The following is a 56614-nucleotide window of genomic DNA, read 5'->3' as shown; positions in this document are numbered from 1 at the left end:
GACCGGGTTGGCCATGGGATCCTCCTGTGAAAATCGTGGTGACCTCTACTGTAAACAACGCCGCGAGGACGTGAAACCTTCCCCGTACTGCGGGACGACATTCGGACCACCCCGACGACTGGGGTCGTACACACCGCATAGCTGGTGCATCTTCGGGTACCCCCGACGGGATTCGAACCCGCACTGGGACGGGTTTAAGCCGTCTGCCTCTGCCGTTGGGCTACGGGGGCCAGGGAGAAGGTCACCTCCCCTGCGCCAGCATCGCCAGCGCCATGCCGTCAAGGATATCGGTCTCCGAGACGACGAGTTCCCCCGCCGTCGTCCGATGGCACACCTCATCAATGATAAGAGCACCGCCGCAGAGAACCTCGGCACGGCGTCGCTTCAACGGCCCCATCTGCTCGACCTCGTCGACCGTCGACGCAAGCAGTGTGTCTGCCAGGCCCGCCACCTGATCGGCTGTCAGCACCGAACGGTGAACCTTGGCTCGGTCGTACTCCGTCAGCCCCTGATTGATCGCTGAAAGACTCGTGACGGTTCCGGCGACCCCGACGACGGTGTGTGCGGTGGCCATGTCGACAGGGCACTCAGTGAGCATCTCCCGGACGTAAGTGCGTGCCTCGTCGATTTGTTCGGCGGTGGGCGGATCGTCGTGCAGGAAGCGCTCACGCAGCCGCACGGAGCCGATGTTGAGGCTCACCTGGGAGTCGATCTTGGTGCCATGGCCCAGCACCAGCTCTGTGGAGCCTCCGCCACAGTCGATGACGAGGACGGGCTCCTCGCTCACCTCGATCCCCGACATCGCGCCGGCGAAGGACAGACCTGCCTCCTCGCTGCCCGCGATGACCTCCGCGTCGATCCCAAGCGCCTCGCGCACCCCATCGAAGAACTCATCCCGGTTGGAGACGTCGCGGGCGGCCGAGGTCGCGACGAAGCGAATGTCGTCGCAGTGGTGTTCGGTGATGGCCCGGGCGAAGGCTCGGCAAGCCGTGAACGTGCGTTCCAGTGCGTCAGGATGGAAGGCCCCGGTGGTGTCGACCCCCTGGCCGAGTCTGACCAGCTCCAAATCCCTGGTCTGCTCGATGAGATGTCCGTCGGGGCTGGCCGAGGCAATCAGCAGGCGGATGGAATTCGTCCCGCAGTCAATGGCTGCGACGGTGCGATCGTCAGTCATGTCGTCCTCCTGTCACTCCGGGTCGTGGTGTTCGGGCGAGCATGGGTTGCACCAGAACTCTCCCAGCTCCTCGACGACTTCGTCACCAAAGGGGTTGACGCCTGGGCCGGCAGCCAGGGCGTGCCCAGCCAGGGCATGCAGGCACTTGACGCGGGTCGGCATGCCGCCGGCAGAGACCCCATCGATCTCAGAGACGGGGTCCAGACCGGCCTCCTCACCAATCCGAGTGCGGTCGGCAAGGTAGGCCTGGTGGGCGCGTCGGTACTGCTCGGCGAGTCCCTCGTCCTCACCAAGTCGTTCGGTCATCCGGGCCATCAGTCCGGAGGACTCGAGGGTGCCGATGAGGGAGGCTGCACGGGGGCAGGTCAGGTAGTAGGTCGTCGGGAAGGGAGTGCCATTGGGCAGCCTGGGCTCGGTCGCAATGACCGCGGGCTTCCCGCAGCCACATCGCCAGGCCACGCCAGCGACGCCTCGTGGCTCGCGACCAAGCTGGTCCCGAACGGCCTGGCGGTCGTCCTCGGTGAATTCTTCAAGCATGGTCACCTCATCGATGGGAGGGGCTCGGGGAGGACGGCTTCACCGAGGGAGTAGGTGTGATCATCGCTCTCGGGGTGGCGGTGGGCGGTGCGGGATGGTCAACGTCCTGGATCGATTCGGCGGCTTGCCTCCACCAGTGGACATCAGCGCTGGCCTCGGTCGCGGGGTCCTTCTCGTCCAGTGAGGTCGTCGATCCGATGACCTTGCCGTTCTCCGCGATGACCTGGTAGCCGGTCTCTCCCGGCATCACCCAACCGAGTTGAGCTCGCGCCTGTGCGCGTACATAGTCGGGATCGTGCCACCTCCTGACCTCGTCCTGGAGCGTCGAGATGGAGGCACGTGCTTCGGCCTCGTCGTCCTGGATGCGGGAGATCTGGGAGCGCTGGGAGAAGAAAATCCCCAGACTGGGCGTGATCATGACGAGCACCAGCAGGACCGCAGCTCCCATGACGACTGCCCGCAGCGTCAGACCGAATCGACGAGGTTCCTCATCCTTGGGAGCGTGGTTTCGCGGCGGCTCCGTGCGGGTTGTGCGCTCGTAGTAACCACGGTTCCTCGGGCCGGAACGGTTCGGGGAGGATGAGCGCGTCCGTCCTCCGTCCGGTCGCTGGGACCGTCCGGACGGGCGATTTCGGTTGCTCGGTGTGCTGGCCATCGTGGTCCATCATGACACGACCGCCCCGGAAACACCGGGCGGTCGTATCATGTCAGGTGCCGGGATCAGCACCTTGTGACGTCAATCAGGCCTAAAACACGGGACGGTAGTAGCGCCGGCGGACTCGGCAGGGTCACCCAGCTTCTTCTCGATGCGCAGCAACCGGTTGTACTTGGCGATGCGCTGCGCCACGAGGGGGCTCGACGTCGCGCTCCTGCGCACCCGCCCCTGTGCTTCGGGACCGGGTACCGGGAGCCAGGAAGGCCCGCCATCGCCTCCATCATGACGCACACCAGCCGATACGGGCGACAACCAACCGCCCCCGCCCCGAGGAGGTGTCCTCACGGGGCGGGGCGGTCCGCTGCGACAGGTGCGGCGTTCTCTCAGACCCCAGTGCGGGGAAGTGCGAGACGCATGCCGTGAGTCGCACCCTGCGCACTCGTCGGGGCCATCGGCCGGTCGGCCGCCGTCACGGACGACACAGGAACCGAAGAGTGCGTCGCAGACGACACAGGGGCCGGATGCGTGGCCGTCACGGACGGAGCCGAGGGCGAGACCGGACTGGACGCGCTCGGCCCAGGCGAGGTAGTCGCCGGGCACGACGGCGTCCGACCAGCGCGGTGGGCGGCGATGGCCTCGTCACCCACGAGGAAGGTGAGGCACTCGGGCCGACTGGAGACCTCGTGGCCTCCCACACGGCTGGTGTAGCTCGCCTTGAGCAGGTAGGCACCCGGCTTGCTGAACGCCCATGAGGCGTGCGCGTGGGTCGGTTCCGGGATCGTCATGGACACTCGACCGTGCCGCGAATCGATGAGGTGGTCAAGACTTCCGGTCAGCGAATCGGCCGTGAAGACGTCGTAGGCACCCCCGGCCGGAAGCACGGCAGGCTCGAGCTTGAGGGTCGCCGGTCCCGCCCCGGTGCCGGCCAAGGCGTTCGTCGACCACCCGGGCCACACGTGGACGTTGTCATTGACCTGCGGCAGCATGTGGACGAGGCCGCCCTTCTTGCCGAGGAAGTCGAACCGTGGGTCGGCCATGAACCCGGCCGTCGGACGGCGTCGACGAGCCGAGTCGGGCACCGCCAGGGCGACCGAACCGATGGACCGGTCCACCGACTGCTTGGCGTGGCTGAGGGTGTCATCACCCACGACCGCCCCAAGCCGACCACCGTCAAAGGTCGCCTTGAGGTCGACGTGCCCATGCTCGAGCAGGACCGGCGCGGTGAGCACCGAGGAGGACGCAGAAGTGGACGCAGAGGGTGCCGGAGCCGGAGTAAGGCTCGGAGTCGGGGTCACGGTCGGGGCCGACGTGGAAGCCGCGGTGGGAGCCGCGGTCGCCCCCGCATCACTCATGTGGAGCTCACCGTTGCGATGCAGAGTCAACGAGTCCTTCGGCAACGGCACGGTGACGTCGATCGATCCTCCAGGGGCCTTGACGAGGGCGTGGGGAGCGATCTTGAACTTGAGGTAGTAACCGCCACAGACGTCACCATCGTTCGAGACCGTCAACTCGCCGTGCTCGTCGGCCACCCCGTACACCTGACAGGTCGAGTACTTCGCGTCCGGCGCGTCGTAGTAGCCGCCGTCGATATTCGCCCGGTACCGGGGGTCAGAGAGCTTGATCCGGGTGACGAAGGGCTTGTCGCCGTCCTCGTCAGGCTTGCCGGGAGTGACGTCGACACTCCACTTCACCGCCTTGGTCGGCATGTACTCCTTGAGGTCGAAGGCTGGCGCCGGATCCTGGGAGTGGGGCGTCGGCAGAGCATCCAGGCCCGTGGCCGACGTCGTCGAGGCGGATTTCTGACCAAACTGGTAGGCGAGCTGGCTGGAGGCCCACCGCGGAGCAGTGGACCCTGCGGCCGGCACGAAGACCGCCTGGAACTTGGAGGTTCCCGAACCGATCATCTCGCTCCAGGTGGCACGTCCTCCGTGGACCGGCACCTCGGCCAGATGGAACCCGTCGAGGAAGAAGGTCACCGTGCCCTCGGCGGCGGCGTCACCGGCGTCAAAGACGAGGTCGGTGAGCTGGTCGTCGGCGGGCTTGTCACGGCCGGTGTGCGGCTTCATCGTGAATGTGTACGGAGTGTTCGACCTGCCCGAGTGCGCTGCTGCGAAGCGGTCCTCGAGCGGCGTCGTCGCCTTGTCGGCCGGGCGAGTACCGCCGACCTGCCACACCAGGGTCGAGGTCTTCGAGACGATGAGACGTCCGTCCTTACCTCGAGCGGTCGTCCGGTAGTCGACGACGTAGCGACCGGGCTTGGTGAAGGCGGTGACGTTGTGCGTGTGGTTGCCAGGCGTGAGGTAGGCGGACCGGTAGCTGGGGTCGTGGCTCGACAGCAGGCGATTCAACGAGTGGTCCCAGGCGTTGAAGGCCTCCATCCGTCCGGGCCCGGAGAACCCAACGACATCGAGCGAGAAGGACCCGTCACGGAAGGTGTCGGCCGGAATCTTGTCGTCAGCGCCGAATCCGGCCCAGATCGGGGTGTTGTGGTCACCGGCGATGTGGGGGGCGGCGTACCAGCGTCGGCCGTGGTCGGACAAGGGCGCGAAGGCCGGGTCATCGGGAACGGTGAACATGAACTTCTGCTCGGGGCGCAACAGGGTGCTGTAGCCACGGCCGATCCAGTTGACAGTGCCGTCGAGCGGGACCGCCTTCATGTGCGCCTCGTTCTTGAGGACGAAATGGCCGTCCTCCCAGTACGTCTTGGGGGCGTCAACGTGGGCCTCGGTCATGACAACCTTGCCGTCGTCGGGTCCGGCATGACCGGCGGGTGCCCCGGCGAAGAGAACCGCAGCGGCCAAGGCCGCCGACAGCGCTCCGAGGGTGCGAGTGGGGTGCATCAGAGCTCCTTCCTAGTGAGCCCGTACAGGATACCCTAGAATGATTCTCGTTTGCGTCTTCGGTGGCTGGCCCGGTCAAGACATGGCTCGGCCCGGCCCCGTGGGGGCCGGGCCGAGCCGTCGTCAGTCGATCTCAGGCGTTGAAACGCGGGAAGGCAGAAGCGCCGGCGTACTCAGCGGAGTCGCCCAGCTCCTCCTCGATGCGCAGCAACTGGTTGTACTTGGCGATGCGCTCGCCACGGGCCGGGGCACCGGACTTGATCTGGCCGGTCGACAGGGCGACGGCAAGATCGGCGATGGTGGTGTCCTCGGTCTCACCGGAACGGTGCGACATCATGCAGCGGTAGCCGTTACGGTGGGCCAGCTCGACGGCGTCGATGGTCTCCGAGAGGGAGCCGATCTGGTTGACCTTGACGAGCAGGGCGTTGGCGGCCTTGGTCTCGATGCCCTTGGCGAGGCGCTTCGGATTGGTGACGAACAGGTCGTCGCCGACGATCTGGATCTTGTCGCCGAGCTTCTTGGTGAACTCGGCCCAGCCGTCCCAGTCCTCCTCGTCCAGCGGATCCTCGATGGAGACCAGCGGGTACTTGGCGACGAGACCCTCGTAGTACTCGATCATCTCGGCGGAGGACTTGGCCTGACCCTCGAAGCTGTACTTGCCGTCCTCGAAGAACTCGGAAGCAGCGACGTCGAGAGCGAGGGCGACGTCCTTGCCGGGCTCGAAGCCGGCAGCCTTGATGGCGTCGAGGATGAGGTCCAGGGCAGCGGCGTTGCTGGGCAGGTTCGGGGCGAAGCCGCCCTCGTCTCCCAGGCCGGTGGCAAGACCCTTGTCCTTGAGGACCTTCTTGAGGGAGTGGTAGACGGCAGCGCCCCACTCGTAAGCCTGCTTGAAGGACTCAGCGCCGATCGGAGCGATCATGAACTCCTGGATGTCGACGTCGGAGTCGGCGTGAGCGCCACCGTTGAGGATGTTCATCATCGGAACGGGGAGCACGTGGGAGTTCGGTCCGCCCAGGTACTGGTAGAGAGGAAGGTCGGCCGAGTCAGCGGCAGCGTGAGCGGCGGCCAGGGAGACACCGAGGATGGCGTTGGCGCCCAGCTCGCCCTTGTTGTCAGAGCCGTCGAGCTCGATCATGATCTGGTCGATGATGCGCTGCTCGCTGGCGTCGCAGCCGAGCACCTCCTCGGCGATCTTCTCGTTGACGTTCTCAACAGCCTTGAGAACGCCCTTGCCGGAGTAGCGCTCCTTGTCACCGTCGCGCAGCTCAACGGCCTCGAACTGACCGGTCGACGCGCCGGAGGGAACCGCAGCGCGGGCCTCGGTGCCGTCGTCGAGGATCATCTCGACCTCAACGGTCGGGTTGCCGCGGGAGTCGAGGATCTCACGGGCTTCGATGAATTCGATGGTTGCCATGGACCAACCTTTCAGAGAGGATCTTTGCGTCCACCCCAAAGCGTATCGAAGCCTGCCAACCAGCGGTATTTCAGGGCGCCCCGTCACTTGTCGTCGTGGCCGTCAGAGGGTTTTCGGTGATGACGAATTCGTAGGTGACGTCGGCAGGAGCCTCGATCAGCAGGTCGATCTTCTCGTTCTGTGTCCGCTTGCCGTAGCTGAGATGGGCATAGCCCTCATGACACGAGGTGGACTTGGCCGAGTCGTCGTTCTCGGTCACCGTGATTTGAGCGTCAGTGGTGTCGCACAGGAAGTAGTAGTCGGTGACGGTTCCGGCCTTGACGGTGATGGCCTGGGAGGTGTTCCCGGTGACGACGCGATCACTGACGATCCCAGTCAGGCCAGGCAGGTATCTGTTCATGCCTCCCCTGCGCGGTGTTGCCGCCGCATCGGCGTTCGGATTGATCTCCTCCGGAGTTGGTTTTCGCCCCGAGGAGATCGGGGACACCGTAGATGCAGGAGCTTCCGGCACGTCCGAGACCTCGGTCAGACCAGCGGGGTCATTGTCGCTGCCCTTGCATCCGGTCAGTGCAGACATGGTGACGACGGCGACGAGCATCGTTGTCAGGGTTCGTCGCATCGTTCACCTCTTCCGTTTCTCGGTCAACGGTAGTGATGTTGGAACCTCAACACCACGTGAGGCTCGGCGGAAAGAGACCATCAGGTCTTGGTGGCCTTCCTGGCGATGTCGATCGATGTCGATTGTGTAGGTAATCTCGGGGGCGGCGTCGATACTCACGACGATCGTCTGGTCCTCGATGGGCGGAGGCTGCACGGATCCATCGAGGTCTCCTCTCCTCATCACAAAGGAATTCCCCTCAGGTAATACTGCGTATGGTTCAGTGTCCCTCGGCGTCCCGGATGTCGCTCTCTAGCCTGCGCAACTGGTCGCGCAGAGCTTGGTCAGCGTCGACGCCGCTAGCCTGGGCACGGGCGATGAGGGTCAGGAGTTCATCTCCGGTCTGCTCGGCGGTGATGGGTTCCTCAGGCAGTTCGACGTCCACGCCACGGTTGCGAGCCCGTGAGATGACCTTGGCGCTGCGGGCCACGCTCGACAGCGAGTGCGCGATGCCATCGAGGCTGGAGGTGCGTCCCTTGGCCGCTGCCTTGCGCGCCTCCCATGCGGCGTCGAGGTCCTCGGGAACGTCCTCGTCCGAGAAGACATAAGGATGACGGGTCACGAGTTTGGCAACGATCCCACCGACGACCTCGTCAATGTTGAAGACGCCCTCCTCCTCCGCGATGCGCGCGTGAAAGACCACCTGGAGCAATAGGTCGCCCAATTCCTCGACGAGGTCGTCGTCAGTGCCGGCCTCAATGGCATCGACGACCTCTCCGGTCTCCTCGACCAAATAGGTCACGAGGGAGCGATGGGTCTGGCTGCGATCCCACGGGCACTCGTCGCGCAACCTCGCCATGACGGCGACGAGGTCGGAGAAATCAGCCCTCGGTCGGGAGTCGTCCGACGCCATCAGGATCAGGAGCGAGAGGTGAAGGGGTCCGACAGCGAGGAACTCCCGTGGACCGCAAGGTTCTTGGCGTCCCAGGTGCCCAACCGCGGATTCGTCTTGACCTCGACCGCGGCCAGGTCGGCCATGGCCTTCTTCTCACCCTCGCGGTCGAACAGATGGAACAGGCCTGCGAAGTCACGGACCATCGCATGGCAGACCGGGTCGGAGGTGAGTGCCGTCATGCCATTGCGGGCGATGACCTGGTCGCGCTGGGCATTGGAGAGTTTCTCCCCGCGGTTGTCCAGGACCTCCTGGGCGACGGCACCACGAATGACCGTCGAGGAGATGACCTGGCGAGGGGTGAGCTCCGTGCTGGGATTGATGTACTTCGAGCAGTGATCCGCTGCCTCATCGATCGACTTCATCGACACCGTTGTGCCCCCCACCGTGGCCGCGGTGTTGGGGGAGCTCGCGCACCCGGACAACCCTGCTATACCGAGGAATCCGGTCACTGCGACAGCGACCATGCGGATCGGCATGGGACGCGACAATGCCATGGGGCAACCCTCCTGAACTCGGTGCCGCGCCCTCGGCACGGCGAAGAAGCCTGTCAGCAGCATCCTACGACGAGACTCTCGGCTTCCGCGCCCGACCCGTGAGTGTGGCAGCCGACCCGGCGATGACGGACCCGAGGAACCACGCCGCTCCCACCGGACTCGCGCTAGAGCTGACAACCCAGTTCCACCACGCTTCGTGGCCGTATCCGCGTCCCGTTAGCACTCCGATCAGGAACATACCCACAGCAGGCATCGAGGCAAGCCCCCGCGACATGAAACGCGCACACAGGAGGGTCAGTCCCATACCGATCACGGTATTGCGCAAGATCACCAAACCCACCTCGATAAGGCCGGGACACACGATGGTGGCCAGCAGAGGCAGGGCTGCGGCAACCATAAGCCCAACATCAGCCCAACGCACCGGACGCCGAGATCTCAACTCCAACTCGACCGGATTCCTGGCCACCGACCAGCCGTGAGCCACAATGACGACAAGGGACCCGAAGAACACCAGTGGTGCCCGCAGTGCGACCCCTCCGAAGATGACCGGAATATCGCGAATCGAATTTCCGGTGAGGACCACCAAGACTGCCATACTGACCGAGCACGCCAGCACAACTGCGACGCCGCGGTTTTTACACCACCAAATCATGGCACCTCACCGCCGAACTGGCCCAACCACCTTCACCGGCACGAGGACAGCCTAGTGGCAACAATGTTCACCGCCTTCGTCTGCTGGGCAGCAGGCTGCGTAAGGACTTTCTGCGCCCAGTGCCACTGGTCTGTGGGAATGTTCCCATCCCTCACGTCCTTCTCCGATAGACCCAAGGCCCGTGCACCCGACAGCTGCAGCCACGCTCGGTAACGCCCTTGGTCGGCCGTAGCCCACGCCGGGATCTCGGCGTTCTCCCGTTCCAGACATGGTGCCGTGGCAAGATCACTCGTCAAGGCCCCCAGCAGGTCGTCCGGAGCTGGGGATGGTTGCCCAAGATAGATGTACGCGTCTCGGCCATCACGCGAACGCGATGATGCGGAATCCGGGGGGCTGACCTCGGTGATGACCTCGGGCAGTGTAACGCCTGCCTGACGCCAGACCGGAACCACTGTGGCCACAACGGTCTTGAACCTAGCCGCGGCAGGCTCATGTTCGGGCCACACACAGACCTTTACCTTGGCCACCACGTCACAGTGCAAACCATGGGTTCGCGGCGCGATGGGATCGGGGCCCATCCCCCGAACCATGCTGGCACCACCCACCAGGCCACTCGCGACCAGAACGGCCACTAATCCGGCGACCATACGAGGACCGGGACCCACGGCACGACCACGTGTCCACAACACGAGGAGACTTGCCGCCAGCACGCTGGCGAGCACCGTCCACGTCGCTAAAATGGCACGCCACGACAGCGTGCTGTTGACGCCGCAACATGAGGGCCAGCCTCCGGTCAAATGTCGCAGCCACAAGGTTTCGCTGGCTGGAAGCATGATGAGCCACAAGACCGGAACCGTGAGACTGAGCGGCACCGACAGTGCGGGACGCACAGCGACTCCGACCGCCATTCCAGCCAAGGCCCACACCCACACAGTGCCGACGGTCGTCACGATGACGGGCACGGCGTCAATGCTGGTGAACGCCCCGTCACGGATGAAGATCACTACGTCCAAGACGGTGGGAACAACCACCGCAGAGGCCCATGGGGCTGCCATGATCGCGAACCGAGACCGACGCGCTACTCCGGATAGCACCCCACCCGTTTGGAGTCGATGACCTTCCCAGGCGCCGGCAGCACATGAGAGCGCAGCGACAAGCAGAAGACTGTAGGCGTCGCGGGTGGCTGATGCGAGGGCGTATCCCTGGGCGGCCGGAGCGTCGAAGTATGTCATGGAGGTGAGAGCCATGACCGGTGCCAACCAGATGCCTGGTGAGATCCGGATGCGCGTCAACCAGGTCATGCCCGCTCCGATCCGACGAGGCCAAGGTAGGAGCGTTCGGCGCGATTGGGACCCGGTTCCGAAAGATTGATGAACTCATCGGGCGTTCCTGCGAAGATGACGCAACCCTCATTCATGACGACCACACGGTCGTAAAGGTCCTCGATGTCATCGACCAGATGGGTTGACACGACGACGACTTGGTCTCCAGATGGCACCGACTTGAGAACCTCTCGGAAGGAATGGCGTTGGGCTGGGTCGAGACCTGCGGTTGGCTCGTCCAGCAGGAGAACCTGCGGGTTCACCACCAAAGCTTGAGCAAGACCGACACGGCGTAGCTGTCCTCCTGACAGGCGCGAGGCCCGCGAGGACGCCTTGTCAGAGAGATTGACTGCTGCCAGTACCTCCACGGCTCGACTCTGCGCATCTCGACGCGACAGGCCCGCTAGCCAGCCGGAATAGGCCACCTGTTCATCGACACGGAGCCCGGGTATCGGTGGTACATCCTGGGGCATGAGTGCGACCTGTGACCGTGAGGGCGACACGGGTCCTGGGGAATCAGGCAGGATTACCCGTCCAGCAGACGGTTTAAGGATTCCTGCCATGATTCGAAACAACGTCGACTTCCCAGCACCATTAGGACCCAGAAGGACAGTTTTCCCGCTATGAAGCTCACAGTCGAACCCATGGAAAATCTCACCGTGTCGACCATAGGAAAAATAAACTCCTTCGATCGTCACTTCAGATTCCAGCAGTGCGCGTTTCATGGCACTCAGCACTCGTGAAACATCAATAGCTGATCGTCATCGAGGGGAGCGACACCACTGAGCCGCCATCAATCCCCTCCACCGTCAGGTGATAGTCACCAGCAGGCTGTATTCCCCAACCCGTGTGAGTAGCTGAATACTTGCACAGCAGCGCCTTATTCCCTCTTGCAATATCTGGAAGAACCCACCTATCCTCATGCAAGCCCCAAGTGATGGATTTCGCGGAACACTTACCATTGTGCCAGACAATCGTTTTAGCATTATCGTTTGCATTGTCGTGCCAAGACCGCGTTTCAAACCCCACTCTGACGCTACTGAGATGCGATTTGAAACTACCTTCAGCAAACGCTGGCACAGAAATCGACCCCAAGTCGCATCCGGCGATCACAGCCGCAGACATGACTCGTCCAATTTTATTCTGCATAATCTCTATATCATCTCAACCTCGAGAAAACCATGGACTTATCTTGTGTTCCGATGTCAGCATACCCTAACTCGACTGGTCAAGAACGTGGCACAGCCCCGTCTTTGGTGTCCAACACCCCGGCCACGAGACCGGTAGCCCAATCGAGCAGTTCCTGACCTGCCAGAGACTGCCCCCCGATCCGCGCGGTAGTCGGTTTGGGAACCATGACAAGCCCAGCCGTCTCCTTGACCACTGACCCCGGATACAGCCTCTTGAGTCGCATCACGCGCGACTCCGGCAAATGGACCGGGGAAAACCGGATGTTGCGTCCCGACGGGACCACCTCGTGGATACCTGCCCTGCGACACATGAGACGGAACCGAGCCACCCCGAGGAGGGCCTGTACCGGCTCGGGCATCGGACCGTAGCGATCGACGAGCTCGGCGGCGATGGCGTCGACCTCCTCGTCGCTGCGCACCTCGGCCAACCTCTTGTACATCTCCAGGCGGAGCCTCTCGGTCTCGACGTACTCGACGGGCAGGTTGGCGTCGACCGGGAGTTCGATGCGCATTTCGGGTTCGTCGGCGGCGCTGGCATCACCACGGAACTCTGCGACGGCGTCACCCACCAGACGGATGTAGAGGTCGAATCCGACGTCGGCGATGTGACCGGACTGCTCGCCACCCAGCAAGTTTCCGGCACCGCGGATCTCCAGATCCTTCATGGCGATGGCCATGCCGGCTCCCAGGTCGGTGTGGGCGGCCATCGTCGCCAATCGATCGTGGGCGGTCTGGGAGAGCGGCTTGTCAGCCGGGTAGAGGAAGTAGGCGTAGCCGCGCTCCCGGGAGCGACCGACACGACCGCGCAACTGGTGCAGCTGAGACAGGCCCATACGGTCGGCGCGATCGATGAGCAGGGTGTTGGCCGTGGAGATGTCGATACCCGACTCGACGATGGTGGTGCAGACCAGCACGTCCGCGCGGCGCTCCCAGAAGTCCACCATGATCTGTTCGAGTTGCTTCTCGTTCATCTGGCCGTGGGCGGTGACGATTCGCGCCTCCGGCACGAGTTCGCGCAGCTTGGCGGCCGTCTTCTCGATGGACTGCACTCGGTTGTGGATGTAGAAAACCTGACCCTCGCGAGCCAACTCGCGACGGATGGCAGCGACCACCTGACCCTCGTCGTAGGGGCCGGCGAAAGTGAGGACGGGGTGACGTTCCTCCGGCGGCGTGGCGATCGTGCTCATTTCTCGGATGCCCGTCACGGCCATTTCCAAGGTGCGCGGGATCGGGGTGGCGCTCATCGCCAGGACGTCGACGTTGACCCTCATGCGCTTGAGGGCTTCCTTGTGTTCGACGCCGAAGCGCTGCTCCTCGTCGACGATGACCAGTCCGAGGTCCTTGAACTCAACCTCCTTGGCGAGCAAGCGGTGGGTACCAACCACGACGTCAACCGTGCCGCGCTTGAGGCCATCCAGGGTCTCGCGGGTCTCGGCGTCGGTCTGGAATCGGGACAAAGCCGCGACCTTGACCGGGAACCCGGCGTAACGCTCGGTAAACGTCTGGAAGTGCTGCTGCACCAAAAGGGTGGTTGGCACCAGCACGGCCACCTGTTTGCCGTCCTGAACGGCCTTGAAAGCGGCTCTCACTGCGATCTCGGTCTTGCCGTAACCGACGTCGCCACAGACCAGACGGTCCATCGGGACGACCTGTTCCATGTCGTGCTTGACGTCGGCGATGGTGGTGAGCTGATCAGGGGTCTCGACGTAGGCGAAGGCGTCCTCCAGCTCCCGCTGCCAGGCGGTGTCGGGGCCGAAGGCGTGGCCCTTGGTGGCCTGCCGGGCGGCATAGAGCTTGATGAGTTCAGCGGCGATCTCACGGACTGCCTTGCGGGCACGAGACTTGCGCTTGCGCCAGTCGGCGCCACCCATCCGGTCCAGACTGGGAGCATCACCACCGACATAGCGGGTCACCTGGTCCAGAGAGTTGACGGGGACGAAGAGACGGTCGCCGGGCTGACCCTTCTTGGAGGGGGCGTACTCGATGACGAGATACTCGCGGGTGGCCCCACCCACGGTGCGCTGCACCATCTCCACGTATCGGCCCACACCGTGCTGCTCATGGACGACGAGGTCGCCGGACTTGAGCTCAAGCGGCTGGATCTGATTGCGACGGCGTCGGGGCATGCGCCGCTCGCCACTGACGACTGGGTCCTGGGAGTCAGCGAGGTCTCCGGTGGAAGCCACCAACAGTTTGAGGGAATCCGCGGCGAAACCATGACGCTGATGCAGCCGGACGACCTGGACGCATGGCTCGGTGATGTCGGCGTCGACCTCGTCGACCAGCTTGGCCGCGACGTGATGTTCACCGAGCAGCTCCGCCATGCGCTTGGCGATGCCCTCACCCTCGGCACACAGCACGACCGTCCAGCCCTCACCGAGTCTGGTGGTGAGATCCTCGACGGCCGCCTCCACGTCTCCGCGCCACGGTTCGACGGCCTCCAGATGCGGGTTGACGGTGCGCGGGGCGGTCGTGACGTCGTCGTCGGCAAGGGCATCCGTGGCAGGGGCGTCCAGGGCAAAGGAGGACATCGACCACCACGCCATGCCGCGCTCGAGACAGTGGGCCCTCACGTGGGACAGGCTGCGGTATCCCGAGGCCGCCAGGTCGATCGGGGCCTGGCCACCACCGGCGGCAGCCGCCCACCCGGCTCCCAGGAATTCTTCGGAGGTGCGGACCAGGTCTGCTGCCCGGGAGCGCACCATCTCGGGGTCCGAGAGGATGACCATGGCGTGCTCGGGAAGGACGTCGACGAGCAGCTCCATCTCGTCGACCAGGGCTGGCATGAGGGCTTCCATCCCCTCGACAGCCTGACCATCGGCGATTCGTTCCAGCATGTCCGCCAGTTCGGGGTGGTCCGGTAACAGGGTCCTGGCCCTGGATCGGACCTCGTCGGTGAGGGTGAGCTCACGACACGGAGCGCAGATGAGCTCCTGGTGGGTTTCGTCGGTGGATCGCTGATCGGCCACCGCGAAGGAGGTCATCTCCTCGATCTCGTCACCGAAGAAATCGATACGAACCGGGTGCTCCAGCACCGGCGGGAAGACATCGACGATGCCGCCGCGTACCGCGAATTCGCCTCGGCGTTCCACCATGTCGACCCGGCTGTAGGCGGCATTGACGAGCTCTGCCGCCAGATCGGTGAGATCGTGCTCCTCCCCCACAGCCAGACGGACGGGCTTGATGCGGCCCAGCCCGGCCACCTGGGGCTGAAGCAGGGATCGCACCGGGGCGACGACGACCTGCGGCACCTCTCCTTCTGTGCCGCACAATCGGCGCAGCACCTCCATCCGTCGACCAACGGTGTCGGTGCGAGGACTCAACCGCTCATGAGGCAGGGTCTCCCAGGACGGGTAGTAGCAGACGGCATCGGGACCGAGCCACGTCTCCAAGGTGGCCACTGACTCCTCGGCCTCCCGGAAGGTGCTCGTCACCAGCAGCACCGGCAACCGTCCGGAACCAGTGAGCGCCTGGCTGAGCACAGCAGCCACGGCCGGGCGGGCAGACGGAGCCACTTGCAGGTCGAGAGTGGGGGTTCGCCGGGTAAGAGCGTCCTCCACGGAATGGGAGAGCACCGGCTCGCGGGAAAGAAGGGAGGTCAATCCGCCAGAAATCACCAAGACAGGGTACGTGGTAACACCGACAGCGTGCCTGCCTTCGTGTTCTGCGCTGGTCCCCCGGGCTTGCCAACCCATAGCATGTCGACGTGAGCACCCCACCCATGCAGTACCCACTCGCCCCCAAACCAGTTCGACGCGGCGGAATCCTGCCGATCGTCATCACCATTCTGGGAGCGATCACCATCCTCCTCATGGTGGCCGTCATCGGTGCCGGATCGCCCACATACTTCATCGTCGGCGCGATCCCGTCGACTGCTGCCCTCATCGTGTGCCTGCTGTGCTACCGATGGCTCGACAAGTGGGAGCCAGAACCCGCCCGTCTCACCGTGATGGCACTGATCTGGGGAGGGTCAGCAGCCGTCATCTTCTCCATGCTCGTCGAGGCAGCCATTCCTGCCAGCGAATTCGGCACCGCCGCCGTCGTCGCGCCACTCGTCGAGGAGTTCGCCAAGGCCTCAGTCTTCGTGCTGCTCGTCACTGGACTGCGCAAGCTGGAACTCACCTCTCTCACCGACCACATCTTCTACGCCGGGGTGTGTGCCCTGGGCTTCGCCTTCGTGGAGAACTTGGGATATTTCGCGACCGCTGAGGGGACGGGCGACATCGTCGTCATGGCCCTGGTGCGCACCGGGTTCGGTGTCTTCGGCCACCCGCTCTACACCACCGCGACGGCGGTCGGCGTGTGGGCCTGGCGCAACAAGGGCGGATTCTGGAGGGTCGTTCTGGGCTATCTCGTCGCCTGCCTGATGCATGGTCTGTGGAACGGTGGTCCGACTCTGGTGGCAAGTGCCATGAGGCTGGGCGTCAACGGCCAGTTGACGGCGATGGTCCTCATCTACGTGGTGCTCTTCGTCCCGGTGTTCATCGGCACTGTCGTCATGACGACTCGTAACCGTCGCAAGGAGTCCGAGGCAGTGCGCTCCCAGCTTCCGCTCATGGTCGAGGCCGGCCTGCTGACTCCCGCCGAAGCGGACATGATCGCGGATCCGGGCAAGCGTCGCGCCGTGCTCGCTGATTCGGGCAAGCACGGCAGGGCTGCGAAGCGCAGTCAGGAACGGACCATCACTGCTGTCACGGAAGCCGCGCTCGCGCAGCACCGCATCGCCAGGGGCGAGGGAGGCCCCGAGTTGGTGCGCCGACGTGATCAGCTCTCGGAATGGTTGCGGGCACGCCCCGACAAGTTGGGCCAGTTGCCCTTCATGTCGCAGCTCCCGCAGGCGCAGCATCCGGCGAATTGAGAAGAGTCAGGAGTTGAAACGGTTCTGGGCTGCCGTCAACCCGTGGGTGATGATCGTCTCGACGGCGTCGGCGGCCAAGGCCACCTGAACGTCCATGTCAGCGCGCTGCTTGGCAGGAACCCGGGCCAATACCCAATCAGCGGGATCCTGACGGCCCGGAGGACGACCGACGCCAACCCTCACCCGGATGAAGTCACCGGTGTGGAGATGGGCGCGAATGGACTTCAACCCGTTGTGTCCGTTGTCTCCGCCACCGCTTTTGAGGCGCAGACGGCCCGGGTCGAGATCGATCTCGTCATGGATGACGATGAGATGGTCGGGGGTGATACCTGCGAAATCCGCAACCTTGCGGACGGCGATACCCGACTCGTTCATGTAGGTACGGCTGCGCATCAGGGTGACGGCCTGGGCGTTGGCAGCCGGGGCACCGAGACCAGCCGAGCCGATGCGGGTGCGAGCCAGTTCAGCCCGCTGCCCACGGGCCGACGAGAGCTTCTCGCCGGCCCGACGGCACAACTCGGTGATGACGTCCACCCCGACGTTGTGTCGGGTGCCGTCATAGCGCGGGCCCGGGTTGCCGAGCCCGATCACGAGCCAGGAAGGGCTCACTCGTCCTCGGCCTTCACCTCGGACCCACCCTCGGCGTCCTCACCCTCGGACTCCTCGTCCTCGGCGTGCTCGGTCTCCGGGAAGGCGACGGTGGCAGCGACGGCCTCCGGGTCGCCCTTGAGGGTGGTGCCCTCGGGCAGCTTGACGTCGCCGAGGTAGATGGTGGTGCCGGCTTCGAGGCCGGTGACGTCGATCTCGATGAGCTCCGGGATGTTGAGCAGGTCGGCCTCGACCTCGATCTCGTTGAACTCGGTCATGGCGATGGTGCCAGGAGCCGACTCACCGGTGATGCGCAGGGCGACGTTGACGTCGACCTTCTCGCCACGACGCACGGACAGCAGGTCGACGTGACGGACGAAGCCCTTGAGAACGTCACGCTGGACGTCCTTCGGCAGGACGAGCACGGGCTCCTTGCCCTCAATCTCGATCGACAGCAACGGGTTCTCGGTACGCAACGCGAGGAGGGTGGCGTGGCCCTCAAGGGTCACATGGATCGGGTCGTGGTCATGGCCATACATGACGGCGGGAACCTTGTCGTCACGACGGATGCGACGAGCAGCGCCCTTACCGAACTCGGTACGCTCTTCGGCCTTGAGGTGAATGATGTCTGCCATGGCAGTTTCTCCTTCTCGTTGACGTGAAACGGCTCGACGAGAGGATGCCCAATCGGGCGGCCAGTCGATCACGGACCTTGCGGTCCCTCGCCAAGCAAGGCCACTGTACGGCACGACGTCGTCGTTTCCCAAATGCAAAGTCGCCCACAGCACACGCGGTGCCGTGGGCGACTGAGCTGTCGTGTCAGCGGAACAGGCTGGTGACCGACCCGTCCTCGAAGACCTCCTGAATCGCCTTCGCGATGAGCGGGGCGATGGACAACACCGTCATCGAGGGGATGTTGATGTCGTCACGAATCCTGAGCGTGTTGGTAACGATGAGCTCCTCGATCGGGGAATTGTTGATGCGCTCAGCAGCCGGATCCGACAGGATCGGGTGAGTGGCGGCCGCAATGACGCGCTTGGCACCGTGCTTCTTGAGGGCCGAGGCAGCTTGGCACATGGTGCCGGCGGTGTCGACCATGTCGTCGACGAGTAGACAGGTCTTGCCCTCGACCTCACCGACGACCTCATGGGTGGTCGTCTCGTTGGCCTTGTTCGGGTCGCGGCGCTTGTGGATGATGGCCAGCTGACAACCGATCTTGTCGGTCCACATGTCGGCCAGACGCACACGACCGGCATCCGGGGAGACGACGACCATGTCGGAGTTGTCGTACTTGGAGGCGACGTAGTCGGCGAGCACCGGCAAGGCCCACAGGTGATCGACCGGCCCATCGAAGAACCCCTGGATCTGGGCGGCGTGCAGGTCCACCGACATGATCCGGTCAGCACCGGCAACCTGGTAGAGGTCGGCCATGAGGCGAGCGGAGATGGGCTCGCGGCCCAGGTGCTTCTTGTCCTGGCGGGCGTAGGGGTAGAACGGGGAAACCACAGTGATGCGCTTGGCCGATGCCCTCTTGAGGGCGTCGATCATGATGAGCTGCTCCATCATGGCCTCGTTCACCGGGGCGCTGTGGGACTGGATGACGAAAGCGTCGCAACCACGCACGGACTCCTGGAACTGCACGTAGATCTCGGAGTTGGCGTAGGTGACCTGACGCGAGGGGACGAGGTCGACGCCGAGTTCGGCGGCGATCTGCTCGGCAAGTTCGGGATAGGCCCGTCCTGAGCAGATCATGAGGTGCTTGTTGTTCGGACGGGTGGTTCCACTCACTGGTCAGCCTCCGGGTTGAGGGTGTCGTCTTGGCTGTCGGACATGACGTCCGAGTCGGTGGCGGGAGTGGCGCACTCCCGGGAGAGGACGGATCCGGCAACGACGGAGGATCCTGCGGTCACCTCGGAATCGCCGACGTAGGCCATGTGGGGTATGGCAGCCTCGGTTCCGACGTGAGTGTTCTTGGTCTCGACGAAGGCTCCGACCTTGGCGTCGCGGTCGAGGACGGAGCCGGGGCGGATGTTGGAGAACGGGCCGACGCGTACTCCCTCACCGACGACCGCGAGGGTGATCTCGGACCGGGTGACGGTGGCCCCTTCCCGAATCTCGGAGTCGGTGACGGTGACATCCGGTCCAATGGTGGCTCCGGAGGCGATCGTCGTGGCTCCGCTGAGGAAAACGTCTGGATGCAAGGTGACGTCATTGGCGAGATCGACATCCGGCTGGATCCAGGTGGAGGACGGATCGATAACGGTCACCCCGGACCGCATCCATGCGGTGACGATGCGTCGGTTGACCTCGGCATTCATGCGGGCCAGCTGTACCCGGTCATTGACTCCCTCGGTCTGCCAGACGTCGTCAGTACGGAAGGCACCGACGCGACCGCGACCAGGAACCTCGACGGTGCCATCGGCAGCCATGGTGACGACGTCGGTGAGGTAATACTCGCCCTGAGCGTTGTCGCTGGACAGTTTGGAGACGCCGTCACGCAGGGCCTCGGCGTCAAAGACGTATATGCCGGAGTTGATCTCTCGAACGGCCCTCTGAGCCTCGTCGGCGTCCTTGTGCTCGACGATCCCGACGACGGTCTCTCCGTCGCGGAGGATGCGCCCATAGCCAGTGGGATCATCGACCTCGGCAGTGAGGACGGTGACGAGATTGCGACGCTCGCGGTGGACCTCGACCATCTGTTGGAGGGTTTCTCCGGTGAGCATCGGGACATCACCATAGGTGACGACGACCTCGCCGTGAAGTTGGCCCAGCCCCTCGAGACCACAGGCGACGGCGTGGCCGGTGCCTTTCTGCTCGGCCTGAACAGCGGTGGTGACGTCGGGGGCGTCATCAGCCAGATGGGCCTCTACCTGATCGCGACGATGTCCGACGACCACGACGAGATGCTCTGGATCGAGTCCGCGTGCCGCTCCTACGGCCCACGACAGCATGGGTCGACCGGCAACCTCGTGGAGCAGTTTGGACTTCGAGGACTTCATGCGGGTGCCACCGCCAGCAGCCAGCACGATGACGGCGGCCACTCCGTCGATCTCGGTTCGGTCAGTGGACGGGCTGGACGTCACGGTGCTCTCCCAGTTCGGATGCGGCATGCAGGGCCAACTGTAGCCGTCACGCGGTCGCACCGCACCGTGAGGAGGTACGACAGGGTGGATGAGCTCCCCGGGCAGGAGTCGAACCTGCGTCGCTGATCCTGATTCAAAGTCAGGCGGGCCCTGCCGGCAGACCAACCGGGGAACGCTCGGCAAACCGAGTCCCCCCAACCCTAGAGCATGGACCGCGATTCGGCCACGCAACGGGCCTAAGTAGGCTCGATGCTATGACGTCGACGCCCGCATCCCGATCTTCCAGGCACCCACGGGCCCGGATGACCAGCGGACAGCGCCGCGAGCAGCTCATCAGCGTGGCGCGTCGTCTCTTCGCCGACAACGGCGTCGCGGGCACCTCCGTCGAGGAGATCGCTGCCACCGCAGGAGTTTCGAAACCCGTCGTCTACGAGCACTTCGGGTCAAAGGACGGGCTCTACGCCGTTGTCGTCGATCGGGAGGTGCGCCTGCTGCAGGATTCCCTCAATGCCGCGATGACCCGCCCGAAGCAGGGACCACGCCGCACCCTGGAGTCCGCGGTGCTGGCCCTGCTGGACTACATCGATGATCGCCCCGATGGATTTCGCATCATCTCCCGAGATTCCTCGGTCGGATCAACGACCGGCTCCTACGCCTCGATCCTTTCTGACGTCGCTTCCTGGGCGGAAGGGATTCTCGCCGACAACTTCAACCGTCACGGCTTCGACGCCTCCTTCTCACCCCTTTATGCCCCGGCACTCACCGGGATGGTGGGCATGGCAGGACAGGCCTGGATCGACACCCGGGCACCAGCCAAGGAAGTCGTCGCCGCTCACCTCGTCGACCTGGCCTTCAACGGGCTGACACGGGTGTCGGAAAACCCGCGTCTCACCCGCCACAGCGAGCGGGAAGAGGATCAGTCCAGCTCTTCCTGACGAGCCAGCACCGCGCGCAGTCCCCGGCCCAGTTGCTCAACGGCCTGCGGGTCCATCGAGTCGAGGAGACGTCCCTCGGATTCCAACAAGGCTGCCAGAGCTCCGTCGACCCGATTTCGTCCGGCATCGGTGAGCTCGACGATGACCCCGCGACCGTCCTTGGGGTGAGGCAGACGACACACCAGGCCACGGTCTGACAGTCTGGTGATCCGATTCGTCATCGTCCCCGAGGCGACCTCAAGCTCGCTCAGGAGCTGTCCGGGGCTGAGCTGATAGGGCTCCCCGGAGCGTCGCAGGGCTGCCAGGACGTCGAATTCCCAGCCCTCCAGGTCCCATTGTGAGAATGCCTTGGACCGGTCTCGATCAAGGCGACGTGCCAGCCTGGTGACGCGCGACCACACCTCCATCACCTCGACGGGCAGGTCGGGTCGCTCCCTCGCCCATGCCGCGATGATGACGTCGACGGCGTCCTTCGGGTCCTGGTGCTGGTGGGAGGTCGTCATGCGAAGCTCCCCACCGGCCCCGGCAACACCTGAGCGCCGGAGGCCGGGCCGCGGGCCGCCCTGGTGCGATTGACCTGCGGTAGGGCGGACACGGCCCCGCTGACCTTCTTGGCCCCGGCGGAGTCGCGCACGAGGAAGGCGCAGGTGGGTCCGGAACCCGAGACAAGAGCGGTGAGAGCTCCAGCTTCCTTCCCGACTTCCAGCACCTCGCCGAGTTCGGGACGCAGGTCAACAGCGGGGGCTTGGAGATCATTGCCCATGGTGGCCGCGACCGCGTCGAGATCTCCTCTGGTGAGGGCCGAGATGAGGTCGTTGGGTAGGGCCTCTCCCCCGGGGTTCCCGCCCATCTCGTCGAAACGTCGGTAGACGGCTGGGGTGGACAGTCCCTGGTTCGAGGTGGCGATGACCCAGTGATGACGGCCACGACAAATCACCGGAGCCAGACGGTCCCCTCGCCCTCGGCCCAGCGCCACCCCGCCCATGAGGCAGAAGGGCACGTCGGAGCCTAGCTGCGCGGCCAGCGGCTGCAGACTCTCAGGAGAATCGGGAAGACGACACAGGGCGGCTGCGGCGAGCAGGGCTCCGGCGGCGTCAGCGGACCCACCTGCCATGCCTCCGGCGACCGGAATGGACTTGTCGATGTGAATATCGACGCCATGATCGCGCTCCCCCCGCTCCAGGGCGAATTCCTCACGCACCATCTCCACGGCCCGCCAGGCGAGGTTGGTCTCGTCAGTGGGAACCTGGTCGGCATCCTCTCCCGAGACGGTGAGGGTGATGCGTTTGTCGTCACGACGGGTCACCGTCACTTCGTCGTGAATCCCGATCGCCTCGAAGACCGTTGCCAGCGGGTGGAAACCGTCAGGCGCAAGGCTGCCGACCCCCAGCGCCAGATTGACCTTGGCGCTGACCCGCACCGTCACGGTCGTGGGACGGAGCAGGTCGAACGGATCGTCCATCATCATGTGCTTACCGTACCGGCAGAAGTTCACACCTGACCCGGATCGCCGAGGACGCCGGCCTGGGCCAACGCCTCCGCAACACGGGTCAAGTCCACGATGTCAAGGACCTCTCCGCGCACCGTCGGGTCGATCCCGACAGCGCCGATGAGGTCGGAGGCAGCCGCCGAACCACCACACAGTCCAGCCAGTGCGGATCTCAGCATCTTGCGACGGGACGCGAAGACCGCGTCAATCACGCGGAAGACCTGGGAGCGAATGGCCTCAGGGGCTCGTCCATCGATCTGGGGAGGACGTCTCCTCGTGATCCGGACTAACCCGGAATCCACGTTGGGCACCGGCCAGAAGACCGTCGGGGGGACATTTCCCACCCGGGTCGCCTCGGCATACCAGGCCAGTTTGGCGCTGGGAACCCCGTAAATCTTGGATCCGGGAGCGGCCACCAGACGGTCGGCCACCTCCGACTGCACCATGACGACACCCGTCGACCACTGTGGACAGATCGCCAGCATGTGCAGCAACACCGGGACAGCGACGTTGTAGGGCAGGTTCGCCACCAACGCGGTCGGATCGGCACCGGGGACGGCATCGACGTCGAGGGCGTCGGAGAGGATGACCTCCAGCCTGTCGGCAGCCTCTGGCGTCCGCTCGGCCACGGTGTCGGGAAGCTGGGTGGCCAGTACCTCGTCGATCTCGACAGCGACGACCTGGGCGCCGGTCTCAAGCAGGCCGAGGGTCAGTGATCCCAGGCCTGGACCGACCTCGATGACACGGTCGTCGGGACCCACCTGGGCCAAGGAGACGATACGACGCACCGTGTTGGCGTCGTGGACGAAGTTCTGCCCTCGGGTCTTCGTCGGTCTCAGGCCGATCTGACCGGCAATGCGTCGGATCGACGCGGGATCGAGCAATCCGGTTTCGGTCACCAGGCACCTCCATAAGCGGAAAAGGCGTTGTCAGTGAGCTGTTGGCAGGCGCGCGTCTCGTCCCACCCACGCTGCTGTGCCACGAAACGGGCGGTGTGCGGCAGCAGGTAGGGGCCGTTGCGCTTGCCGCGGCGTGGCACCGGGGTCAGGAACGGTGCGTCGGTCTCGACGAGGATGCGGTCGTCGGGAGCGATCGCCAGGGCGTCGCGCTGAGGGCCGGCAGAGTTGAAAGTGATCGTCCCGGAGAACGACAGGTATGCCCCGTGCCCCAGGCAGATCCGGGCCAGGTCGGCATCACCGGAATAGCAGTGCATGATGACCCGCTCCGGCCAACCTTCTGAGTCGAGAACGTCGACGACGTCTTCGTGGGCCTGTCGGCCCTGGGTCGGACCGTCTCCCTCACCACCGTTGCGGGCATCACGCATGTGGATCGCAAGGGTGAGACCGTGCTCATGGGCCAGGGCGATGTGGGCGGCGAAGACCTCCCGTTGGAGGGCCTGGCCCTCGTCGTCAGTCGTGCCGAAGTGGTCGATGCCAGTCTCGCCGATGGCCCGGACGTGGTCGCCGGCGCTGGCAAGGTCATCGATGCGCTTGAGGGCATCGCCGATCTTCTTGCGTCCTAGACGGGCGGCGTCATTGGGATGGATCGCCACCGCCGCAATGACGTTCTTGTGGGTTCGCGCCAGTTCCTCGGCGAACTCGGACCCCTCCACGTCGCACCCGATTTGAGCAATGTGGGTTACCCCGACCTCACGAGCGGCGGCCAGACTGATGGCGGGATCGAGATGGACGATGTCGGCCACCGTGTCGAGGTGGGTGTGGGAGTCCACCAGAGGGGCGGCCAATGGCTCGGGCAGGGGCGGCAGGCCAGCCTCGGCCAGTACCTCACGGATGGCTTCGTTCACGATTCCTCCTGGTCGGTCGAGGCATTCTGGACGGCGTCGTAGAGCTCATGTCGGTCGACACCGGTGGCCCGTGCCACCTGGGCGACGGCCTTGGACGGCTTGATTCCGTCGTCGGTGAGCTCGGCGACCATCTCGACGGCCTCGTCAAGACTCACGGAGTTCCCCCTGGCTCCCTCGATGACGATGGTGATCTCGCCGCGGGCGTTCTCACGAGCCCATTCAGCCAGCTCTGCCAGACCGCCGCGACGAACCTCCTCGTAGGTCTTCGTCAATTCCCGGCACACCGCAGCGCGTCGGTCGGTGCCGAGGATCTCAGCGGCATCGTCGAGCAGATCGGCGAGCCGATGGGGAGCCTCGTAGACGACAGTGGTGCGCGGTTCATCGGCAAGTTCAGCCAGGCGACGACGCCTCTCCCCCGACTTGCGCGGCAGGAATCCCTCGAAGCAGAACCTGTCAGTCGGCATTCCCGAGATGGCCAGGGCTGTCGTCACGGCGGTGGCTCCGGGGACCGAGGTGACGGCGATGTCGTGTTCAATGGCGGCGGTGACGAGCCGGTATCCCGGGTCGGACACCGAGGGCATCCCCGCATCGGTGGCGACAACGACGTCGTCCCCGTCACGAAGACACTCAATGAGCTCGGAGGTTCGGGCCGATTCATTGCCCTCGAAATAGGACACCACGCGGGCAGAGGTCTCGACGTCAAGGCGGCGCAGCAGATCGCGCAGTCGTCGGGTGTCCTCGGCAGCGATGATGCGGGCGTCACGCAAGGTCTCGACGAGGGCAGGTGAGGCGCTACGGCGGTCCCCGATGGGGGTGCCTGCAAGGATGACTCGTCCCGGTTGTGCCTGGTTCACCTGATCATCGTCCCACGCCGGACCGACGGTGGCGTCTCACCAACCCTCTACCATGGCGATGTGGCAGCAGCGAGAAGATCCTTGTCGACCATCGAGCGTCTCGACGACGGCCGAATGACCGATGAGTACACGAGCTGGATCGTCACGGCCCTCATCACCGCAGTGGCTTTCCTGCTGCGGGTGTGGAATGTCGGCTTCCCGAGGAACCTCGTCTTCGACGAGACCTACTACCCCAAGGACGCCTGGACGATGCTCCAACAAGGGTACGAAGGCACCTGGCCTGACGCTGCGAAGGCCAATGCCGGCATCGTCAACGGGATCACGAACGCCTGGACTCCCGACGCCGAGTTCGTCGTCCATCCCCCGATGGGAAAGTGGCTCATCGCGATCGGGGAGCAACTGTTCGGTTTCAATTCCTTTGGTTGGCGATTCGCCTCCGTGGTATTCGGGTCCCTGCTCGTCCTCATGACGATCCGGTTGGCTCGACGTCTCTCCCGGTCCACGATGGTGGGTGCCATTGCTGGCATCCTGCTCACCCTCGACGGCTTGGCATTCGTCATGAGCCGGGTCGGACTGCTCGACATCTTCCAGGCCTTCTTCCTGGTGGCAGGTGTGTCTGCGGTGGCGGCTGACCGGGACTGGTTTCGTCATCATCTGGCTGATCATCTGAGAGCCGTCGGCAAGCCCCATCTCGACGGGGTCTTCGGTCCAGCCCAGGGGTGGCGTCCGTGGCGTCTGGTGGCTGGAGTCATGTTCGGTCTGGCCTGCGCCACGAAATGGAATTCCATGTTCGTGCTGGCGACGATGGGCATCATCTCGGTCATCTGGGACTGGTCGGCACGCCGGCTCGCCGGTGCGGGTACGAAGGCCTGGTGGTCCTTCCTGCGCGACGGGGTACCGGCCTTCGTCTACATGGTCGTCGTGGCCGTGGGCAGCTACATCGCCACGTGGGCGCGGTGGCTCTCGGTCTACCCACACATGGTTCTCGGAAAATCCTGGGCCGGCCCGAACCCTGATCCGGGCCTGTCCAAGGTGATCGGGAAACCCCTGGCCGCGCTGTGGGACTACCACCAGCAGATGTACGACTTCCACACCGGCTCGTACATGATGACGCAGACCCACGTCTACGCCTCGAATCCATCCGGATGGTTGATCAACCAGCGACCGCTCGGAATCGACGCAGTCAACGACATCAAGCCGGGCCAGCAGGGTTGCGAGGCCGTCGGTGACACCTGCCTGCGTGTAATCTCCGCGACCGGCACCCCTGTGCTGTGGTGGTTCGCAGCCATCGCCCTGGTGGCCGCGGTGATCTGGTGGATCTTCGCCCGTGACTGGCGGTTCACCCTGCCGATCGTCGCCATGATGTCGACGTGGATCCCGTGGTTCCGCTACGACAACCGTCCGCTGTTCTTCTTCTACGCCATCTGCATCATCCCATTCACGGTGACAATCCTGGCGATCTGGCTCGGTCAGATCCTTGGCCCGGCCAAGGCCACCAGCCGACGCCGCATCGGTGCAATCGTCGTTGGCACGGTCATGGCCCTGGTCGCGGCCGATTTCGCCTTCATCTATCCCATCCTCACCGACAGCCTCATGACCCGAAAGGCATGGCTGGCACGGATGTGGTTCCGCTCCTGGATCTGAGTCGGTCATCGGACGCCCGACGGGGATTTGCTCGTCGAGCAGATACGCTGAGGGTCCGGAAGGGAACCAACCCGGAAGGACGCCCATGATCTGGAAGCTGCACAACGGCGGTGTACTGGAGCCAGGTGAGGTGGTGGCTCCCGACGAGAGGCTCGGATGGGGACGAACCATCGGGCTGGGAGCCCAGCACGTGGTGGCGATGTTCGGGGCAACTTTCGTCTTCCCCGTCCTCATGGGCCTCAACCCGCAACTGGCAGTGATGATGTCGGGTGTCGCGACCCTCGTCTTCATCTTCGTCACCAAGCATGAGGTGCCGTCCTACCTCGGTTCCTCGGCAGCCTTCCCCGGCGTGGCGACGGCCATCTACGCCTCCGGCGGCAAACCCAATGACGTCTCGGGCGCCCTGTTGTGCGTGGGCCTGACCCTCTTCATCTGCGGCATCATCATCCAGGCCGCTGGTTCGCGGGTGGTGCACAAGGTGCTGCCTCCGACGGTGACTGGCGCCGTCGTCATGCTCATCGGCTTCAACCTCGCCCCGGTGGTTGCCAAGACCTATTGGCCCACCGATCAGTGGACCGCGCTCATCGTCATGTTGCTCGTCATCGCACTGTCGGTGGGACCGCGCGGATTCGTCTCCCGCATCGCCATTTTCCTGGCCCTGGTCATCGGTTACGTGTTGTCGTGGATCGAGGATCTGGTGTTCGGTCCGCTTCATCACGCCGACGGCACCGTCGCCCCACGAGTGGACTGGTCAGCCGTGCATGACTCAGCATGGATCGGCCTGCCCCCGGTGACGAACCTGGACACCTGGAAGTACCTACCCCAGGCCCAGAACGGATCCCATTACGCGGCCACCAACGTCGTTGGGTTCCACCTGCCTGCCTTCCACCTGGCCTTCATCCTGTTGGCCCTGCCGGTCGTCATCGCCCTCATCGCCGAGAACACCGGTCACGTCAAGGCCGTCGCCGAGATGACCGGCACGAACCTCGATCACCAGGTCGGACGAGCGGTCGCCGCTGACGGTGCGACCTCCATGCTGGCCACCTTCCTCGGCGCGGGCCCGACGACAACCTATTCGGAGAACATCGGTGTGATGGCAGCGACGAGGGTGTACTCCACGGCCGCCTATGTGGTGGCTGCGGTCGTGGCGATCCTGTTCGGCTTCTCCCCCAAGTTCGGTGCCGTCATCTCGGCAACTCCCGGTGGGGTACTGGGCGGCATCACCGTCGTCCTCTACGGCATGATCGGCCTTCTGGGCGCCAAGATCTGGAAGGAGAACAACGTCGATTTCGGCAATCCGGTGAACCTCGTCCCGGTGGCAGCCGGCATCATCATCGGCGTCGGTGACGTCTCGCTGAAGTTCAGCGACTCCTTCACCCTGGGCGGCATCGCCCTGGGCACCATCGTCACCGTCGGCGTCTATCACCTCGCCAAGTGGCTCGCACCCAACGAGCTGTCCGACGCGGCCGGAGGCACGAACATCATCCTCGACACTCCTGGCATGTACGTTGACGACGACACCCCCGACGACCGTCGTCGTGAGGGAGATCGACGCCGTACGCAGTAGGCTTGCGGCCCAGATGACGGAGGAGGCGATCTATGGCAGCAACACCCCAGCCAAGGAAGGGTGTCACGACGAGTGCGCGCACCCATGGTGGCGCATCACCATTGGCAACCAGGCCAATCGCCGACACCAAACCCGGCATCGTCGACATCAAGTGGTTCGAGCAGGGAGTCCCGGCCGACCCGGAACACCAGGCTGACGTCGAGACGACGCTGTCCTGGCTGGACGGCCACCCCGAGCGTCTGGGAATCATTGTCGAGCAGAGTCCGAACCGGACCCAGATCAAGCGTCTTGTCGACCTCATGCGCCTCGACCCACTACTGGCCGAGGACCTGGTGGAAGGCCACCAGCGTCCCAAGCTGGAACGCCACGGGGATGCCCTGTTCCTGGTGTTGCACCCGCCGTTCTACATCGACTCAATGGAGGATGTGGCCTTCGTCGAGGCCGAGGTCATCAAGCAGCGCAACTGCGTCGTCGTCATCGTGCAGCGCATCCCTGACGAGTTGTCGAGCCTGAGGTGGACTCCGCGTCTTCCCAGTGACCCGGAGCTGCTGCGCCACGGTCCGGAGTCGGTGCTCTACACCATCCTCGACGGTGTCGTCGACCAGACCTTCCCCGTCATCAGCGGCATCCAGTTCGACATCGAACAGATCGAGAGGCAGGTCTTCAGTGGGGATTCCGCAGCCCCCGAACGTATCTACCGCCTGTCTCGTGAGGCCATCGACCTGCAGCACGCCACCAACCCGCTCATCCCGATCATCGCTGCCCTGCGCGCCGGGTCCGCCAAGCATCAGGTGCCACCCGAGCTGCAGGCCTATCTGGCTGACGTTGCCGACCACCTGGCCCGGATCTCCTCCCAGATCACTGACATTCGAGAACTGCTGACCCAGATCCTGACGGTCAATGCGACGCTGGTCGACCAACGCTCCAACGAGGACGTCAAGATCATCTCCGGATGGGCGGCCATCCTCGTCGTGCCCACCCTCATTGGTTCGATCTACGGCATGAACTTCGACTACATGCCAGAACTGCACTGGAGATACGGATACTTCTACTGCCTGCTCAGCATGGTGGCCAGCGGTGTGATCCTGTACGTGATCTTCCACAAGAAGAATTGGCTGTGAGCTGACTTCTGCACGGGTGTGACAAAGAGGAATGGGTCACACCGGGTGACGGTGAGATCAGACTCGTTCGCCTCAACCTGAAGCACAAAGCACCCACTGATCGGGCGGAACTCTTCCGGTGGACTAAGGCATGCTTGAGCTGGGGTGCGCTCTAGATATTAGCGTCAACGCCGTGAGCGAGAACTAGATCAGCATCAGCGCGATGGCCGCCGAATCAGGCCTGAGCGTGGACACCCTCCGGTGGTACGAGAAAGAAGTCATGGTGTTGCCCGTGGGGCGAGGCGTCGACGGACGGCGTCGGTACGCCCCGGCTGACCGCAATCCCGTTCTGCTGCTGGCCCGTCTGCGTGAGACCGGCATGACGACCCGCGCGATGAAGGAGTTCGTCGCACTCATCCACGAAGGGGCCACCAACCATGGCCGTCGGATTGCCTTGCTCTCCGAGACCAAAGCCGAACTGGAGGCGCGTCGCCGCGCACTTGACGACGCTCTCAGGGCATTCGACGCAAAAGTCGCCCACTATCAGGAACTCATCGACGCCGGGCAGGACTGCCGTTTCGCAAGAAAACGCTGTGCAGGATCTCCACAACCTTCGTTCTCGTCGTCTGTGGTCGGCCTGGCAGGCGTCACCATGAATCCCGCCCGGGTCACTCGGGTGGCCGAGGTGGGCGGAACCGGAAAACTAGTCCGCACCTCGGTGATCACGCTGGGCGTCACTGTTGGAACTGCAATCAGTGCCACGGCAATGAGCCGATTCGGTGACGATCCAGTTGTGGCAATGCGGACTGGTGCCGCATTCGCCGTTATCGCAGCTGGTGACCTGGCCCTCCAAACCGAGTCGCGAAGCCGTTGAGCGAAACGCTCATGCGCTACGGGACTGTCTTACTTCCCGACATAGACCACCTCCAAGTTCATGTCTCCTGTGCATACCTGCCATGAACAGCATGTGTTGGAATCACCAATAATGCTGCATCCACTCTTGGAGACGTCGGTATCCGTATGACGACTGACAACGATCATGAGGGGCAGCTGGATATGGATGTGGTTGTAGCGATCACAGGGGCAATGGGGGACGCCAATTGCGTTAAACCTGTTGAAGCAAGGGTTTTCTGTAGGCGTCTGGGATCAGAATCCAACGTGCCTTCAGCCGCTGCTCGGCGTGGGTGCCACTCGTGCCATGGATCCACCAGACGGTTTCAGCGCTCCTGCGGTGTTGTCGATGCTGTCCGATGACGCCGCAGTCCGGGAGGTCTTCCTGAGTGAAGCAACCCTTGAATCCATGGGAGCGGGATGCATCCATGTGAATCTGGCGACGATCAGTCCAGACCTTGCTCGGGAGGCCGCCGATGCCCACGCAGCGCATGAGGTCGGTTACGTAGCGGCACTGATGTTCGGTGGTGTCCCGGTAGCCAGGGCGAGCAAACTCAATCCGATCACGGCGGGCCGGTCTGAGGATCTCGAGCGAGTGACGCCATTCCTTGAAGCGATCAGTGCGGGACTCTGGCCGGTTGGCGAGGACCCGATCCAGGCCAATGTGGTCAAGGTAGCGGGACAAGTGCTGATCGCAGCGGTGATTCAGTCACTGTCTGAGGCTGCCAGCTTGGTGAAACGGGCCGGTGACGATGGACGCCGCGCACTGGCCAGCGCCCATGGCCTCGAGCTCCCGTCATCTGACCTATTGTCGGAGCTCTTGGGCGAGGTATTGACAGCAGGCATGGGCGACACGGACCGGTTCGTCTTGGCTGAGGTACAGCAACACCGCGATCCCTTGGGGAACGCATGAGGACCGCCAGCCTGCCCGACCGCCTGCCTTGGGGCGCCCTCCTCGCTCTGTCGGCGTCTGGTTTCCTGGCAATCTTCACTGAGACCATTCCGGCAGGGCTGCTCCCTGAGCTGTCTGCCGGACTAGGAGTGTCGCAGTCGGCTGCAGGACAGCTTGTGACGTTGTACGCGGTCGGGTCGGTCGTAACGGCAATTCCGCTGGTGTCAGCCACAAGGGCCATGAGTCGCAAGCGGGTCCTCTTGATAGCCGTAGCGACGCTGGGAATCTTCAACTTCATCACGGCGATTACCCCATGGTATCTCGTGATTCTCAGTGCGCGCCTGGTGGCTGGTGCAGCCGCCGCTCTTGTGTGGGGAGTGCTCACGGGTTACGCCCGTGAGCTGGTCACACCCGCCTTGCAGGGCCGCGCACTGGCGGTGACCGGCGTCGGCCAACCGATCGCACTGACTGCCGGTGTTCCGTTGGGAGCCTTCGCCGCCTCGGTGATGGATTGGCGTTGGGTGTTCATCGTGATCTCCGCGACAGCCCTCAGCCTCGTCGTATGGGTTATTGCTGCGGTTCCTGACGTTTCCGGGGAGCGAGAAGGACGACGCACACCGCTGGTACACGTGATCCGGCAGCCGGGTATCGGGGTCATCCTGGGCGTGACGGCCGCGTGGATCCTTGCCCACAACATGCTCTACACGTACGCCGCACCGCTTCTGGAACATTCACGTCTGCGTCTCGGCATCGGACTGGCGCTGTTCGGCTTGGCCTCCATCGCCGGGATAACCCTGGTCGGGACGGTGATCGATCGCGTCTTGCGCACCACGACCGTGGTGAGCCTGGTGGCGATAGCCGTCGCCGGTGGGGTGGACCATGGGCGCTCCGGGCCTTGCGCTGCCTGTCGTTGCCGTCATCGTCTGGGGAATTGCCTTTGGCGGGGCACCGGTCCTGCTCCAGACAGCGTTGGCTGATCGCGCTGGAGAGAACACCAATACTGCTCAGTCGGTGTTCGTGACGGTGTTCAATGCAGCTGTCGCGGGTGGTGGGCTGGCGAGCTGAGCCCTGCTTGCCAGGACGGGAACCTCAGGAATCGCTGTGACGGCCAGCCTTGTGACACTTACGGCTGTGGTGACGGTGTTGCTGTGTCGAGGCGCTTTCCCGCCGGGGCCCCGTCACGAGGTCTCCGACGAGTCGGCCCCGGCCTCTGGCTGAGCAGGAGTGATGGCCTCAAGGAACGCACGGGTGGCGGGGCCAGGGTTGAACTCGTTCCAGGCCAGGTACTGGACCCTGCGAGGGCCGTCCGCAAGTGGGACGGCGACCACGTCGGGGCCGTGTGCGACGACATGGGCAGAGAACAGCCCAACCGCCAGCTCGTTGCGAATGATGCCGATCATCAGATCGGTGGTCATGGCCTCAAACGCGACGTCGCGATGCAATCCTGCCGCCTGAAAGGCAAGATCACTTTGGGCACGTCCGGCCGATCCAGTTGGGAAATCGACAAAGGATTCATCGACCAAATCAGCGAGTCTGAGGCGCTTGCGGTGCGCCAGACGATGCGAGGTTGGCAGCACTGCGACGAGTTCCTCATGAGACAGCTCCCGAAACGCGACCTCTTGGGGCGGCGGCCTCGGAGCGCTCACCGTGCTCTGTATGTCCGCGACCTACCACCAGCTCGACGCCGACGAGATCGTCCACGCGAGTACTGCTGGACGACTCGCCACCCAGTTCGGTAGTGCGGCTGGCGTCGCGGCTTGTGCGTTACTCGTCGCGGTAACTGACGGAATCCACCCGGTCACCTTCGCCGCGCTCACGGCCGGACGGTGAAGTCGTACGGAACTAGCTCAGGCCCGTAACTTACTTAGCCTCAACGACCTTGACGTGGTCCCCTTCGGACCTCTCCAGCAAACATCAGAGCGTTTGAAGGCACGACGCTCACCGCCGCCCACGATGGATTATTCACACACGGTTCCGACCATTCCCTCATCTTTGGGGGCAGATGGAGACATCTACAAACCAGCGATCCACGTGGGATGAGGCCCGCGTCGTTACGGAGAAGACGCAGAGCGATGCCTACACAGATCGATCCGGAAGAGGCAGGCGCGTCACGCAGACTGCGTCCTCTGACGGGACGGCAGAAACTCGGGGCCTGGGTCAGCCACCCATACGTTCGTGCAATCGGCGTGCACTAAATCTGTCGGTAACCAGATGCGTGGCGTACCCAGTCCGGAGTGCTGTGTGAAGCGCCTCAGTCTTTCGGCGCCCTCCCGCCACCAGGATGCGAGTTGGTATGAGGCGCAGCTCATCCAGCTGAATGCCGACCGTTCTCGCATCGATCTCCGGACTGCAGGGCTGACCATCAGCATTGATGAAGCGTGAGCAGATGTCCCCTATCGCCTGCATGAGCATCGTCGCCGTCGTCGTGATCTTGGACATAAGCTGGTTTACGCGTGGCTAAATAGCCGGGACCACCTCCTAGATCAAGCCTTAGCCTGCATAACTTACCGATACTGAATCAGTATCAGCGAGATGGCCTCGGGATTGTTCGTCTTGTTGAGACGCGTACTGAACTCGAAGAATGCCATGACCCGAAACCACATGCCCGATACAGCGACAACACGAACCTGCAAACCAGGCACGCGTCCACCATGCCCCAGGGCAGCGATGACCGAACCCAGCTACCAACCTTGCGAACCGCCGATCACCGGAATTGGCGTCGGGGATGGTCCGCACCGCCCACGGGTTCCGGCTTGGTTGATCCGATGACAAACCTCGGTAAACTGGAGTCGTGACTATTTGAGCGTTTCCCTGACCTGCGTCCGAGGCCGTCTGCCCGGCAGGTTTTCGTCACGTCTTCGGGATTTTGCTCATGCCTCACGTACTTGCTTCATCGTCGTTCACTGCCACGGGCTCGCATCTGCGAGTGGACGGTCTTTCGTTCTCCTACTCTGATCGGCGGGTACTCACAAATTTGTCGTTCGTCGTACCTGCTGGTGACCGGGTGGGGCTGCTCGGGGAAAACGGGTCGGGGAAATCAACCTTGCTCAGGGTGCTCGCCGGATTCTTGGAGCCGACATCGGGAACGGTCGCCGTGAATGCACCGAATGCCGATGTACCAGTGATTGGGCTGCTTCATCAGGAGTCCCCGTTCTCCGCAGCTGAGACCATCGAGAATGCCATGGAGACTGCGGTTACCCCGTCGCGACGCGCAGCCGAAGAGGTCAGCAGGCTCGGTGCCGCGCTTGCGGACAACCCCGATGATCCAGTCACCGCCGACGCCTATGCGTGTGCCCTGGAAACGGCCGAGCGTCTTGGGGTGTGGGAGATCGAGACGAGGGTCTCAGCGATGCTGACTGGACTCGGGCTCGGGGGAATCGACCGCGACCGGTCGATAGGAACGCTCTCCGGTGGGCAACGAGCTCGGCTCGCTCTGGCGTGGCTGCTGCTGAGCGCACCGGATGTGCTGCTGCTAGACGAACCGACGAACCATCTTGACGATGCCGCGACCGCATATCTCGTCAGCGTTCTCACGGCGTGGCGAGGGCCGCTACTTATTGCCAGTCATGATCGGGCTTTCCTCGATGAGACGGCCACGTCGCTGCTCGACCTCGACCCGTCGCCACTCCCGCACGCAGTCGCGGAGCCGCTAGTTGACGACGGCACGGGAACCGGGATCGGCCTCACCCGCTTCACCGGCAGCTACAGCGACTACCTCGCCGCACGAGCTGAAGCACAGCAGAGATGGGAACGGCAGTATCGCGATGAACAAGCCGAGCTTTCCCGGCTTCGTGCCGCGGTGAAGGATCAGCAGATGGTGGGACACTCCGATTGGCGCCCGCGTTCCGAGGTGCGCATGGCGAAGAAGTTCTACGCTGACCGCAACGCGCAGGTCATCTCTCGCCGCGTCAACGACGCTCGCGCACGCCTGACGGATCTCGAAGACCGCCAGATCCGAAAGCCACCCCGGGAACTTGAGTTCCAGGGGCTTACGGTTGCCGGCGAGCCGCGTACCATCGGCGCCCTCGAACCCGTGCTCACCACCGTCAACGCGGCTCTGAAAGATCGGCTCCCGGCCACGTCGCTCAGCATCAGCCGAGGCGAGAAATGGCTCATCACCGGCCCGAACGGATCAGGGAAATCGACCTTGCTCGGCTTGCTCGCCGGCACGCTGAAACCAAGCAGTGGGCAGGTCACACGCACCCCGGTGGACCGCGTACAGCTGCTTGCGCAAGAAACCGCTCTACCTGACCCCTACGATCGCGGTCCCACACGCACGGTGCTCGACGCTTACACAGATTTGGTCGGTGCGGAACGTGCGGCACGGATGCCACTGAGCACCTTCGGGCTGATCGCTAGTCGAGACCACAACCGACGTGTGCAGGAACTCAGCGTCGGCCAACAACGTCGCCTTGCCCTCGCGGTAGTACTGGCTGACCCGCCAGAGATCCTGCTGCTGGATGAGCCGACCAACCACTTTTCGCTCAGCCTCGTCACCGCACTCGAAGATGCACTCGTCCAATACCCTGGCACCGTCGTCGTTGCCTCACACGACCGGTGGCTGCGCAAACGATGGCAGGGCCAGCGGCTGACACTCCCTGAACCGTGCTAACAAGCACAGTGCACCAAATCGAGGCGCAACTGCACCTGCAGCCAGAACCGAGCCCCCGCTGTGCCGTCGCCAGCTCAGATGGCGAGGATGGCGTGGCCCGATTCACCGTGACGCCCTTCACGGCATGGAACGGGGCGTTACTGACTTGCCCCGTCAGGGCCGTCACCACGATTACGTCGACGATAATCACCTGATAGATCGCATCCAGCGGTCTGCTCGCCCATTAGGTGGGTTCACCGGTGACTTTCTCCGTGATCCGGCTGATGGTGTGTGGAGGCCATCACCCCCACAAACCTCGTCGAAGTGCGTGGCGATCTCACCAGTCATCAACCCGCGCGGTCACCAACAGCACGGTCTGATCGATCTCATCCAGACAGCGCTTGCGCTTGGGCACGATCACCTGAGCCCAAGACAGCAACAAGGCCCGAACCGAAACCATCAAGGATGGCACGGGTTCGGGCCTTGTGGTGGGGTGGACCTAGCTGTACTTCCCCGTGACGTTGTGAACGCGGGCTGAGGGAGTCTGGCCGCCGATCCCGGTGTGGGGTCTGTGGTGATTGTAGTGATGGAGCCAGGTCTCGTAGGCTGCGGCGCGCTCGGCTTGGCTGGCGTTGGGCTTCGCGTAGGCCCACTCGACGGCGAGGGTTCGGTTGAACCGCTCGACCTTGCCGTTGGTCTGCGGCCGGTATGGCCGGGTCCACTTGTGCTTCACCTCGTCGCCGAGCGCGTCAGCGAAGGCGCCTGACCGGTAGCAGGAACCGTTGTCGGTCATCACCGCGGTGACTGTGACGCCCAGGCCTGCGAAGAACGCGTTCGCGCGGGTCCAGAACCCCGCTGCAGTCTCTTTGCGCTCGTCGTCAAGGATCTGTGAGTACGCGATCCGGGAGTGGTCGTCCACGGCGTGGTGCAGATACCGGTAGCCGCGAGAGCCGGCTGCCCCGGCACGGGCTGCCTTGTCGCGGGCCACTCCCGCGTGACGGTCCTGCATGGATCCGCGACCGTGGGCACGCCACCCGCCGCCGTCGGGGATCCGGCCTTGTTTCTTGATATCTACGTGCACGAGCTGGCCCGGCGCGGCGACCTCGTACCGTTTCGGCTTCGGGCGGCGAACCGGCAGCCCGGTGGCCTGGTCGATGTTGATTAGCTTCGGCATCTTGTATCGGGCGAGCACCCGACCGACCGTGGAACGGTGCAACCGCAGGTGATACGCGATCCGGTGCGGACCCCACCGGCCAGTGAACCGCAACGCGACGATCCGATGCTCCGTCTTACGCGAAAGCCGGTTCGGTGACGAGGTGGGCCTCGAACTACGGTCGATCAACGGCAGCCCTGCCCGGTACCTGTCGGCCCACCGCTTCACCGTCGCGGGCGAGCACTGGAACCGTTCCGCCGCCCGCCGCAACGACCAGCCCTGTTCCACGACGAGAACAGCAAGACGACGACGCCCTTCCGGTATCAAGGGTGCGTTAGCGTGAGTCACGAAGACCTCCGTGGTCAGGAGAGTGAGTGTGGTAACCCACATCCTGCCCGGAGGTCTTCGCTACCTCACCCGTTCACAACCTCCCGGGGAAGTACAGCTAGATCCGGACCTGTTGGAGGTGTGTCCCGCATGACCGATCCACGACTCCTGAGCCAGATCACCGACGACATGGTGCGTGACCTTGGCATTGCCCAGGGCGCGTGCATCCGGCCCGTCCTGCAGAGGGTCACCGATCACGAGGACGGAACCAGTCAGGTGGTGGCTCTGCCTTGCGGAAGTACCCGAGAGTCACAGTGCCCCAGCTGCGCCCGCAAGGCCCGTCTCCTGCGCATGCAGCAGTGCGCTGAAGGGTGGCACCGAACCGAGGAACCCGAACCGACTGATACCGGCAGTATCACCGAGGCTGCAGGGTCCAACGGGAGCCAGACTGATACCGGCGGTATCGCTGAAGACGCTGATACTGCCGGTATCACCCGACGGGTTCGCTCCACGCGACGTCGCAGTGATGCACCCGACCTGCCGCGTGTGCCGATGGAACAGCGGACCGTTGGGACGACCTTCGTTGCCAGGGATGGCCGGGAATACCGACCGTCGATGTTCGTCACCTTGACGCTTCCGAGCTACGGCCCGGTCATCCCTGGCGTCGGCACGCCAGCAGACCCGAGCACCTACAACTACCGGCGTGCCGCCCTGGACGCGCTGATGTTCCCGAGGCTCGTGGACCAGTTCTGGAAGGCCTTGCGACGCTGTGCCGGATACAACGTGCAGTACTTCTCGGCCATCGAGCCGCAGAAGCGTTTGGCTCCGCACCTGCATGCCGCCATCCGTGGGGCCATCCCCCGGGCAACGCTGCGCCAGGTGGCGAAGGCCGTCTACCTCCAAGTGTGGTGGCCGCCGATCAACCACGTTGTCTACGACTCGGCGGTGCCCGTGTGGACTCCCTTGGGCTATGCGGATCCAACAACAGGTGAGCTACTGCCCACGTGGGATCAGGCTCTGGACGCCCTGGAGGAGCCCGGAGCCAAGCCCATGCACGTCATGCGCTTCGGGTCCCAGGTCGACGCCCAGGGCATCGTCGCGCCGAGTCCCGACGCTGACCGCGCCGTGCGCTACCTGACCAAGTACCTCACCAAGTCAGTGGCCGAGACCTGCGGTGACGAGTTGACTGCCGCCCAGACGGCGCACATCGACCGCCTGCACCGGGAACTGCGCTACCTTCCGTGCAACGAGCGGTGCGCCAACTGGCTGCGTTACGGCGTGCAGCCCAAGGACGCTGGGCCAAGTCTTGTCCCCGGCCACTGCCAACACAAGGCGCATGACCGGGAAATGCTCGGGCTCGGTGGACGGCGCGTGCTCGTCTCCCGCAAGTGGTCCGGCAAGACGCTGCAACAGCACCGGGCCGACCGGCAGGCCGTCGTGCAAGCAGTGCTCGAAGAAGCCGGGTTCACAGCTCCGGAAATCGACCGCCTGGCGGCCGACACCCAGATGGACGACGGCGCGCGCCGCTTCACCTGGGAGAACGAACCCCGCAAGGCCCACGCTTACCGGCTTGTCATGTTGGAGAGCATCCGCCAACGGCAGGAGTGGCGACGGTCCTACCACCTCGCCAAGGGACGAATAGGGCTGGCGGAAGACCAGTCGCCCGCGCCGCCACCCTGGGCGTCACCGCAGCCGTCCCTACCCACCTCGCCCGTCCTTCAAGGAGCATCGTGAACGTCAAGGAGTTTGAACGACTGCTGACGACCGCTGAGGTCGCCAAGATCGTCCAGGTGTCTCCTTCCACTCTTTGCCGCTGGCGTCAGCAGGGTGTCGGTCCTCGCGTGATCTGGCTGTCCCGCTCCATCCCGCGCTACGCCGCGGCGGACGTCGAAAAGTGGTTGCAGAAGGCCGCAGCATGAGCATCCGCAAGGAACCCAGCGGCCGCTTCCGAGCGGTCCTCAAGTCGGGTCGCCAGCACGCTACCAGCAAGACCTTTGACACGAAGCGCGAAGCCACGGAGTGGCTTTCCCGCGAACGAGCCGCCCTGGTCGGCGGCATCGACCCTCGTGCCGGTCGCGTTCGCACCCGTGCCCTGGTTGCCCAGTGGCTTGAAGTTCGAGAGGTCACGGTGGCCAATAAGACCTACCGGACCGATCAGGACTTGCTCCGCCTCATGCCGATGTCGATGCAGAACATGGGCGTGGCAGCTATCTCTGCCCGTGAGGTCTCCCGCTCATTCGAAAGCCTCATCAAGCAGGGCTTGGCAGAGTCCTCAGTGGTCCGCTACCGCGCCAGCCTGTCCAGCTTCTTCTCGTGGTGCGTGCGAGAACGGTTCATCACGTCCAACCCGGTGACGGGCGTCCGGGTTCCGAAGTCGTCGGCCGAACGCGTGGAGATGAGCCCATGGAGCGAGGCCGAACTGGAAGCGCGCTACCTGGCCTGGAAGAAGTACGACGAGCGCCTGGCTGACATCCTGGTCGTGATGGGCTGGACCGGGCTCCGCTGGGCCGAAGCTCGCGCCCTCACTGTTGGTGACATCGCCCTGGGCGACTCCCCCGCCCTGCGCGTCCAACGATCCGACCCCGAAGGCGTCGGCGTGAAGTCCACCAAGGGACGCCGGTCCCGACGTGTTCCCCTGCGAACCGAGTCCTTCCCATCGTGCTGTCGCTCAGCAGTGGGAAGTTCCCGTCCGACCTGCTCCTCACGACGAGCACCGGGAGCCAGCTCCACCGTTCAGCAGTTCTCCGCGCTGTCCACTGGCAGACCACTGGCCAAGGACGCCGCATCCACGACCTACGCCACACGGCTGCCTGCCTCTGGCTGGCCCGCAGCGTCGACCCTGGGACCGTTCAGCAGTGGATGGGCCACGAGTCCATCGCCACCACGAACCGCTACCTTCATCACCTCGGCACCGCCGCCGAAGCAGCAGGCCTCGCGAGACTCAATGGGCCATTGAGCTGAATCTCCCGCTGTAGCAGCGATTCCCAGCGATACTGCTAGGGACGTTGACGAAGGAGTCACCATGCACCAGGCAGTCTTGGCCAACGGGCAGTTCATCTTGGCGGAGGACTTTGCGCGGCAAGATCCGAACTGGATCGCCACCAACCGCAGGCAGCTGACTTGCCCGCAATGCGGGCAGCCTGCCTACTTCCGAGCGCGGGCCAAGGACGGCAAGGCGCCGTGTTTCGGGTCGCGACAGCACCTAGAAGGATGCACCGCCGCCACTGAAGTCACGCAAGAACTTGGGCAGCAGGGGGAGGAGGTTCCAACTGTCGACAACGACGGCACTGAGTTCGAGTTGGTCCTCACTGGCCCGTTCGCCCCTGAAGATGCTGGCGAGCGAGTAGCTGTGGACCCGCAGGCGGATGCACGTGCCCCGCGAGCACATCCACATCGTGGGGAAGCGGATGGAGGCGACGGACGTGTCCGCCACGGACAGCTCAGAGCCTTCCTACGCAACTTGGTCCGCAATCCCCAGTACATGCAGGACCGTGGTCGCACCATGCGGGTCCCCGAGCGGGGCATTGCTCGAACGACAGACCTCATCAGAGATTTCAACCAAGTGACTGAAGGAGACCTTGACCGACACATGCTCGTTTGGGGCGCAGTCGAGACGGCAAAGTGGCGGCCCACTGACGATGGCGGAACGCTCTATCTCAATGCCGGGAACTTCGGTCGCAACCCATTCACCATCGTGATCGAGGGCCCGGCGGCATCCCGGCTCCATGACGCCGACGCCTGGTTGGATGCGGCCAAGCACGCACAGTTCAACACTGCACCCGTTCACGCCATCGCGTTCGGCCGGGTTCATCCGGGGACTGGGCGGTGCCCCTACGCGATGACCCTCACCGACCTAAATTCGCTCGCCTTCTTGGTCGGGCCAGAGTTCGAAAACTAGGACGGGGGTGCGTAGGGGGTGCGCAAATGCAGAACGCCGATCCGTGCAGACCGGCGTTTGTGCTTGTGGAGCATAGGGGATTCGAACCCCTGACCTTCTCATTGCGAAAGCCTCCCTGCCGTGGATTGGCCCCGCTTGGAGGCGGTTTCACGCCTGCCGACGGGTGCTCCGGTGCCGTCGATTCCAACTCGGGGGCCCGCCGGGGGCCCGCGCCAAAGCCGGTGTTCGATTTTCGATCCGGCGCGGTCCATGCCGGTGAGAACTTTGCCACCGCGAGCGTCTCCGGCATGGATCGTGGCGGCACCTTGGCCGACTACGCAATGTGGGTGCCCGCGGCCGGCCAGACCCATACACTGCAACACATGATGAAGTGGGATGGCAGCCCGACGCTGCCCGCTCGTGAGTACCCGGCCGAGGAGCGCGAGATCCGGTTCTTCTTCGACTACGGCCATCCATGGCCGCTGTGGGAGAACTACACTGACGAGTACGCGATGACGCCCGAGGACTACGGCCTCTCCCCCGAGCTCGTGGCGTTGCTGCGTCAGTGTGGCGAGTTGTGGGGCCGCGAAGACTTCGATGGCAGATGGAACCCCCCGGAGGCCGAGGAGCAGTATGAGACAGCCTGCCGTGAAGCCGTGGCCATGCTGCGTGCGGAGGTCTTCCCGATCAAGGTCGTGCGCGAGTAGGTCGAGTCAACAAAGAACCAGGGCGCCCTGAACCACATGGCTCAGGGCGCCCTGTCATGTTCGTGGCCGGTAGCGGTGGGGTGCGATGGGGTGCGCACAGGGAGCGAAGCGACCGAAGCGCGGGGCCCTGTCGCGGGGTCCCGCCGCCGGCCACGTGCGCCGAAGGCGCCTTGAGTCAGTAGGGAAATTTCTCACAGCCCCCAAGTCCTTGACAGGGTCCTTCTGTGCAATCCAGACTGGCGACGGGCACCAACGTACACATTCCCAACGAATGTGAGTCGCTGGCGAGCGTCGACAACTCGCTGGAGTTCCACCCTTTCAAAGATGAATCGGGATCGTCATCGACTCTCTAACAGCAGACCTCCATACCTAGACGCCAAAGGAGTAGAAGATGAAAAACTTTGGAATTATCCTAGGATCAACGGCTTTCGCGATCGCCTCAATGGCATTTCAAAATTCAGAACCTCTGCCGGCCTCCGCCGCAGGCCAGAGCAACACAAAATCAGCCAATCATTCCACCGTGGCAGCGAAGCCTTCCAAGAGCGCGGCGAAAGAGGCTTATACTATCGTTTTCCCTCAGACAGGCGCTCGTTTCATTACTCCACGATCGAGCCGTGTCGTCACAGCATCTTGGCCTATGGGTGCCTGCGGCGTAAGAGATTCTCAAACTAAAATTGTTAGCACGTTCACAATGGGGAGAATCCCGGAGCGCCTTGTCTACACCGCCAACCTGCAGTGCGGGAACGCCAAGTATGGATATCGACACATTCAGGCTGAGCATGCTGAGGACTGGAAAGCTGTCGCATACCCCTCGGGAGACCCGAATCACTGGCACTTCATTAACTGGTTCATCACCGAGACAGGCAAGAAGGCCCTATCAGTCCAAGAAGATAAGGCTCGAAATGTCTACAACTACCGCGGCTGGATCCAAATCAAGGACTCACGAGGGCGCGTAATCAAGAATTATTGCCCTAAACTGGCGATTTCACGGGACTCGGGCCACCGAATCATCACGACCTACCCAATGAACTGCTCCAGTCTATCCCTCCCCCACAAGTAGGCCCATCCGCCTAGTTCACGACGATTTAAATTCACTTAAGAATCGAGAGCACGACGTTCTCATTCCTGCTGATGTTGGACATTTCTTCACGGCCCTACGCCAGGCTCAGGAACGGGTCCCTGAGCCTGACGTAGGGCCGTTCACAGCGCGCTGCGGATAGACCCGTTTACCACAGAGCTCAACAGACAGGTAGATGGAAGGCGAGCGCCGGCTCACTACCGCCTGGAATTACGTGCTCGAATCGCCCTAGGGACACCCATCCCAGGCGCTGATAGGTCGCGATAGCGGCTTGATCCTTTTGCATGACATCGAGCGCGGCCCTCCGGCCCGCTTCGTGCGCTGCAGCAACACCCGAGGCCATGAGGTGGTCAGCTAGGTGCTGCCCTCGAGCTGCGGGATCCACGAACAGTCGACCCAGTACTGCGATTTCTTCCATCAAGAGGCCGTCGCGATGTGCAAGCAATTTGGCCGCTTCATCACCCTCGCCCGGTTCTGCCACCATAACATGTCCGACGATCTCGCTGGCCACCTCAGCCACCCAGGCCCCGAGCATACGGTCAGAGCGAAGCCAAGCCTCCGGATCAGCAACGCCCTCAACCGGATAGCCATCCTGCGCATGGACGCGCACCAGCACGTCAGCTAGAGCCGGGATATCCGCATCGACGCGGGACCGGATCAGAACGGACATGTCATTCCTCCACGGGCATGGTGTAGTCGAGGCCAGTAACATCCGCGCGCATCGTAAACGTGGTGACTTCGAAGGGCTGCCGATCTTGGTCGATGCTCGTATGCACCACGTCGATCACGGGCACTCCATCGGGAATCATGAGCTGCTCCACTTCGCTCGGGGTGGCCATGCGTGCCGAGATCTCCTCGCGGATGGTCACGACTTCATGGCCCTTCTCGGCGAACCGCGCATACAGGCTGCCCGGGCCTAGGTTCGCGGAGTGGAGCAGCGGCGTGCCCTGGGCAATCGGAAGAGGAATGTACGTCACGCCGATCTGGACGGCTTCATCGTCGGCGAAGTAGTGATTCTCCCGGCGGACGACGTGAGTCCCCTCGACCAGACCGAGGCGCTGTACCACGAAGCCCGGTGCCGGCACCTGCTCAATGCTGGTGCAGTTGACACTGGGCACGCGCCCTTGGGCTTCTACTTCAGCCCGGAAGGGCGACAGCCCCGTTCGCTCGCGGAGCTTGTGCGAGTAGCGAGAGGAGCCAAAGCGCATCAGCTTAGGTTTGACCCGTACGAAGGCGCCCCTGCCGTGCTCCACAGTGACGAGCCCCTCATCAGCCAAGAGCCGCACGGCTTCACGGGCTGTGTTGCGTGCAACGTCGTGCGTCTCGACCAGCTTTCGCTCAGACGGGAGCTTGTCTCCAGGTGCGAGCTCACCGGTCTCTATGGCAGTGCGCAGCTGCGCCGCAAGTCGCCGACTGGCTGGCTCGGTCTTACCTGTGCTCGTTGCCATGGTGACGAGTCTACGGAAACTGGCTCACGCCAGCCCTCGGAACGAGGCAACTATCTCAACGAGCTCGTATCAGTCCGGGAGCTTGCGCTACCACGGCATCTGATCACACAGCCAGCCACGGCCAACGTGACGTACCCCACCTGCTCGCGGCTCGGTAACCTGCCTCAGGGAACCGACCCTTGCCCGGTTCCCCCCTGAGCAACTGTGCCATCTCAGGTTTCAGTCTCTACCGTCAGGCTTTCTCGTCGCTCTGGCGGTCCTCGCAGTTCCGCTCGTCGAGCATCGTTTCGCCTTCGTGCCCTATTCGCTGCACAGAGCGCTCCACAAGAACCTCAGCCTCTGACCACAGTCTGCGAATGTGTTGAGCTACTGCGTCTGCCGCTTTATCCGGCAAGGGGGTCAGGACCGTGAAGGTCTTGCTGTTCGCGACACCGCTGAAGGAAGAACCTAGCGTCCAGACCCGACCGTCTTCTGCTACAACGAGCCGATCGTGCAGGGCTGCACTGGTTCTCACCTCACAGGGACACTCGGCCAGCCCCTCGAGGAACGCTTTGATACCGGTACGCATCTTCTTGGTCCGATCATGATTGCCGATCAAAATCTGCGCTATGCCCGTGCTCTGAATGAGTTTGAACAACTGGTCCACGTCCAAATATGGGTCAACCAAGAGGGCAGCGTCGCCCAAGTCACTGATCTGCGAGACCAAGCGCGCATACGCCAGTGGGTCTTCCGGCTTCAGTACGACCACACGATCGGCTGCTTCCTCGCCGACATCCGCCGAGCGCATGAGGGCCAGTCCCAACGACGTCAGCGTCAAGCCCCCTCGAACCCGCCGCGCCCAACGCATATGGACAAGATGGTCAGCGATACTCTCGCTGATCCCAAAGATGCCGGTCAGCCCTTCCACCGGCGTCCGTGCCATCGAAGCCAGGACTCCCCCGGTCCGCCTGGGTGTGGGGTTAGTCAGCCAGAGCTCCAGCTCTTCAGGGGTTGGAGTCGCCCCGCCTTGGTTCGCGGCGGCGATGAAGGCCAAGGCCCGGTGCTGTCGCTCCGTCAGGACATCCATGTTCCCAGTCTCTCAGACCGCCCGGGGGCCCAGCTCCAAATCAATCCCCCCACTGGCCTTTAGCATCCCTTGACTCAACTGGCTCAAGCCAGTACATCTAGAGGAGACAGTCATGACAGTGCAGCGCAAGATTCTGGTGGCCATGGAGGCCGTCTTCCCCGCCGGGGCGTTCCTGGTGGGTCCGGTGGAGCCGGTGTGGAACTTCGACAAGGCGGTTCAGCGTCCCGATGGGTCCAGGCCGCAGCAGCTCGACAAGGAGACCGGTCTGCCGATCTGGCAGGCGCCGGTGTTGGACATGGACCCGGACGCCGGCAACCGGGACAAGACGGTGGTGGTGAAGCTGGTGTGCGCCCACCAGCCGGTGCCGCCGGCCAACAAGACCAACCTGCCGATCACCCCGGTGGTCTTCGAGGGCCTGTCGATCACCCCGTGGGTCGACGACAACGGCCAGCGCCCGCGGCTCATGTACTCCATCCGCGCCACTGGCTTCGCCGACGAGGCCCCGACCGCTGAGCGCAAGGCGGCCTGATCATGACCGTGGCAACGCTGCCCAGCCCGGACCGTCGGCGTCTTGGCGTCGTGGCCGTGGCTGGGGCTGTGTGGCGCCCTGTGCGGGTGACGGGGGTGTTCGTGTGGCGGCTGCTGCGCGGGATGTGGCATGGCCGCTGGTGGTTCGCCACCTGCTACATGGCCTGGTTCCTGGTGGCCATCGTCTGCGGGATCGACTCCTACACCACTCATGTCGGGTTGTGGGTTGCTGCCGCGGCCTGGCTGGTGCCGTTGGTGGGTGGTGCGTGGTGGTCCCTGGCGAACCCGTTCACCTTCGACAAGTACATCGCGGGACCGTGGCGTCGGTGGGGTTGGCGTAGGTGGGCCCGCAAGAACTGGGACGAGGTCGCCCGCGAGTGTGGCCTGTCGTCGCAGCGCACCGTCACCAAGGACGTGCGCCGCACCATCAAGGTGGGTGACCACCTTGAGACGATCAAGGAGCCCCGCCAGGTCACCGTGTGGACCGCCCCGTACCTGCCCAAGATCGAGACTCGCGGCGACACCCTCGTACTCCGCGTCCGTCCCCGCATCGGGCAGGTGTTCGAGGACATCGAAGCCGCCCTCGAAGCCCTCCGCCTCGCCGCCGGCGCCAGCAGCGCCCGCACCCAGCCCGTCAACGACGTACACATCGAGGTGCAGCTCATGATGCGCAACGCGCTGGCCTCCGGCCGGGAGGCCACCCTCACCACCCGCGACAGCCTCGACACGGTGGGTGTGGTGCCCGCCGGCCGGACCCTGTCGGGAGACACCTGGTTCCTGCAGGTGATCGGACGCCAGACCCTCGTCGTCGGCGCGTCGGGGGCGGGCAAGGGCTCCCCGGTCTGGTCGGTGTGCGGCTACCTCGCCCCGGCCATCCCCACCGGGGAGGTGCAGCTGTGGGGCATCGACCTCAAGCACGGCCTCGAACTGGGCATGGGCAAGGACCTGTTCTGCTGCATGGCCACCACCCCCGCTCAGGCCCTGGCCGTGTTGCAGGAGCTGCTCGCGGTGATCGCGGTGCGGGGTGCTGCCATGTTCGGCACCTCACGGCTGCACGAGCCCCGGCCGGGGGATCCGCTGCACGTGCTGATCATCGACGAGCTCGCCGTGCTCACCTCGTACGGGCCGCCGGAGATCGTGAAGGAGGCCTCCCGGCTGCTGTCGGAGATCCTCACCCAGGGCCGCGCCCTCGGCGTCGTGGTCGTGGCCGCGGTGCAGGACCCCCGCAAGGAAACCGTCGGCATGCGTGGACAGTTCACCCAGTTCCTCGCACTGCGCCTCAACAGTGCCTCGGAGACCCGCATGGTCCTCGGTGAGGACGCCGCCACCCTCGCCCCCGCCCACCGGATCCTGCTCTCGCAGCAGGGCACCGGCTGGATCAAGGACGAGACCGGCACCTACGACAAGGTTCGCGCCGACTACTGGCCCGACAAGACCATTCGGGACCTCGCCCACCGTTACCCGTCCCCGGTCCACGTCGTGCTGCCGACTGCGCAGCAGGCCGCCGAGACCGCCCTGCCCGCCGCCACCTCCCCGGTGAGCGACATCGTCCAGGAGGTCACCACCGAGCCGCGTGTCCGTAAGCCCCGGGCTCCGCGCAAGCCCCGCCAGCCCCGCACCACCGGCCAGAACGAGACCACTCTGGTGATGCCCGCCCCGGTCGACGTCGACGACCACCTCGACCTGCAGGAGGGCGACGCAGCATGACCGCCCACGCGGGGCCCACTTCGACGGATTTGGAGAGGCCGCCCCTCTCGACGTCGACCTGAGCCCCCGCGGGCAGGCCAACCTTCTGGCCCGCATCAAGGACGGCACCTTCGACCAGTTCGCCCAGGCCGCCGCGCATGTCGGCTACTGCACGCACCCCATCCGGTTGACCGGCTCCACCACCCGCATCGACACCACCACCGGCGAGATCCTGTCCGTCTTCCGCTCCACCGACCAGCCCCTCGGCGTCCTCTTCCAGCGCTGCGGCAACCGCCGCGAATCCGTCTGCCCGTCGTGTTCCCGCCTCTACGCCCGAGACACCTTCGAAATGGTCCGCTGCGGCGTCACCGGCGGCAAGAACGTCCCCGACAGCGTCGCCGACAATCCCCTGGTCTTCCTCACCCTCACCGCACCCTCCTTCGGCCCCGTCCACGGCACCCGCAGCGGCAGGCCCTGCCACCCCCGCCGCGAAGGCCAGCTCTGCCCCCACGGCCGACCGATGTGGTGCAACACCCGGCATACCGAAGACGACTCGCTGCTCGGGCAGCCGATCTGTTCCGACTGCTACCGCTACGACCACCACCTCATCTGGCAGTGGTGGGCCCCCGAACTGTGGCGACGCTTCACCATCACCCTCCGACGACACCTCGCCGCACTAGTGGGCGTTGCCCCGTCGAAGCTCAACGACGTGTGCTCCGTGCAGTTCGCGAAGGTCGCCGAGATGCAGACCCGCGGCGCCATCCACTTCCACGCACTCATCCGCCTCGACGGCCCCGCCGCCCAGGGCATCGGAGCACCCGCACCCACCGGCCTCACCGCCGAACTCCTGGCCGACGCCGCCCGCACCGCTGCCGCGGCCGTCTCCTACGTCGCCCCCGCCCCGCACCCGTCCATCAAGCCAGTGCTGCTCGTCTTCGGCACCCAGATCGACGCCAAGCCCGTCCGCACCAGCCACCGGCCCGATGACCCCGACCGCGAGCTGCAACCCGCCCAGGTGGCCGGCTACCTCGCGAAGTACGCCGCCAAGGACGCCACCGCCGCGAAGCACGGCACCACCAACCCGCACCTCGACCACCTCGCCGCGCTGTGCCGCACCTGGTGCGGCCATGCCCGCGCCCGCGACAACCTGCGTCGTGCTGGTGACTGTGTGGAAGGCCCGGTCGGCAAGGACGGTCTCGACGTGTACCGGAACCTGGGCAAGTGGTCCCACGAACTCGGCTTCCGCGGCCACTTCTCCACCAAGAGCCGCCGCTACTCCATCACCCTCGGCGCCCTCCGCCGGGCCCGTGCCCGCTTCCAGAAGCTCATGGCAGACCAGCACAACGGCCGCCACATCGACTGGGACAGCATCGACCTGCTCACCGACCAGGACGACGACACCACCCTGGTCCTGCGCGACTGGGCCTACGACGGCACCGGATGGGACACCACCACCGACGAAGCACTCGCCCTCGCAGCCGCCGCCCGCGCCCGCGAGTACGACCAGTGGAAGGCCGCACGCAAGAACACCCACCCCCACCCCAAGGAGAACTGAACCCATGAGCAAGACCGACACCCTGCCCGGCCTGGACACCACGCCCCGGCTCGAGACCGCCTTCGACTACCTGACCAGCGACGAGCTGGCCGTCTGGCTGCGCGTCTCCCCGTCCACCCTGTGCCGGTGGCGCAAGACCGGTCAGGGGCCGCGCTGCACCTGGCTGTCGTCCACCTGCCCCCGCTACCTGCGCGCCGATGTGGAGGCCTGGTTGAGGCGGGCTGCTGCGTGAGCATCGAGAAGACCCCCAACGGGCGCTTCCGCGCCCACCTCAAGAGCGGACGTGTGAAGGTCGCCACCCGCACCTTCGACACCCGTCGCGAGGCGGTCGCCTGGCTCACCCGTGAACGTGCCGCCCTGGACGGGGGCATTGATCCTCGCGCCGGCAAGGAGCGGGTGCGTGACCTGCTCCCCCGCTGGCTCGAGATCCGTCGCACGACCGTCGCGACGAAGACCTGGCAGACCGACCGCGAGCTGCTGCGTCTGGTGCCCACCAGCATGATGGCGTTGCAGGTGTCGTCCGTCAGGGGGCGCGAGGTCGCTCGCTCCTTCGAGGCCCTGCTGTCCCGTGGGCTCGGGCACACCTCCGTGGTGCGCTACCGCGCCAGTCTGTCGGTCTTCTTCGCCTGGTGGGTGCGGGAGAAGCTGATCGCCACCAACCCGGTCACCGCAGTCCGAGTGCCGAAGAGTTCTGTCCCGCCCGTCGAGCTGCACCCCTTCACCGAGGACGAGCTCGAAGCCGTCCACGACGCCTGGGCGCTGCGCGACCCTAGGCTGGCCGACGTGATGCTCGTCCTCGGCTGGACCGGCCTTCGCTGGGCCGAGGCCCGTGAGCTGCGGGTCGGTGACTTCGTGGAGGTGCCGTCCCCGGCACTGCTGGTGCGCCGCTCGGCCCCCGAGGGCGTCGGCGTGAAGGCCACCAAGAGCGGCCGTTCTCGTCGCGTGCCGGTGGCCAACCGGGTGCTGCCGATCATCAAGCGGTTCACCCTGGGCAAGGGCCCCGACGACCTGCTGCTCACCACCTACATGGGCGCCCAGCTGCACCGCAATGCCGTCGTGCGCACCCTCGACTGGAAGCACACCGCCCAGGGCCGTCGCATCCACGACCTGCGCCACACCGCCGCCTGCCTCTGGTTGGCCCGTGGCGTCGACCCGGGGACCGTGCAGGCATGGATGGGCCACGAGTCGATCGCCACCACGAACCGCTACCTGCACCACCTGGGCACCGCCGCCGACATTGCCGGTCTGGCAAGGCTCAATGCCAGCCTCGATGAAGGGTTGGGGACCGCCGGGGGCCCGCGAGAGGTGGCGCAATGAGCCAGAAATCGAAAGAACCCCGCATGACCGGAACTGTTCTTCCTAGTCAGCGAGGTTTCTTGCTGGTGGAGCATAGGGGATTCGAACCCCTGACCTTCTCATTGCGAACGAGACGCGCTACCAACTGCGCCAATGCCCCAACAACGCGGTTACGCTACCACATCCGGGCAACCCGCGCCACGGGCGCGACTCAGTCGACAAGGACCTCGTCAGCTCCGGACTCTTCCGACTCCTTGGCGACGTCATCAAGGGCTGTGCGCATGTCCTGGACCATCGTCTCGATGTTTGACGGACCCTTCTGCGGTCCACCTGCAATACGGCCGTCCACGCCCAGCAACCACGCCGTCGGGTACCCGTGAACCTCGAAGACCAGGTTCGTGGACCCGTCCTTGTCAACCAAGGACAGCGGACGCAACGACTCTGGCAGTGCCTCGCGAACAGACTCGCTCGTCACCAGGCATCGCACGTCAACCTCGGGCAACAGCATCATCCATCCCGGAGCCTTCGTCATGACTCTCTCGCACGGGCCGCAACCGGGAGAGACGAAGATCAGCAGAACCGGACGCTGCGCCACCAGGCCACGCAGGGTCGTGGTGCGTCCTTCGACATCGGTCACCGATGCCAGCGGAATCGGCACGGACTCATAGTCGGCGATCTCCTCGGCGTCGTCCTCCTCGGCCGCATCATCAACCGGGCGGTAGAGCACCGTCGCGACGACAACGACCGTCAGCACGGCGGCAAGCCACCACCACAGGTCACCGGCTGAGGCCTTGATGATCCTCTCGATAGCCGGACGACGGTCGTCAATGGCCGCGATGAGGGCCAACACCGACGCAGCGACGAGCAAGACGTTGCGGACGATGGTTCGAGCTCCGATGTCACCGGGGGCAAGATCACCGAAACAATGGCAGTCCACCGGATCCGGGATCGTCACGACTGCCCGAATGATGATGCCGAGGTAGAGGCAGAACAGCGCGACAGCGCAGGAGGCGACGACGATTCCGAACACCCCACCGACGATGAGCAGCAGGGCCCCCAGCACGATCTCTGCCCAGGGCAGCATGGACAGCACCCCCGACGGCAGTTGCGAACCGGGGAGGCCGAGTGCGTCGAGGGCATCACTGACTGTGTCGTGAGACTGAACCTTGCTGCCCCCCGAGACGAGGAGGACAACCGCGGCAAGCACCGTGCACAGCGTCAGACCGGAAAACACGGATGCCATTGTGCCACCTCATCTGGCGACTGTCGGAACCGTGCTCAGGCCGACGCAATTCGGACAATCCCCGATGGCCCCTCATGGACCTCCGAGACAGACTGCTCGTCGTCGGAGGCCTCGACCGGCTTCTCTGCGACGACGGGGGTGTCAACCTGGCCAGGAACCGGGCCAGGAGCGGAGAGGTCGATGGTGCGAACGGTCCGGGCGCTCAACGGCGTCGAGACATAGGTGGGAGCGGTGACGACGACGTCATCCCACAGCGAGCCCTCCGGGGCTGTCACCGGGCGGTCGAGGTCGATGGTCCAGGAAGTGGGCTCGTCGTCGGTGCGAAAGGGCTCCGTCTTCACCTCCAAGACAATGGTGTCCTCGTCCCATCCCCTGTCGATGAGGGCGTAACGACGATCAAAACGCTTCGTCATCTCCACCACGGACCACCGCGCCAGGGCGAAAAACCCGACCAGCAGAAGGCCGAAGACCGCCACCAGCCACCACGGAGTGACGTCGGCGATGGCAAGCACCATGAAGAGTACCGTCAAGCTCAACAGCGCCAGCATCGTCGCCATCCGACGCTTGGCAGCCACTGCCCAGGACCGCCTCAAGTCACGACGGGCGTACGACCTGGTGTACGGGGTGGACAGCTCCACCTCGGGGCCGTCCTCGGTCTTGTCAGGGGTAACTGTGCAAAAGCCTCGGGACACCACGTTCATGGTGTCCGGGAAGTCTTCGTGCCTGTCATCAGACACCTCTTGGGAACGTCGACGATTGACGACCATGGGGACGAGATAAGCGATCCATCCCACGAGGACGATGGCGATGAGAACAGCTTGGACGGCTTGCACGATTGACACGCTACGGTCTCTCTTCGGCGTGTCGCGTGGACCACACGCGGAGTGTCGGAAAACGAATCACAACGATGTTGTTCAGTCCTCGTCCTCACCCACCGGCGACCCCGGCAGAAGGTGGTTGGCGAGGTAGTGGCACAGGACGCCATCGGGGTAGTCGTCAGCCAGCAGACGAAACACCCGGTGATCGCGCCATTCACCGTCAATGTGGAGGTAAGCGGGCCTTATGCCCTCCTCTGTCATGCCGAGTTTCTCCACCACACGCAAGCTCTTGACGTTCTCAGGACGCACGCAGATCTCGACCCGGTGCAACCCCATCACTTGGAAGACGTAGTCGCACGCCAGAGCCACTGCTGTCGGCGCAACTCCCTTGCCCGCATGGGCGGACGCCACCCAATAGCCCATCGAGCATGACATCGCCGATCCCAAGGAGATCGACGACACCGTCAGCTGACCGATGAGCGGAGTCGTGGCACGGTTGGTGGCCCGATGATCGGGCCATCCGTCGTCCCAACCGATGGCCCACGGCAGATTGCTGCCTTCCTTGGCACGCTTGCGATTCCTGGAGAGCATCGCGAGATATCCACCTACGCGCTCGTGGGACCCCGGTGGTTTCGTCGCCTCCCAAGGGGCGAGCCATTCCCAGTCGAGTTCGCGCGTGGCCGTCCATCTCACCTCATCGGCTCGCCGAAGCGGACGCAAAACCACCCCACCAGCCTGCAGGGTCACCGGCCAATGGTGGTGACGTGGCAGCGTCACCCCCCACGGCAGACGAGATGAGGCCATGGCGTCACCTCAACCGCCAGCACACCAGCGGCATACCGGTCGGAACCGGCTCATCGCCCGCCCCGACGACGGCGATCGCGTCGGCCATCGACAGGTCAATGGTGTGGGTGACATCACCCATTCCCGCTCGCAAGAGGACCGGGCGGCCTCCGACTCGAGCCAGACGCACCGGGACGAAGGTGGTGGAGTCCGGGTGACGGGCAATCGGCCGATCCGTCTCGGCCCTGAGCACATCGGCCGGCGGCAGGCCTGACAGCTTGCGCAGCAGAGGCTGCACGAACACCATGAACGAGATGAGAGCTGGTCCAGGACCTGCCGGCAGGACGACCAGGGGGACCAGGCTCGGGTCGATGAGGGCGAATCCTTGATTGGCCCCCGGCTCCATCGCTACCCTGGCGAAGTCAGTACCTCCCATACGTGGCAGTACCGAGGAGACGGGGTCCTGCTGACCGACAACCATGTGATCGCTGGTGGTGAGGACGAGATCCGCACCACGTCCGGCATTGGCGAGCAACCGCGCCAACTCGTTGTCGCTCGAGGTGTCGGTGGAGATGACGGTGACATCGACGTCAAGGGCCCGGGTGGCGGACTCGATGGCTGCAGCGGTGGCATCGAGAGAGGCCACCTCTTCGACGCCATTGACCCGAGCTCGCCTCTCAATCTCCTCGCGCTGATCCTCATCAGGTCGCACCGCGACGATGACGACCTTGGGCCGCGGCCGTACGAACACCTCGTCGATACCGGCCGAGGCCAGCATCGAGATGATCCCCGGATGCAAGATCGTCCCATTGCGGACCAGAACCTCACCTGTTCCGTAGTCCGAACCCGCGAGGCGAGCCCCAGCCCACCTCTTGACCGGAGAGAACAGCACGATGTCACCGTCGGCGTCGAGCAGGTCCAGTGGGAGGACGCAGTCGGTGCCTTCCGGCAACAGCGACCCAGCCATGACGCGCACAGCAGTGCCCGGGGTCACCGGAGTGGGAGGACGACGATCGATCTGGATCTCCACGGCACCAGAACGACCTGCCATTCTGGTGGACGCAGAATCGAGGGCATACCCGTCGATGACGGCAGTCGTCACCACTGGGACGTCATGAGGTGCGTGGATGTCCTCACACACCGCCAGCCCCACGGCCTGCGGCAAGTTCATGGCGACTGGTGGAACGGCCTGCACGAGGCTGCACAGGTAGTCGCGATGATCGACGACTGACCGACGCCCGGACATGTCCGTCTCGGGCGCTCCCGGCAAACCGAGGGGCTCCATCTCGGACTCCGGGGCATCGACCTGCTTCTTCCTGTGGAACAACGCCATGGCATCACCCTAGAGGTCATTGCACTGTCTGCCCGACAGCGACTCGGCCAGGGCGTACTATGAGGGGGTGATGACGCACCACGGCCCAGCCAATGAGGACTTCTCTGATCCTCGGCTCGGCAAGGAGGAGCTCCGACGTGGCTGCCGTGACCGCCGGGCAGCCGTGGACCACCGGACCCGAATGGGCAGGGACGACCGACGCACCGAGCACGCCATGAGTCGGCTGCTGTGGGCTCACAAGGTCGCCCTCTACCTGTCTCGCGGGGACGAACCGGACACTGTAGGACTGGCAGACACCCTCGTCATGATGGGAAAACAGGTTCTTGCTCCGGTCCTGACGGACGGCCACGGTCACTCCCTGCACGAACCAGCGTGGGCGTGGTACGACGGCAAGAACGTACGTACCGGTCTGTGGCAGATCCCCGAGCCGATCGCTCCTGTGCTGCCGGCCTCAGCCATCACCGTGGCCGAGGTCGTGCTGTGTTCAGCCTTGCTGGTCGACCGGGCGGGGTACCGGGTTGGCGTGGGAGGCGGCTGGTACGACCGCGTCCTCACCCAGCGAACCCCTGGGGTTCCGGTGTGGGCAGTCGTCAATGACGACGAGATCGTCGACGAGGTTCCCCATGATCCATGGGACGAGCCGGTCACCGCTGCTCTCACTCCCACTGGCCTGCACCTGCTGGGTCAGTGAATGACGCGGAATTTCTTGGTACCCGGCAGTACGCCTATCATTCGACAGGCGCCTGACACCGATCGGGCCGGAACGAGGAGACCATGCCCACCTACCAATACCGATGCAACGACTGCGGCCATGACCTCGAGGTCGTGCAGAAGTTCAGCGACCCCTCGCTGACCGAATGCCCCACCTGTGAGGGTGAGCTGCGCAAGGTCTTCAACGCAGTGGGCGTGGTCTTCAAGGGGTCGGGCTTCTACTCCACCGACAACCACACCAAGGGAGCATCCAAAGCGGCTACCGCCGAGAGTTCGACCTCCTCCGATTCCTCCTCGACGAAGTCCGAGTCGTCCTCGTCATCCCCCTCGACGACGAAGACTGCTGACAGCGCGTCCTGAGTGGAGGGTCCGGACAGGACGTGAACTGCCTGTGGACAGAAATTGCCCTGTGGACAACTGAACGATTTCGTCTCCTCCGACGATAACTGTGGGTGTGAGACTGACATCGAAGAACTCCCAGGACCCTCGCCGACCACAATCGACTCTTAAGCACAAGACCACCGCGCGACGCCGTCTGCATGTCCTCGTCGCGCGCCATCGACGCGGCCTGGCAGCCCTTCTCGCCGCACTGGCGGTGCTGCTCGTGGCCTCCCCCGGAATCGCCACGACATCCTCCGGACGAGAGGTCATCGTTGCCGCCCGTCCCATCGAGGGTGGACGCACTATTCAACGCTCTGACCTACGTACCGTCCGAGTGGATCCTGCCATCCTTCCCCATGAAACAGTCACCCTCGCTCAGGTGGAAGGCCGCCAAGCATCGGCTCGCATCACTGAGGGGACGATCCTGACGACGTCTGCCGTGTTGTCCGGCTCCAGCGTCGGATCCGGGAAAGCCCTGGTAGGAATCCATCTTGTCG

The 56614-nt window shown here is 64.3% G+C and carries 56 protein-coding genes, 3 tRNA genes and 2 pseudogenes (2 of these 61 only partly in view); 24 read left to right on the top strand and 37 right to left on the bottom strand.

What is annotated here, in order from left to right; genetic code table 11:
- The 16 genes from ACP8ML_RS02845 to mfd form a co-directional block, all read right to left on the bottom strand.
- Positions 1–15: the 5' portion of a Bax inhibitor-1/YccA family protein gene (locus ACP8ML_RS02845; RefSeq protein WP_065673629.1), read on the bottom strand. 822 nt of this gene lie to the left of the window's left edge; the window shows 15 of its 837 coding nt (coding positions 1–15); it begins with the start codon at positions 13–15; its stop codon lies off the left edge, out of view.
- Positions 16–157: 142 nt separating this feature from the next.
- Positions 158–230: transfer RNA gene (locus ACP8ML_RS02840), tRNA-Leu, on the bottom strand.
- A gap of 11 nt (positions 231–241) precedes the next feature.
- Positions 242–1174 carry a Ppx/GppA phosphatase family protein gene (locus ACP8ML_RS02835; protein ID WP_117188732.1) on the bottom strand — a complete coding sequence of 311 codons (933 nt, stop codon included), beginning with the start codon at positions 1172–1174 and terminating at the stop codon, positions 242–244.
- A gap of 12 nt (positions 1175–1186) precedes the next feature.
- The gene (locus ACP8ML_RS02830) at positions 1187–1711 is read right to left on the bottom strand and encodes a DUF501 domain-containing protein (protein ID WP_063279929.1); all 525 of its coding nucleotides are present in this window, start codon (positions 1709–1711) and stop codon (positions 1187–1189) included.
- Positions 1712–1718: 7 nt separating this feature from the next.
- On the bottom strand, positions 1719–2159 hold the full coding sequence (locus ACP8ML_RS02825; RefSeq protein WP_065673647.1) for an FtsB family cell division protein: 441 nt from the start codon (positions 2157–2159) through the stop codon (positions 1719–1721).
- A 288-nt stretch (positions 2160–2447) separates the two neighbouring features.
- Positions 2448–2588 (bottom strand): hypothetical protein, encoded by a 141-nt coding sequence (locus ACP8ML_RS02820; protein WP_256998377.1) that lies wholly within the window; start codon positions 2586–2588, stop codon positions 2448–2450.
- 161 nt (positions 2589–2749) lie between these two features.
- Positions 2750–5206 carry a choice-of-anchor M domain-containing protein gene (locus ACP8ML_RS02815; protein ID WP_117188735.1) on the bottom strand — a complete coding sequence of 819 codons (2457 nt, stop codon included), beginning with the start codon at positions 5204–5206 and terminating at the stop codon, positions 2750–2752.
- Between the two features lie 133 nt (positions 5207–5339).
- On the bottom strand, positions 5340–6620 hold the full coding sequence (gene eno, locus ACP8ML_RS02810) for a phosphopyruvate hydratase (protein WP_004810888.1): 1281 nt from the start codon (positions 6618–6620) through the stop codon (positions 5340–5342).
- Between the two features lie 70 nt (positions 6621–6690).
- Positions 6691–7239: a hypothetical protein gene (locus ACP8ML_RS02805; protein ID WP_069101761.1), complete on the bottom strand. Its 549-nt coding sequence runs from the start codon at positions 7237–7239 to the stop codon at positions 6691–6693.
- A gap of 259 nt (positions 7240–7498) precedes the next feature.
- Positions 7499–8131 (bottom strand): nucleoside triphosphate pyrophosphohydrolase, encoded by a 633-nt coding sequence (locus tag ACP8ML_RS02800; protein ID WP_016667112.1) that lies wholly within the window; start codon positions 8129–8131, stop codon positions 7499–7501.
- A 5-nt stretch (positions 8132–8136) separates the two neighbouring features.
- Complete coding sequence (locus ACP8ML_RS02795) at positions 8137–8667, bottom strand: hypothetical protein (protein WP_117188739.1); 531 nt, start codon at positions 8665–8667, stop codon at positions 8137–8139.
- Positions 8668–8731: 64 nt separating this feature from the next.
- Positions 8732–9262, bottom strand: a complete 531-nt coding sequence (locus ACP8ML_RS02790; protein ID WP_249361243.1) for a hypothetical protein — start codon at positions 9260–9262, stop codon at positions 8732–8734.
- A gap of 89 nt (positions 9263–9351) precedes the next feature.
- A complete protein-coding gene (locus ACP8ML_RS02785) occupies positions 9352–10620 on the bottom strand; it encodes a DUF7224 domain-containing protein (protein ID WP_117188743.1) in 1269 nt (422 codons plus the stop codon).
- Positions 10617–11339: an ATP-binding cassette domain-containing protein gene (locus tag ACP8ML_RS02780; RefSeq protein WP_117188980.1), complete on the bottom strand. Its 723-nt coding sequence runs from the start codon at positions 11337–11339 to the stop codon at positions 10617–10619. The genes ACP8ML_RS02785 and ACP8ML_RS02780 overlap by 4 nt, the downstream gene beginning before the upstream one ends.
- 49 nt (positions 11340–11388) lie before the next feature.
- Entirely contained in the window at positions 11389–11766 is a 378-nt protein-coding gene (locus tag ACP8ML_RS02775; protein ID WP_117188745.1) for a hypothetical protein, read from the bottom strand.
- A 103-nt stretch (positions 11767–11869) separates the two neighbouring features.
- Positions 11870–15526, bottom strand: a complete 3657-nt coding sequence (mfd, locus tag ACP8ML_RS02770; RefSeq protein ID WP_171048601.1) for a transcription-repair coupling factor — start codon at positions 15524–15526, stop codon at positions 11870–11872.
- Between the two features lie 26 nt (positions 15527–15552).
- Between mfd and ACP8ML_RS02765 the strand changes: the two genes are divergently transcribed.
- The gene (locus tag ACP8ML_RS02765; RefSeq protein ID WP_117188749.1) at positions 15553–16689 is read left to right on the top strand and encodes a PrsW family intramembrane metalloprotease; all 1137 of its coding nucleotides are present in this window, start codon (positions 15553–15555) and stop codon (positions 16687–16689) included.
- 6 nt (positions 16690–16695) lie between these two features.
- Here ACP8ML_RS02765 and pth read toward each other — a convergent pair whose 3' ends face one another.
- The 5 genes from pth to ACP8ML_RS02740 all read right to left on the bottom strand — a co-directional run bounded on the left by pth (position 16696) and on the right by ACP8ML_RS02740 (position 20532).
- Positions 16696–17298, bottom strand: a complete 603-nt coding sequence (pth, locus tag ACP8ML_RS02760; protein WP_065673637.1) for an aminoacyl-tRNA hydrolase — start codon at positions 17296–17298, stop codon at positions 16696–16698.
- A complete protein-coding gene (locus tag ACP8ML_RS02755; protein WP_065673638.1) occupies positions 17295–17912 on the bottom strand; it encodes a 50S ribosomal protein L25/general stress protein Ctc in 618 nt (205 codons plus the stop codon). The genes pth and ACP8ML_RS02755 overlap by 4 nt, the downstream gene beginning before the upstream one ends.
- A 184-nt stretch (positions 17913–18096) precedes the next feature.
- Positions 18097–19065 (bottom strand): ribose-phosphate diphosphokinase, encoded by a 969-nt coding sequence (locus ACP8ML_RS02750; protein ID WP_117188751.1) that lies wholly within the window; start codon positions 19063–19065, stop codon positions 18097–18099.
- Positions 19062–20360 carry a bifunctional UDP-N-acetylglucosamine diphosphorylase/glucosamine-1-phosphate N-acetyltransferase GlmU gene (gene glmU, locus ACP8ML_RS02745; protein ID WP_117188982.1) on the bottom strand — a complete coding sequence of 433 codons (1299 nt, stop codon included), beginning with the start codon at positions 20358–20360 and terminating at the stop codon, positions 19062–19064. Before glmU ends, ACP8ML_RS02750 begins: the two co-directional genes overlap by 4 nt.
- A gap of 93 nt (positions 20361–20453) precedes the next feature.
- Positions 20454–20532, bottom strand: a tRNA-Gln gene (locus tag ACP8ML_RS02740).
- A gap of 130 nt (positions 20533–20662) precedes the next feature.
- On the opposite strand from ACP8ML_RS02740, the gene ACP8ML_RS02735 reads away from it, so the two are divergent.
- Complete coding sequence (locus ACP8ML_RS02735; protein WP_065673639.1) at positions 20663–21295, top strand: TetR/AcrR family transcriptional regulator; 633 nt, start codon at positions 20663–20665, stop codon at positions 21293–21295.
- Here the strand turns inward: ACP8ML_RS02735 and ACP8ML_RS02730 are convergent.
- Genes ACP8ML_RS02730 through rsmI form a run of 5 tightly spaced genes read right to left on the bottom strand, consistent with a single transcriptional unit; the run spans position 21277 to position 25442 of the window.
- Positions 21277–21798, bottom strand: coding sequence for a MarR family winged helix-turn-helix transcriptional regulator (locus ACP8ML_RS02730; protein ID WP_065673640.1), 522 nt, complete (start codon positions 21796–21798; stop codon positions 21277–21279). The genes ACP8ML_RS02735 and ACP8ML_RS02730 overlap by 19 nt on opposite strands.
- Positions 21795–22763 (bottom strand): 4-(cytidine 5'-diphospho)-2-C-methyl-D-erythritol kinase, encoded by a 969-nt coding sequence (locus tag ACP8ML_RS02725; protein WP_171048602.1) that lies wholly within the window; start codon positions 22761–22763, stop codon positions 21795–21797. The genes ACP8ML_RS02730 and ACP8ML_RS02725 overlap by 4 nt, the downstream gene beginning before the upstream one ends.
- 23 nt (positions 22764–22786) lie before the next feature.
- Complete coding sequence (rsmA, locus tag ACP8ML_RS02720) at positions 22787–23683, bottom strand: 16S rRNA (adenine(1518)-N(6)/adenine(1519)-N(6))-dimethyltransferase RsmA (RefSeq protein ID WP_065673642.1); 897 nt, start codon at positions 23681–23683, stop codon at positions 22787–22789.
- Positions 23680–24588: a TatD family hydrolase gene (locus ACP8ML_RS02715; RefSeq protein ID WP_065673643.1), complete on the bottom strand. Its 909-nt coding sequence runs from the start codon at positions 24586–24588 to the stop codon at positions 23680–23682. The genes rsmA and ACP8ML_RS02715 overlap by 4 nt, the downstream gene beginning before the upstream one ends.
- Entirely contained in the window at positions 24585–25442 is an 858-nt protein-coding gene (gene rsmI / locus ACP8ML_RS02710) for a 16S rRNA (cytidine(1402)-2'-O)-methyltransferase (protein WP_065673644.1), read from the bottom strand. The genes ACP8ML_RS02715 and rsmI overlap by 4 nt, the downstream gene beginning before the upstream one ends.
- Before the next feature lie 114 nt (positions 25443–25556).
- Here rsmI and ACP8ML_RS02705 point away from each other — a divergent pair, with 114 nt between their 5' ends.
- From ACP8ML_RS02705 to ACP8ML_RS02680, 6 genes and pseudogenes are all read left to right on the top strand, one after another.
- Positions 25557–27086 carry a dolichyl-phosphate-mannose--protein mannosyltransferase gene (locus ACP8ML_RS02705; RefSeq protein WP_065673651.1) on the top strand — a complete coding sequence of 510 codons (1530 nt, stop codon included), beginning with the start codon at positions 25557–25559 and terminating at the stop codon, positions 27084–27086.
- 85 nt (positions 27087–27171) lie between these two features.
- Positions 27172–28653 (top strand): uracil-xanthine permease family protein, encoded by a 1482-nt coding sequence (locus tag ACP8ML_RS02700; protein WP_117188755.1) that lies wholly within the window; start codon positions 27172–27174, stop codon positions 28651–28653.
- Between the two features lie 101 nt (positions 28654–28754).
- The gene (locus ACP8ML_RS02695) at positions 28755–29774 is read left to right on the top strand and encodes a magnesium and cobalt transport protein CorA (RefSeq protein WP_063279743.1); all 1020 of its coding nucleotides are present in this window, start codon (positions 28755–28757) and stop codon (positions 29772–29774) included.
- A gap of 202 nt (positions 29775–29976) precedes the next feature.
- Positions 29977–30627, top strand: coding sequence for a MerR family transcriptional regulator (locus tag ACP8ML_RS02690; RefSeq protein WP_249361244.1), 651 nt, complete (start codon positions 29977–29979; stop codon positions 30625–30627).
- A gap of 219 nt (positions 30628–30846) precedes the next feature.
- A pseudogene (locus ACP8ML_RS02685) lies at positions 30847–31557 on the top strand (NAD(P)-dependent oxidoreductase); the annotation flags it as partial.
- A complete protein-coding gene (locus tag ACP8ML_RS02680; RefSeq protein ID WP_117188759.1) occupies positions 31554–32513 on the top strand; it encodes an MFS transporter in 960 nt (319 codons plus the stop codon). The pseudogene ACP8ML_RS02685 and the gene ACP8ML_RS02680, both read left to right, overlap by 4 nt.
- Before the next feature lie 201 nt (positions 32514–32714).
- Here ACP8ML_RS02680 and ACP8ML_RS02675 read toward each other — a convergent pair whose 3' ends face one another.
- Positions 32715–33182, bottom strand: a complete 468-nt coding sequence (locus ACP8ML_RS02675) for a LysR substrate-binding domain-containing protein (RefSeq protein ID WP_171048604.1) — start codon at positions 33180–33182, stop codon at positions 32715–32717.
- Positions 33183–33192: 10 nt separating this feature from the next.
- Between ACP8ML_RS02675 and ACP8ML_RS02670 the strand changes: the two genes are divergently transcribed.
- The gene (locus tag ACP8ML_RS02670) at positions 33193–33366 is read left to right on the top strand and encodes a hypothetical protein (protein WP_171048605.1); all 174 of its coding nucleotides are present in this window, start codon (positions 33193–33195) and stop codon (positions 33364–33366) included.
- A 327-nt stretch (positions 33367–33693) separates the two neighbouring features.
- On the opposite strand, the gene ACP8ML_RS02665 is transcribed toward ACP8ML_RS02670, so the two are convergent.
- Positions 33694–33942, bottom strand: a complete 249-nt coding sequence (locus tag ACP8ML_RS02665; RefSeq protein ID WP_249361257.1) for a sugar-binding domain-containing protein — start codon at positions 33940–33942, stop codon at positions 33694–33696.
- A gap of 466 nt (positions 33943–34408) precedes the next feature.
- Here ACP8ML_RS02665 and ACP8ML_RS02660 point away from each other — a divergent pair, with 466 nt between their 5' ends.
- On the top strand, positions 34409–36148 hold the full coding sequence (locus ACP8ML_RS02660) for an ABC-F family ATP-binding cassette domain-containing protein (RefSeq protein ID WP_171048606.1): 1740 nt from the start codon (positions 34409–34411) through the stop codon (positions 36146–36148).
- Positions 36149–36626: 478 nt separating this feature from the next.
- Here the strand turns inward: ACP8ML_RS02660 and ACP8ML_RS02655 are convergent, their stop codons facing one another.
- The gene (locus ACP8ML_RS02655) at positions 36627–37628 is read right to left on the bottom strand and encodes an IS481 family transposase (RefSeq protein ID WP_117188986.1); all 1002 of its coding nucleotides are present in this window, start codon (positions 37626–37628) and stop codon (positions 36627–36629) included.
- Between the two features lie 129 nt (positions 37629–37757).
- On the opposite strand from ACP8ML_RS02655, the gene ACP8ML_RS02650 reads away from it, so the two are divergent.
- From ACP8ML_RS02650 to ACP8ML_RS02625, 6 genes and pseudogenes are all read left to right on the top strand, one after another.
- The gene (locus ACP8ML_RS02650; protein ID WP_065673889.1) at positions 37758–39341 is read left to right on the top strand and encodes a replication initiator; all 1584 of its coding nucleotides are present in this window, start codon (positions 37758–37760) and stop codon (positions 39339–39341) included.
- Positions 39338–39526, top strand: coding sequence for a helix-turn-helix transcriptional regulator (locus ACP8ML_RS02645; RefSeq protein ID WP_016667086.1), 189 nt, complete (start codon positions 39338–39340; stop codon positions 39524–39526). The genes ACP8ML_RS02650 and ACP8ML_RS02645 overlap by 4 nt, the downstream gene beginning before the upstream one ends.
- A pseudogene (locus ACP8ML_RS02640) lies at positions 39523–39594 on the top strand (hypothetical protein); the annotation flags it as partial. The gene ACP8ML_RS02645 and the pseudogene ACP8ML_RS02640, both read left to right, overlap by 4 nt.
- A gap of 671 nt (positions 39595–40265) precedes the next feature.
- On the top strand, positions 40266–40568 hold the full coding sequence (locus ACP8ML_RS02635; RefSeq protein ID WP_196768460.1) for a tyrosine-type recombinase/integrase: 303 nt from the start codon (positions 40266–40268) through the stop codon (positions 40566–40568).
- Positions 40569–40629: 61 nt separating this feature from the next.
- On the top strand, positions 40630–41505 hold the full coding sequence (locus ACP8ML_RS02630) for a competence protein CoiA family protein (RefSeq protein WP_016667084.1): 876 nt from the start codon (positions 40630–40632) through the stop codon (positions 41503–41505).
- A gap of 362 nt (positions 41506–41867) precedes the next feature.
- Positions 41868–42191 (top strand): hypothetical protein, encoded by a 324-nt coding sequence (locus ACP8ML_RS02625; RefSeq protein WP_138774611.1) that lies wholly within the window; start codon positions 41868–41870, stop codon positions 42189–42191.
- 1238 nt (positions 42192–43429) lie between these two features.
- Here the strand turns inward: ACP8ML_RS02625 and ACP8ML_RS02620 are convergent.
- The 3 genes from ACP8ML_RS02620 to ACP8ML_RS02610 form a co-directional block, all read right to left on the bottom strand.
- Positions 43430–43939 carry a GNAT family N-acetyltransferase gene (locus tag ACP8ML_RS02620; protein ID WP_065673891.1) on the bottom strand — a complete coding sequence of 170 codons (510 nt, stop codon included), beginning with the start codon at positions 43937–43939 and terminating at the stop codon, positions 43430–43432.
- Position 43940: 1 nt separating this feature from the next.
- Positions 43941–44717 (bottom strand): GntR family transcriptional regulator, encoded by a 777-nt coding sequence (locus ACP8ML_RS02615; RefSeq protein WP_016667080.1) that lies wholly within the window; start codon positions 44715–44717, stop codon positions 43941–43943.
- 232 nt (positions 44718–44949) lie between these two features.
- The gene (locus tag ACP8ML_RS02610; RefSeq protein ID WP_016667079.1) at positions 44950–45783 is read right to left on the bottom strand and encodes a hypothetical protein; all 834 of its coding nucleotides are present in this window, start codon (positions 45781–45783) and stop codon (positions 44950–44952) included.
- A 112-nt stretch (positions 45784–45895) separates the two neighbouring features.
- Between ACP8ML_RS02610 and ACP8ML_RS02605 the strand changes: the two genes are divergently transcribed.
- From ACP8ML_RS02605 to ACP8ML_RS02585, 5 genes are read left to right on the top strand one after another with little or no spacing between them, the layout of a single operon-like run.
- Positions 45896–46312: a hypothetical protein gene (locus ACP8ML_RS02605; protein ID WP_016667078.1), complete on the top strand. Its 417-nt coding sequence runs from the start codon at positions 45896–45898 to the stop codon at positions 46310–46312.
- 2 nt (positions 46313–46314) lie between these two features.
- Entirely contained in the window at positions 46315–48018 is a 1704-nt protein-coding gene (locus ACP8ML_RS02600) for an FtsK/SpoIIIE domain-containing protein (protein WP_016667077.1), read from the top strand.
- Between the two features lie 58 nt (positions 48019–48076).
- Positions 48077–49552 carry a replication initiator gene (locus ACP8ML_RS02595; RefSeq protein ID WP_065673894.1) on the top strand — a complete coding sequence of 492 codons (1476 nt, stop codon included), beginning with the start codon at positions 48077–48079 and terminating at the stop codon, positions 49550–49552.
- Positions 49553–49556: 4 nt separating this feature from the next.
- Positions 49557–49784, top strand: coding sequence for a helix-turn-helix transcriptional regulator (locus ACP8ML_RS02590; protein WP_016667075.1), 228 nt, complete (start codon positions 49557–49559; stop codon positions 49782–49784).
- Positions 49781–50869: a tyrosine-type recombinase/integrase gene (locus tag ACP8ML_RS02585; RefSeq protein WP_117188772.1), complete on the top strand. Its 1089-nt coding sequence runs from the start codon at positions 49781–49783 to the stop codon at positions 50867–50869. Before ACP8ML_RS02590 ends, ACP8ML_RS02585 begins: the two co-directional genes overlap by 4 nt.
- Positions 50870–50932: 63 nt before the next feature.
- Here the strand turns inward: ACP8ML_RS02585 and ACP8ML_RS02580 are convergent.
- The 5 genes from ACP8ML_RS02580 to ACP8ML_RS02560 form a co-directional block, all read right to left on the bottom strand.
- A tRNA-Ala gene (locus ACP8ML_RS02580) sits at positions 50933–51008 on the bottom strand.
- A gap of 51 nt (positions 51009–51059) precedes the next feature.
- Positions 51060–52091: a TlpA family protein disulfide reductase gene (locus tag ACP8ML_RS02575; RefSeq protein ID WP_117188774.1), complete on the bottom strand. Its 1032-nt coding sequence runs from the start codon at positions 52089–52091 to the stop codon at positions 51060–51062.
- Between the two features lie 35 nt (positions 52092–52126).
- Complete coding sequence (locus ACP8ML_RS02570; RefSeq protein ID WP_171048607.1) at positions 52127–52924, bottom strand: hypothetical protein; 798 nt, start codon at positions 52922–52924, stop codon at positions 52127–52129.
- A gap of 81 nt (positions 52925–53005) precedes the next feature.
- Entirely contained in the window at positions 53006–53650 is a 645-nt protein-coding gene (locus ACP8ML_RS02565) for a GNAT family N-acetyltransferase (RefSeq protein ID WP_171048614.1), read from the bottom strand.
- Between the two features lie 67 nt (positions 53651–53717).
- Positions 53718–55025 (bottom strand): molybdopterin molybdotransferase MoeA, encoded by a 1308-nt coding sequence (locus ACP8ML_RS02560; protein ID WP_065673249.1) that lies wholly within the window; start codon positions 55023–55025, stop codon positions 53718–53720.
- Between the two features lie 70 nt (positions 55026–55095).
- On the opposite strand from ACP8ML_RS02560, the gene ACP8ML_RS02555 reads away from it, so the two are divergent.
- The 3 genes from ACP8ML_RS02555 to ACP8ML_RS02545 all read left to right on the top strand — a co-directional run.
- Positions 55096–55716, top strand: coding sequence for a 5-formyltetrahydrofolate cyclo-ligase (locus ACP8ML_RS02555; RefSeq protein WP_081302627.1), 621 nt, complete (start codon positions 55096–55098; stop codon positions 55714–55716).
- Positions 55717–55799: 83 nt separating this feature from the next.
- The gene (locus tag ACP8ML_RS02550) at positions 55800–56096 is read left to right on the top strand and encodes an FmdB family zinc ribbon protein (protein ID WP_063279545.1); all 297 of its coding nucleotides are present in this window, start codon (positions 55800–55802) and stop codon (positions 56094–56096) included.
- A gap of 175 nt (positions 56097–56271) precedes the next feature.
- Positions 56272–56614: the 5' portion of an SAF domain-containing protein gene (locus tag ACP8ML_RS02545; RefSeq protein WP_333490145.1), read on the top strand. The gene runs 242 nt beyond the window's last position; only the first 343 of its 585 coding nucleotides appear in the window; the start codon lies at positions 56272–56274; its stop codon lies beyond the right edge, outside the window.

This window comes from Cutibacterium sp. LaCa_255 (assembly GCF_057458005.1).
The sequence above is the reverse complement of the archived record's forward strand: the minus strand, read 5'-3'. Positions and strand labels throughout refer to the sequence as shown.

Excerpts from the sequence above, each read along its gene's own strand:
- ACP8ML_RS02835 (WP_117188732.1), bottom strand. The coding sequence starts at position 1,174 with ATGACTGACGATCGCACCGTCGCAGCCATTGACTGCGGGACGAATTCC.
- ACP8ML_RS02830 (WP_063279929.1), bottom strand. The coding sequence starts at position 1,711 with ATGCTTGAAGAATTCACCGAGGACGACCGCCAGGCCGTTCGGGACCAG.
- ACP8ML_RS02825 (WP_065673647.1), bottom strand. The coding sequence starts at position 2,159 with ATGGGAGCTGCGGTCCTGCTGGTGCTCGTCATGATCACGCCCAGTCTG.
- ACP8ML_RS02815 (WP_117188735.1), bottom strand. The coding sequence starts at position 5,206 with ATGCACCCCACTCGCACCCTCGGAGCGCTGTCGGCGGCCTTGGCCGCT.
- eno (WP_004810888.1), bottom strand. The coding sequence starts at position 6,620 with ATGGCAACCATCGAATTCATCGAAGCCCGTGAGATCCTCGACTCCCGC.
- ACP8ML_RS02805 (WP_069101761.1), bottom strand. The coding sequence starts at position 7,239 with ATGCGACGAACCCTGACAACGATGCTCGTCGCCGTCGTCACCATGTCT.
- ACP8ML_RS02800 (WP_016667112.1), bottom strand. The coding sequence starts at position 8,131 with ATGGCGTCGGACGACTCCCGACCGAGGGCTGATTTCTCCGACCTCGTC.
- ACP8ML_RS02795 (WP_117188739.1), bottom strand. The coding sequence starts at position 8,667 with ATGGCATTGTCGCGTCCCATGCCGATCCGCATGGTCGCTGTCGCAGTG.
- ACP8ML_RS02790 (WP_249361243.1), bottom strand. The coding sequence starts at position 9,262 with ATGGCAGTCTTGGTGGTCCTCACCGGAAATTCGATTCGCGATATTCCG.
- ACP8ML_RS02785 (WP_117188743.1), bottom strand. The coding sequence starts at position 10,620 with ATGACCTGGTTGACGCGCATCCGGATCTCACCAGGCATCTGGTTGGCA.
- ACP8ML_RS02775 (WP_117188745.1), bottom strand. The coding sequence starts at position 11,766 with ATGTCTGCGGCTGTGATCGCCGGATGCGACTTGGGGTCGATTTCTGTG.
- mfd (WP_171048601.1), bottom strand. The coding sequence starts at position 15,526 with ATGGGTTGGCAAGCCCGGGGGACCAGCGCAGAACACGAAGGCAGGCAC.
- ACP8ML_RS02765 (WP_117188749.1), top strand. The coding sequence starts at position 15,553 with ATGCAGTACCCACTCGCCCCCAAACCAGTTCGACGCGGCGGAATCCTG.
- ACP8ML_RS02755 (WP_065673638.1), bottom strand. The coding sequence starts at position 17,912 with ATGGCAGACATCATTCACCTCAAGGCCGAAGAGCGTACCGAGTTCGGT.
- ACP8ML_RS02735 (WP_065673639.1), top strand. The coding sequence starts at position 20,663 with ATGACCAGCGGACAGCGCCGCGAGCAGCTCATCAGCGTGGCGCGTCGT.
- ACP8ML_RS02730 (WP_065673640.1), bottom strand. The coding sequence starts at position 21,798 with ATGACGACCTCCCACCAGCACCAGGACCCGAAGGACGCCGTCGACGTC.
- ACP8ML_RS02725 (WP_171048602.1), bottom strand. The coding sequence starts at position 22,763 with ATGATGATGGACGATCCGTTCGACCTGCTCCGTCCCACGACCGTGACG.
- ACP8ML_RS02705 (WP_065673651.1), top strand. The coding sequence starts at position 25,557 with ATGACCGATGAGTACACGAGCTGGATCGTCACGGCCCTCATCACCGCA.
- ACP8ML_RS02700 (WP_117188755.1), top strand. The coding sequence starts at position 27,172 with ATGATCTGGAAGCTGCACAACGGCGGTGTACTGGAGCCAGGTGAGGTG.
- ACP8ML_RS02690 (WP_249361244.1), top strand. The coding sequence starts at position 29,977 with ATGGCCGCCGAATCAGGCCTGAGCGTGGACACCCTCCGGTGGTACGAG.
- ACP8ML_RS02680 (WP_117188759.1), top strand. The coding sequence starts at position 31,554 with ATGAGGACCGCCAGCCTGCCCGACCGCCTGCCTTGGGGCGCCCTCCTC.
- ACP8ML_RS02670 (WP_171048605.1), top strand. The coding sequence starts at position 33,193 with ATGTCCGCGACCTACCACCAGCTCGACGCCGACGAGATCGTCCACGCG.
- ACP8ML_RS02665 (WP_249361257.1), bottom strand. The coding sequence starts at position 33,942 with ATGCAGGCGATAGGGGACATCTGCTCACGCTTCATCAATGCTGATGGT.
- ACP8ML_RS02660 (WP_171048606.1), top strand. The coding sequence starts at position 34,409 with ATGCCTCACGTACTTGCTTCATCGTCGTTCACTGCCACGGGCTCGCAT.
- ACP8ML_RS02650 (WP_065673889.1), top strand. The coding sequence starts at position 37,758 with ATGACCGATCCACGACTCCTGAGCCAGATCACCGACGACATGGTGCGT.
- ACP8ML_RS02630 (WP_016667084.1), top strand. The coding sequence starts at position 40,630 with ATGCACCAGGCAGTCTTGGCCAACGGGCAGTTCATCTTGGCGGAGGAC.
- ACP8ML_RS02625 (WP_138774611.1), top strand. The coding sequence starts at position 41,868 with ATGATGAAGTGGGATGGCAGCCCGACGCTGCCCGCTCGTGAGTACCCG.
- ACP8ML_RS02620 (WP_065673891.1), bottom strand. The coding sequence starts at position 43,939 with ATGTCCGTTCTGATCCGGTCCCGCGTCGATGCGGATATCCCGGCTCTA.
- ACP8ML_RS02615 (WP_016667080.1), bottom strand. The coding sequence starts at position 44,717 with ATGGCAACGAGCACAGGTAAGACCGAGCCAGCCAGTCGGCGACTTGCG.
- ACP8ML_RS02610 (WP_016667079.1), bottom strand. The coding sequence starts at position 45,783 with ATGGATGTCCTGACGGAGCGACAGCACCGGGCCTTGGCCTTCATCGCC.
- ACP8ML_RS02605 (WP_016667078.1), top strand. The coding sequence starts at position 45,896 with ATGACAGTGCAGCGCAAGATTCTGGTGGCCATGGAGGCCGTCTTCCCC.
- ACP8ML_RS02600 (WP_016667077.1), top strand. The coding sequence starts at position 46,315 with ATGACCGTGGCAACGCTGCCCAGCCCGGACCGTCGGCGTCTTGGCGTC.
- ACP8ML_RS02590 (WP_016667075.1), top strand. The coding sequence starts at position 49,557 with ATGAGCAAGACCGACACCCTGCCCGGCCTGGACACCACGCCCCGGCTC.
- ACP8ML_RS02575 (WP_117188774.1), bottom strand. The coding sequence starts at position 52,091 with ATGGCATCCGTGTTTTCCGGTCTGACGCTGTGCACGGTGCTTGCCGCG.
- ACP8ML_RS02560 (WP_065673249.1), bottom strand. The coding sequence starts at position 55,025 with ATGGCGTTGTTCCACAGGAAGAAGCAGGTCGATGCCCCGGAGTCCGAG.
- ACP8ML_RS02555 (WP_081302627.1), top strand. The coding sequence starts at position 55,096 with ATGACGCACCACGGCCCAGCCAATGAGGACTTCTCTGATCCTCGGCTC.
- ACP8ML_RS02550 (WP_063279545.1), top strand. The coding sequence starts at position 55,800 with ATGCCCACCTACCAATACCGATGCAACGACTGCGGCCATGACCTCGAG.